Source organism: Maritimibacter alkaliphilus HTCC2654 (genome assembly GCF_000152805.1).
Classification (GTDB): domain Bacteria; phylum Pseudomonadota; class Alphaproteobacteria; order Rhodobacterales; family Rhodobacteraceae; genus Maritimibacter; species Maritimibacter alkaliphilus.
In genome coordinates, this window is sequence record NZ_CH902578.1 from 3,557,057 (window position 1) to 3,613,290 (window position 56,234).

Annotated in this window: 53 protein-coding genes, 1 tRNA gene and 1 riboswitch (1 of these 55 cut by a window edge); of the genes, 34 read left to right on the top strand and 20 right to left on the bottom strand. The window is 65.3% G+C overall.

Annotation, left to right across the window (positions count from 1 at the left end; all coding sequences use genetic code 11):
* Nucleotides 1-110: 110 nt before the first annotated feature.
* The gene (locus RB2654_RS18495) at nt 111-1,007 is read left to right on the top strand and encodes an MBL fold metallo-hydrolase (RefSeq protein ID WP_148912625.1); all 897 of its coding nucleotides are present in this window, start codon (nt 111-113) and stop codon (nt 1,005-1,007) included.
* A 138-nt stretch (nt 1,008-1,145) separates the two neighbouring features.
* Entirely contained in the window at nt 1,146-2,168 is a 1,023-nt protein-coding gene (locus RB2654_RS18500; RefSeq protein ID WP_008334685.1) for a TRAP transporter substrate-binding protein, read from the top strand.
* 228 nt (nt 2,169-2,396) lie between these two features.
* On the opposite strand, the gene RB2654_RS18505 is transcribed toward RB2654_RS18500, so the two are convergent.
* Nucleotides 2,397-4,325: a TRAP transporter large permease gene (locus tag RB2654_RS18505; RefSeq protein ID WP_050771996.1), complete on the bottom strand. Its 1,929-nt coding sequence runs from the start codon at nt 4,323-4,325 to the stop codon at nt 2,397-2,399.
* A 117-nt stretch (nt 4,326-4,442) separates the two neighbouring features.
* Nucleotides 4,443-5,372 carry a VOC family protein gene (locus tag RB2654_RS18510; protein ID WP_040885251.1) on the bottom strand — a complete coding sequence of 310 codons (930 nt, stop codon included), beginning with the start codon at nt 5,370-5,372 and terminating at the stop codon, nt 4,443-4,445.
* A 112-nt stretch (nt 5,373-5,484) separates the two neighbouring features.
* On the opposite strand from RB2654_RS18510, the gene RB2654_RS18515 reads away from it, so the two are divergent.
* Together RB2654_RS18515 and RB2654_RS18520 are read left to right on the top strand one after the other, a co-directional pair.
* Nucleotides 5,485-6,417, top strand: coding sequence for a LysR family transcriptional regulator (locus tag RB2654_RS18515; RefSeq protein WP_008334688.1), 933 nt, complete (start codon nt 5,485-5,487; stop codon nt 6,415-6,417).
* A 66-nt stretch (nt 6,418-6,483) separates the two neighbouring features.
* Nucleotides 6,484-7,611, top strand: coding sequence for an FAD-dependent oxidoreductase (locus RB2654_RS18520; RefSeq protein ID WP_008334689.1), 1,128 nt, complete (start codon nt 6,484-6,486; stop codon nt 7,609-7,611).
* 45 nt (nt 7,612-7,656) lie between these two features.
* Here RB2654_RS18520 and RB2654_RS18525 read toward each other — a convergent pair whose 3' ends face one another.
* From RB2654_RS18525 to RB2654_RS18535, 3 genes are read right to left on the bottom strand one after another with little or no spacing between them, the layout of a single operon-like run.
* A complete protein-coding gene (locus RB2654_RS18525) occupies nt 7,657-8,121 on the bottom strand; it encodes a DUF3237 domain-containing protein (RefSeq protein WP_008334690.1) in 465 nt (154 codons plus the stop codon).
* The gene (locus tag RB2654_RS18530) at nt 8,118-9,050 is read right to left on the bottom strand and encodes an alpha/beta hydrolase (protein WP_008334691.1); all 933 of its coding nucleotides are present in this window, start codon (nt 9,048-9,050) and stop codon (nt 8,118-8,120) included. Before RB2654_RS18530 ends, RB2654_RS18525 begins: the two co-directional genes overlap by 4 nt.
* A 3-nt stretch (nt 9,051-9,053) precedes the next feature.
* Nucleotides 9,054-9,713: a TetR/AcrR family transcriptional regulator gene (locus tag RB2654_RS18535; protein WP_254655614.1), complete on the bottom strand. Its 660-nt coding sequence runs from the start codon at nt 9,711-9,713 to the stop codon at nt 9,054-9,056.
* 132 nt (nt 9,714-9,845) lie between these two features.
* Here RB2654_RS18535 and RB2654_RS18540 point away from each other — a divergent pair, with 132 nt between their 5' ends.
* The 5 genes from RB2654_RS18540 to RB2654_RS18560 all read left to right on the top strand — a co-directional run bounded on the left by RB2654_RS18540 (nt 9,846) and on the right by RB2654_RS18560 (nt 15,489).
* The gene (locus RB2654_RS18540; RefSeq protein ID WP_008334698.1) at nt 9,846-10,730 is read left to right on the top strand and encodes a shikimate dehydrogenase; all 885 of its coding nucleotides are present in this window, start codon (nt 9,846-9,848) and stop codon (nt 10,728-10,730) included.
* Between the two features lie 21 nt (nt 10,731-10,751).
* Nucleotides 10,752-11,726 carry a TRAP transporter substrate-binding protein DctP gene (dctP, locus tag RB2654_RS18545; RefSeq protein ID WP_008334699.1) on the top strand — a complete coding sequence of 325 codons (975 nt, stop codon included), beginning with the start codon at nt 10,752-10,754 and terminating at the stop codon, nt 11,724-11,726.
* 65 nt (nt 11,727-11,791) lie between these two features.
* Nucleotides 11,792-12,313, top strand: coding sequence for a TRAP transporter small permease (locus RB2654_RS18550; RefSeq protein ID WP_008334700.1), 522 nt, complete (start codon nt 11,792-11,794; stop codon nt 12,311-12,313).
* Nucleotides 12,306-13,601 carry a TRAP transporter large permease gene (locus RB2654_RS18555; RefSeq protein ID WP_008334701.1) on the top strand — a complete coding sequence of 432 codons (1,296 nt, stop codon included), beginning with the start codon at nt 12,306-12,308 and terminating at the stop codon, nt 13,599-13,601. The genes RB2654_RS18550 and RB2654_RS18555 overlap by 8 nt, the downstream gene beginning before the upstream one ends.
* Nucleotides 13,602-13,605: 4 nt before the next feature.
* Nucleotides 13,606-15,489, top strand: coding sequence for a bifunctional sugar phosphate isomerase/epimerase/4-hydroxyphenylpyruvate dioxygenase family protein (locus RB2654_RS18560; protein ID WP_008334702.1), 1,884 nt, complete (start codon nt 13,606-13,608; stop codon nt 15,487-15,489).
* Nucleotides 15,490-15,492: 3 nt separating this feature from the next.
* Here the strand turns inward: RB2654_RS18560 and RB2654_RS18565 are convergent, their stop codons facing one another.
* On the bottom strand, nt 15,493-15,915 hold the full coding sequence (locus RB2654_RS18565; RefSeq protein WP_008334703.1) for a Fur family transcriptional regulator: 423 nt from the start codon (nt 15,913-15,915) through the stop codon (nt 15,493-15,495).
* Nucleotides 15,916-16,089: 174 nt separating this feature from the next.
* On the opposite strand from RB2654_RS18565, the gene RB2654_RS18570 reads away from it, so the two are divergent.
* The 4 genes from RB2654_RS18570 to RB2654_RS18585 are packed head-to-tail and all read left to right on the top strand — an operon-like array spanning nt 16,090 to nt 19,584.
* Entirely contained in the window at nt 16,090-16,995 is a 906-nt protein-coding gene (locus tag RB2654_RS18570; protein ID WP_040885253.1) for a metal ABC transporter substrate-binding protein, read from the top strand.
* A gap of 11 nt (nt 16,996-17,006) precedes the next feature.
* Nucleotides 17,007-17,900: a manganese/iron ABC transporter ATP-binding protein gene (locus RB2654_RS18575; RefSeq protein WP_050771997.1), complete on the top strand. Its 894-nt coding sequence runs from the start codon at nt 17,007-17,009 to the stop codon at nt 17,898-17,900.
* Nucleotides 17,897-18,757 carry a metal ABC transporter permease gene (locus RB2654_RS18580; protein ID WP_008334708.1) on the top strand — a complete coding sequence of 287 codons (861 nt, stop codon included), beginning with the start codon at nt 17,897-17,899 and terminating at the stop codon, nt 18,755-18,757. The genes RB2654_RS18575 and RB2654_RS18580 overlap by 4 nt, the downstream gene beginning before the upstream one ends.
* Complete coding sequence (locus RB2654_RS18585) at nt 18,757-19,584, top strand: metal ABC transporter permease (protein WP_008334710.1); 828 nt, start codon at nt 18,757-18,759, stop codon at nt 19,582-19,584. The genes RB2654_RS18580 and RB2654_RS18585 overlap by 1 nt, the downstream gene beginning before the upstream one ends.
* Before the next feature lie 11 nt (nt 19,585-19,595).
* On the opposite strand, the gene RB2654_RS22605 is transcribed toward RB2654_RS18585, so the two are convergent.
* Nucleotides 19,596-21,347: an alpha/beta hydrolase gene (locus RB2654_RS22605; protein ID WP_008334711.1), complete on the bottom strand. Its 1,752-nt coding sequence runs from the start codon at nt 21,345-21,347 to the stop codon at nt 19,596-19,598.
* Between the two features lie 164 nt (nt 21,348-21,511).
* On the opposite strand from RB2654_RS22605, the gene RB2654_RS18595 reads away from it, so the two are divergent.
* The 3 genes from RB2654_RS18595 to RB2654_RS18605 are packed head-to-tail and all read left to right on the top strand — an operon-like array spanning nt 21,512 to nt 28,090.
* A complete protein-coding gene (locus tag RB2654_RS18595) occupies nt 21,512-23,650 on the top strand; it encodes a caspase family protein (protein ID WP_008334712.1) in 2,139 nt (712 codons plus the stop codon).
* A 20-nt stretch (nt 23,651-23,670) separates the two neighbouring features.
* Nucleotides 23,671-24,693, top strand: a complete 1,023-nt coding sequence (locus tag RB2654_RS18600; protein WP_008334714.1) for a S1 family serine peptidase — start codon at nt 23,671-23,673, stop codon at nt 24,691-24,693.
* The gene (locus RB2654_RS18605; RefSeq protein ID WP_008334717.1) at nt 24,680-28,090 is read left to right on the top strand and encodes a CHAT domain-containing tetratricopeptide repeat protein; all 3,411 of its coding nucleotides are present in this window, start codon (nt 24,680-24,682) and stop codon (nt 28,088-28,090) included. Before RB2654_RS18600 ends, RB2654_RS18605 begins: the two co-directional genes overlap by 14 nt.
* Before the next feature lie 133 nt (nt 28,091-28,223).
* On the opposite strand, the gene RB2654_RS18610 is transcribed toward RB2654_RS18605, so the two are convergent.
* Nucleotides 28,224-28,297 (bottom strand) — tRNA-Cys (locus RB2654_RS18610).
* A gap of 156 nt (nt 28,298-28,453) precedes the next feature.
* Here RB2654_RS18610 and RB2654_RS18615 point away from each other — a divergent pair.
* The 3 genes from RB2654_RS18615 to RB2654_RS18625 all read left to right on the top strand — a co-directional run bounded on the left by RB2654_RS18615 (nt 28,454) and on the right by RB2654_RS18625 (nt 31,693).
* Nucleotides 28,454-29,107, top strand: a complete 654-nt coding sequence (locus RB2654_RS18615; protein WP_008334718.1) for a protein-L-isoaspartate O-methyltransferase family protein — start codon at nt 28,454-28,456, stop codon at nt 29,105-29,107.
* A 30-nt stretch (nt 29,108-29,137) separates the two neighbouring features.
* Nucleotides 29,138-30,598, top strand: coding sequence for a TolC family outer membrane protein (locus RB2654_RS18620; RefSeq protein WP_008334719.1), 1,461 nt, complete (start codon nt 29,138-29,140; stop codon nt 30,596-30,598).
* Nucleotides 30,599-30,709: 111 nt separating this feature from the next.
* Nucleotides 30,710-31,693 carry a hypothetical protein gene (locus tag RB2654_RS18625; RefSeq protein ID WP_008334720.1) on the top strand — a complete coding sequence of 328 codons (984 nt, stop codon included), beginning with the start codon at nt 30,710-30,712 and terminating at the stop codon, nt 31,691-31,693.
* 26 nt (nt 31,694-31,719) lie between these two features.
* Here RB2654_RS18625 and RB2654_RS18630 read toward each other — a convergent pair whose 3' ends face one another.
* Nucleotides 31,720-33,168: a cobyric acid synthase gene (locus RB2654_RS18630; RefSeq protein WP_008334721.1), complete on the bottom strand. Its 1,449-nt coding sequence runs from the start codon at nt 33,166-33,168 to the stop codon at nt 31,720-31,722.
* 83 nt (nt 33,169-33,251) lie between these two features.
* On the opposite strand from RB2654_RS18630, the gene RB2654_RS18635 reads away from it, so the two are divergent.
* A complete protein-coding gene (locus tag RB2654_RS18635; RefSeq protein ID WP_008334722.1) occupies nt 33,252-34,106 on the top strand; it encodes an arsenate reductase/protein-tyrosine-phosphatase family protein in 855 nt (284 codons plus the stop codon).
* Entirely contained in the window at nt 34,103-34,780 is a 678-nt protein-coding gene (locus RB2654_RS18640) for an aquaporin (protein ID WP_008334723.1), read from the top strand. Before RB2654_RS18635 ends, RB2654_RS18640 begins: the two co-directional genes overlap by 4 nt.
* 59 nt (nt 34,781-34,839) lie before the next feature.
* Here RB2654_RS18640 and RB2654_RS18645 read toward each other — a convergent pair whose 3' ends face one another.
* Nucleotides 34,840-35,160 (bottom strand): DUF6280 family protein, encoded by a 321-nt coding sequence (locus tag RB2654_RS18645; RefSeq protein ID WP_008334725.1) that lies wholly within the window; start codon nt 35,158-35,160, stop codon nt 34,840-34,842.
* Nucleotides 35,161-35,378: 218 nt separating this feature from the next.
* On the opposite strand from RB2654_RS18645, the gene efp reads away from it, so the two are divergent.
* Entirely contained in the window at nt 35,379-35,942 is a 564-nt protein-coding gene (gene efp / locus RB2654_RS18650; protein ID WP_008334727.1) for an elongation factor P, read from the top strand.
* 56 nt (nt 35,943-35,998) lie between these two features.
* Here the strand turns inward: efp and RB2654_RS18655 are convergent, their stop codons facing one another.
* On the bottom strand, nt 35,999-36,805 hold the full coding sequence (locus tag RB2654_RS18655) for a fructosamine kinase family protein (protein ID WP_008334729.1): 807 nt from the start codon (nt 36,803-36,805) through the stop codon (nt 35,999-36,001).
* On the bottom strand, nt 36,793-37,542 hold the full coding sequence (ygfZ, locus tag RB2654_RS18660) for a CAF17-like 4Fe-4S cluster assembly/insertion protein YgfZ (protein ID WP_008334730.1): 750 nt from the start codon (nt 37,540-37,542) through the stop codon (nt 36,793-36,795). Before ygfZ ends, RB2654_RS18655 begins: the two co-directional genes overlap by 13 nt.
* A 61-nt stretch (nt 37,543-37,603) precedes the next feature.
* On the opposite strand from ygfZ, the gene RB2654_RS18665 reads away from it, so the two are divergent.
* A complete protein-coding gene (locus RB2654_RS18665; RefSeq protein ID WP_008334737.1) occupies nt 37,604-38,278 on the top strand; it encodes a glycosyltransferase in 675 nt (224 codons plus the stop codon).
* 52 nt (nt 38,279-38,330) lie between these two features.
* A complete protein-coding gene (locus RB2654_RS18670; RefSeq protein WP_008334739.1) occupies nt 38,331-39,524 on the top strand; it encodes a pyridoxal-phosphate-dependent aminotransferase family protein in 1,194 nt (397 codons plus the stop codon).
* Between the two features lie 2 nt (nt 39,525-39,526).
* On the opposite strand, the gene RB2654_RS18675 is transcribed toward RB2654_RS18670, so the two are convergent.
* Nucleotides 39,527-39,925: a hypothetical protein gene (locus RB2654_RS18675; protein WP_008334740.1), complete on the bottom strand. Its 399-nt coding sequence runs from the start codon at nt 39,923-39,925 to the stop codon at nt 39,527-39,529.
* Nucleotides 39,922-40,953 carry an alkane 1-monooxygenase gene (locus tag RB2654_RS18680; RefSeq protein WP_008334741.1) on the bottom strand — a complete coding sequence of 344 codons (1,032 nt, stop codon included), beginning with the start codon at nt 40,951-40,953 and terminating at the stop codon, nt 39,922-39,924. The genes RB2654_RS18675 and RB2654_RS18680 overlap by 4 nt, the downstream gene beginning before the upstream one ends.
* Before the next feature lie 116 nt (nt 40,954-41,069).
* On the opposite strand from RB2654_RS18680, the gene RB2654_RS18685 reads away from it, so the two are divergent.
* Together RB2654_RS18685 and ftsY are read left to right on the top strand one after the other, a co-directional pair.
* The gene (locus tag RB2654_RS18685) at nt 41,070-41,696 is read left to right on the top strand and encodes a lysoplasmalogenase family protein (RefSeq protein WP_008334743.1); all 627 of its coding nucleotides are present in this window, start codon (nt 41,070-41,072) and stop codon (nt 41,694-41,696) included.
* Nucleotides 41,697-41,749: 53 nt separating this feature from the next.
* A complete protein-coding gene (gene ftsY / locus RB2654_RS18690; protein ID WP_008334745.1) occupies nt 41,750-43,111 on the top strand; it encodes a signal recognition particle-docking protein FtsY in 1,362 nt (453 codons plus the stop codon).
* Nucleotides 43,112-43,114: 3 nt separating this feature from the next.
* Here the strand turns inward: ftsY and RB2654_RS18695 are convergent, their stop codons facing one another.
* Nucleotides 43,115-43,633, bottom strand: coding sequence for a hypothetical protein (locus RB2654_RS18695; RefSeq protein WP_148912624.1), 519 nt, complete (start codon nt 43,631-43,633; stop codon nt 43,115-43,117).
* Nucleotides 43,634-43,918: 285 nt separating this feature from the next.
* Here RB2654_RS18695 and RB2654_RS18700 point away from each other — a divergent pair, with 285 nt between their 5' ends.
* From RB2654_RS18700 to RB2654_RS18710, 3 genes are read left to right on the top strand one after another with little or no spacing between them, the layout of a single operon-like run.
* Nucleotides 43,919-44,461, top strand: a complete 543-nt coding sequence (locus tag RB2654_RS18700) for a hypothetical protein (protein WP_148912623.1) — start codon at nt 43,919-43,921, stop codon at nt 44,459-44,461.
* 9 nt (nt 44,462-44,470) lie between these two features.
* The gene (locus RB2654_RS18705; RefSeq protein ID WP_008334750.1) at nt 44,471-45,373 is read left to right on the top strand and encodes an EamA family transporter; all 903 of its coding nucleotides are present in this window, start codon (nt 44,471-44,473) and stop codon (nt 45,371-45,373) included.
* 42 nt (nt 45,374-45,415) lie between these two features.
* On the top strand, nt 45,416-46,057 hold the full coding sequence (locus RB2654_RS18710) for an inner membrane-spanning protein YciB (protein ID WP_008334752.1): 642 nt from the start codon (nt 45,416-45,418) through the stop codon (nt 46,055-46,057).
* Nucleotides 46,058-46,074: 17 nt separating this feature from the next.
* Here RB2654_RS18710 and RB2654_RS18715 read toward each other — a convergent pair whose 3' ends face one another.
* Genes RB2654_RS18715 through RB2654_RS18725 form a run of 3 tightly spaced genes read right to left on the bottom strand, consistent with a single transcriptional unit; the run spans nt 46,075 to nt 48,775 of the window.
* Nucleotides 46,075-47,202, bottom strand: a complete 1,128-nt coding sequence (locus tag RB2654_RS18715) for a hypothetical protein (RefSeq protein ID WP_008334759.1) — start codon at nt 47,200-47,202, stop codon at nt 46,075-46,077.
* Nucleotides 47,199-47,900, bottom strand: a complete 702-nt coding sequence (locus RB2654_RS18720; RefSeq protein WP_040885257.1) for a glutathione S-transferase N-terminal domain-containing protein — start codon at nt 47,898-47,900, stop codon at nt 47,199-47,201. Before RB2654_RS18720 ends, RB2654_RS18715 begins: the two co-directional genes overlap by 4 nt.
* Before the next feature lie 20 nt (nt 47,901-47,920).
* Entirely contained in the window at nt 47,921-48,775 is an 855-nt protein-coding gene (locus RB2654_RS18725) for an alpha/beta hydrolase family protein (RefSeq protein ID WP_008334761.1), read from the bottom strand.
* A 123-nt stretch (nt 48,776-48,898) separates the two neighbouring features.
* Nucleotides 48,899-48,977, top strand: a riboswitch (SAM riboswitch).
* 42 nt (nt 48,978-49,019) lie between these two features.
* Between RB2654_RS18725 and RB2654_RS18730 the strand changes: the two genes are divergently transcribed.
* From RB2654_RS18730 to RB2654_RS18740, 3 genes are all read left to right on the top strand, one after another.
* Nucleotides 49,020-50,198 (top strand): aminotransferase class I/II-fold pyridoxal phosphate-dependent enzyme, encoded by a 1,179-nt coding sequence (locus tag RB2654_RS18730; protein ID WP_008334762.1) that lies wholly within the window; start codon nt 49,020-49,022, stop codon nt 50,196-50,198.
* A gap of 81 nt (nt 50,199-50,279) precedes the next feature.
* A complete protein-coding gene (gene folE2, locus RB2654_RS18735) occupies nt 50,280-51,383 on the top strand; it encodes a GTP cyclohydrolase FolE2 (protein ID WP_008334763.1) in 1,104 nt (367 codons plus the stop codon).
* A gap of 24 nt (nt 51,384-51,407) precedes the next feature.
* Nucleotides 51,408-52,373 (top strand): NAD(P)-dependent alcohol dehydrogenase, encoded by a 966-nt coding sequence (locus RB2654_RS18740; protein WP_008334764.1) that lies wholly within the window; start codon nt 51,408-51,410, stop codon nt 52,371-52,373.
* Between the two features lie 2 nt (nt 52,374-52,375).
* On the opposite strand, the gene RB2654_RS23945 is transcribed toward RB2654_RS18740, so the two are convergent.
* A complete protein-coding gene (locus RB2654_RS23945) occupies nt 52,376-52,528 on the bottom strand; it encodes a hypothetical protein (RefSeq protein WP_008334765.1) in 153 nt (50 codons plus the stop codon).
* Between the two features lie 87 nt (nt 52,529-52,615).
* Nucleotides 52,616-53,977, bottom strand: a complete 1,362-nt coding sequence (locus tag RB2654_RS18745) for an FMN-binding glutamate synthase family protein (protein WP_008334766.1) — start codon at nt 53,975-53,977, stop codon at nt 52,616-52,618.
* 157 nt (nt 53,978-54,134) lie between these two features.
* Between RB2654_RS18745 and RB2654_RS18750 the strand changes: the two genes are divergently transcribed.
* Together RB2654_RS18750 and RB2654_RS18755 are read left to right on the top strand one after the other, a co-directional pair.
* Nucleotides 54,135-55,583, top strand: coding sequence for a TrkH family potassium uptake protein (locus RB2654_RS18750; RefSeq protein ID WP_008334767.1), 1,449 nt, complete (start codon nt 54,135-54,137; stop codon nt 55,581-55,583).
* Nucleotides 55,583-56,234, top strand: the 5' portion of a protein-coding gene (locus tag RB2654_RS18755) for a cystathionine gamma-lyase (RefSeq protein ID WP_008334768.1). 455 nt of this gene lie beyond the right edge of the window; the window shows 652 of its 1,107 coding nt (coding positions 1-652); it begins with the start codon at nt 55,583-55,585; its stop codon lies beyond the right edge, outside the window. The genes RB2654_RS18750 and RB2654_RS18755 overlap by 1 nt, the downstream gene beginning before the upstream one ends.

A 56,234-nucleotide genomic window follows, 5' to 3' on the forward strand; every position in this document is an offset into this window, starting at 1 on the left:
ATCCCGGCCAAGGCATTCGCGCGATGAATGCGTGCGATTGTTCATCGGAATTTTCCGAATGCGTTACCCCCTGATACCGTCGCGCGACGACGCGCAGACGGAGGCACGCTTTGGATCACTCGACCACATTCGTTACCTTGGGCACCGCGGGCGGGCCGATCCTGCAACCCGGCCGGTCGCAGCCTGCGCACCTGTTAAAGGTCGGGGATCAGGCGATCCTCATCGACTGCGGCGAGGGTGCGCTGGGCCAGTTGACGCGGGCCGAGGTGCCGTTTCGCGACATCCACACCGTCGTGCTGTCGCATCACCATTTCGATCACATCGGCAGCCTGTTCGCTTTGCTCGGTCTGAACATGATGACGCAGCGCAACCAGCCGCTCCGCATCTTCGGCCCGACCGGAACCGCAAGGATCGTGGCCGGGCTGACCGACGCCTGTGACGTGCCCAACGAGATCGGGTTTGGCGTCCCGGGCCAGACGCTCCCCCATGCGCGCGATTTCGTCGAGGTGCGGGAGATCAATCCGGGCGACACCGTCGAGATCGGCGAGGTGACGCTGACCTGCTGTGAGAACACGCATTATCGCGGTGAGGCGGACCATGGCAGCGGGTGGTATCTTTCGTTGTCGCTTCGGTTCGACACACCCGACCGCTCGGTCGTGTTCACCGGTGACACCGGGCCGTGCAAGGCGGTGGAGCGACTCGCGCAGGGCGTCGACCTGCTGGTGGGCGAACTCATGGATGTGGACTTGACGATGACGCGCGTGCGCGAGGCGAACCCCCAGATGCCCGAAGCGCGTATCCAGATGATCGGCGCGCACCTCGCAGACCACCATCTGAGCCCCGAACAATTGGGCGACATGGCCCGCCGCGCGGGCGCGAAAAGGCTTGTCGCCGTGCATTTTTCGCCGGGGATGATGACGCCGGCGCGCGCGCGGGAATACCTTGCGCGGATCGAGGCGGTCTTCGACGGACCCGTGCATTTGAGCGAAGATCTGGGACGGTATTGAAGGCCGCGAGATCACCCGGTGCATTCAGCGGATCAATTGATGTCATTCATCCAATTCAATTTTCAAACCCATCGGGCGGTGCCTACACTCGCGTAAGCCCGCGACGTCTCCGGGTTTGATATCCATAGGGAGGATACCATGGGAAAACGACTTCTGGCCGGCGCGCTTGCCGCCGCCACGGCGCTGACGCCGTTTGCGAGCTTCGCCGAAACGCTGGTCTTCGGGACCGGCAACGTACCGATGCACCCGATCAACAAACTCATCATGGAGCCTTGGGCGGCCGCGGTGAATGCCGACGGGGGCGACGCCGTTCAGGTCGATCCGCGACACGGCCCGGCGCTGGTCAGCCCGAATAACTACGTCGACCGGGTCATGGACGACGTGGTGCAGATGGCCTGGGGGATGCTCGCCTTCGATCCGGGTCGCTTCCCACGTTCGCTGGTCGCCACCACGCCGTTCATCGACGGCTCGGCGGAAGCCATCGCGATGGGGTTCTGCGAACTTTACGAAGCGGGCACGATCGGTGACGAGCTGGCCGATTACCACCCGCTGTTCTTCGTGCCGTTTCCGCAGACCAAGGTGCACCTGAACGGCTCGCCCGCGACCTCGTTCAAGGATCTGGCGGGCAAGAAGATCGCGACAGGTTCGCCCGTGGCGGCGGCCATCGTGTCGGCCAATGGCGGCACGCCGCTGTCGATCATCCTGCCGGAGCAGTATCAGGCGCTTCAGCGTGGCAACGCGGACGGCACTTTCATGAGCTACACGGCATTTCCGGGCTTCAAGCTGAACGAGGTGACGACAGACCACCTCGACGCGCCGCTGGGCGGGGCGATCGGGATGGTGTTCATGCTCCAGTCGAAATACGACGCGTTGACGGACGAAGCGAAAGCCGTGCTCGACGCGCATTCCGGCTGCGACGTGACGCGCGAGATGGGCAAGATCGTGGATCAGTGGGAAGCGGATTCGAAGGGCTTCGTGCAGGCGCAGGGCGACCACACGTTCAATACGCTTCCCGATGCCGAGTTCGAGGCGATCAAGACCAACCTGTTCCCGGTCATCGTCAAGGGCTTCGCCGAGCGTGTGCCGGGCGGCGAAGAGCTGGTCAACGAATGGAAAGCCGCCGTGACCGAGGCGCAGGAACAGATCGACAGCGGGGCGTAATACGCCTGAACGACATTGAAGGCGAAACGCCGGTCGGGGGTGCCCCGGCCGGCGTTCTTGCTGTTTTGGTGGGATCGGGTTTTGGGTTTTTGCGTTTTTATTTCAGCAGCTTACCGTCTAAGTCCCGCTCCAGAATCCTAGTATCCTAGTATCCTAGTATCCTAGAATTCTGGAGGACGTGTTCTCCGGCCCGCCGCAGCCCGGAACCCACACCGAACACTCCCCCCCCTAGTTCATCGTCGATGGCAGCCAGAGCGACAGGGCCGGAAAAGCGATGATGAGGATGATCTTCACGATGTCCGCGATGATGAAGGGAAAGACGCCTTTCATCACCGTGGTCAGGCTGATCCTGGGGTCGATGTTCTTGATGATGAACAGGTTCATCCCGAACGGCGGCGTAATCATCCCGATCTCGACCACCACCAGCATGAGAACACCCCAGAACAGCATGTCGTATCCGAGGTGCAGGATGATCGGCGTCACCACCGGAAGGGTGATAATCATCACGCCGAAGCTGTCCATCACCGAACCGAGTGCAAGATAGATCAGCACGAGGATCGCGAGGACGATCACCGGCTTTGCGTCGATCCCCGAGACCCAGGCGGCGACGAGGTCGGGCGCCTGGCTGAGATTGACGAAGAAAGCGAACATCAGACCGCCGAAGATCAGCGCATAGATCATGGCGACGGTCGTCGTCGTCTCCGAAAACACGCGCAGCAGGGTGGCCCGGTTCAGCCGTCCGCGCAGGATCGCGAGCGCAAAGGCGCAGACCGCTCCGACAGCGGCGCTTTCCGTCACGGTGAACAGGCCCGAATAAAGCCCGCCGATCACGATGGCGAACATGCCGACCACCGGGCCGGCACCGACAAAGGCCGCGCGGATTTCAGGGAATGGCACGCGGGCGGCGGCGGGCACCGTGTCTTTCGAGAACGTGACGGTCGCGAAGACCGCGCAGAAATAAAGCACGATGGCCAGCGCCGCGGGGATCATCGCCGCGACGAACAGCGCGCCAATGCTTTCCTCGGTCAGAAGGGCGAACAGGATGATGACGCCCGACGGCGGCACCAGCGCGCCGAGCGTGCCGCCTGCCGCGACCGTGGCGGTGGCAAGCGTGGGCGCGTATTTCAGCTTCCGCATTTCCGGGAGCGCCATGCGCCCGAATGTGGCCGAGGTCACGACCGAATTGCCGGACACGGCACCGAACCCGGCACAGGCCGCGATGGTGGCATAGGCGAGACCGCCTCTGAGAGGGCCGAGGATCGCGTTCCCCAGTCGAAACAGGTCGTGTGACACCCCGGCGGCGACCGAGAAGGCCCCCATGATGAGAAAGAGGGGCAGGGTCGCCACCTGATCGTTGCGCAGGAAATCGGCGGAATCGCCGCCGAAGGTGTTCACCGCCGCGTTCGGGCCAAGCACCGCCAGCGCGCCCACGACGCCGATCACGGCGGTGACCGAGGCGAGAGGGATCTGAAGAAACACCCCCAGCCACAACAGCGCGAAGGCGGCGAGCACGGCAAGGCCCGGACTGGCGTACATGAAGTTCGTGACGCCATCCATGTCGGTCAGCATCCAGTAGAGGATGCCCAGACAGATCCCCGCGAACAGGGCGGCGAGCACCACGACGATCCCGCTCGATCCGGCGTCCTTTGGTGTCGCCACGGCGGCCCGCGTGTCGTTGACGACGTGAAGCAATTGCACGGCGGACGACGCCCACATCGAAAGCGAAATGACGAAGTAGGCGGGGGCGAGCGGCACTTCGAGCAGCGCGGTGGCGCGGGCCTGCGTGTGATAGCGCAGACCAAGGCCCCAGATGCTCCACGCCAGCATGACGAAAAAGGCCAGCAGCACGACGGACCCGACGACGCTCAGCCATGCCGTCATCCGCGCGCCGGTCAGCGGGGCGAGCAGGTCGATCTTGAGGTTCACCCGGTTCGCGGCGCCCGCCGGAAAGGTCGCGGCGACGGCGACGGCGAAGACCAGCGACATTACTTCGTTCAACGCGAAGACGGAATGGCCGAACAACCATTTGCCTAGCACGTCGGCGACGACGACGCCCGCCCCCAGCAGGATGCCGGCGATGGCGACGACGGCGATCCCGCCCGTGATGTTCCGCATCCAGCGGTCCGCCGCGCGCGGGGTGTCCAAGATGTCCTGCATGTCCTCTCCTCCCATGTCCGGCCTCTGCCGCGGAGCAGCCCCCGAGGGGGGCCGCATACCGGTGCCGGACACCTGATCGACCGGCCCCGTCACGATGCGCGCGACGGGCCTTCGCGCTTACGATTTGCCCGGCGGGGGGCCACCCGGCGACCACTTTTCGACGTTCTCGAACAAAAACATCTGCGAGGCCTCCGCACTTATCGGCGTTTCACGCATGACCCAGTCGCCATCGTGCAGGTCCATGTCCGCATCGTATTCGATGTTCACGCGCAGCGGTGAGCTGAAATACCAGAACCAGTTGGAGCCAAATTTGTGGCGCCCCGGTCCCCAGAAGGACTCGTAGCCCTTCTTGATCATGCGCGACCCGGCCAGCATCAGATCGGTCGGCCCGGACATATGGAAGGCGAGGTGTTCGATGCCCTGCATGTATTCGGGCGTCTGGATCATGAACAGCACGTGGTGATCGAGGTTCGCCTGCGGGCGCAGGAACGGCCCGGTGTTCGTGAACTTGTCGGTGATGACGAAGCCCAGCCGGTCGATGTAGAAATTCGCCATCCTGTCCATGTCGGGAACGAAGTAGACGATATGGCTCAGGGTGCGGGGGGCGGCCGTGGCCGCTTCGTCGGCGCCGACATGGTTCGGGGCGCGCCCGGGTTTGGCGCCGGGGGCGTTTATCATCTCGGCGGGCATGTCCAGCGTGACGCGCCGCGTGATGCGGAAGGCGATCTGAAACCCTGCGTCGTCCTTGCAGGACAGCGTGCCATCGGCGGCCTTTGCGACGTCGCGGTCTTTCGACAGCTCGGTTTCGATCGCGTCGAGCGTGGCCTGATCCTCGACCCCCCAGATCGTCTGGCGCAGCCAGGAATTGGTGGGCAGGGGGGCGGGCAGGTCGGGGTCGTCGGTGGTGCACAGGCGGATCGCCGTCTTGTCGAGCGCCTCGAAGCGGCCGTCTCCGGTCGCGGTCAGTCCGAAGTCCGTCAGAAAGGCTTCGCAGGCGTCACGGTTGTCGACGCCAAAGACCAGTTCGTCCGGCCCGATGATGCGCATGTCGGTGTCCTCCTTGCAGCTTCGGGGACCGTATGGGACTTCCAATCATTCGGAAAATGGATATTTTTTATATTATCCATTGATTCTGAAAATGCACCGAAGAGGGTTCTGCATGCGGTTCAAGAAGCTCGATCTCAACCTGCTGGTGGCGCTGGATCACATGCTGGAGCACCGCTCGGTCACCGAGGCGGCGGGGCGGATGTTCATGTCGCAATCCGCGATGTCGAACGCGCTGACACGGCTTCGCACCTATTTCGACGATCCGCTGCTCGTACAGGTGGGCCGCCGGATGGAGCTGACCCCGCGCGCCGAAGCCTTGCGGCCCGCGATCCGCGACGTTCTCGTGCGCGTAGAGGCCGCGATCGACCGGGGTCCGCAGTTCGAGCCGGACCAATCGGACCGCACCTTCAACCTGCTGTTGTCCGACTACAGCCTGAGAGTGCTGATGCCGACCATGTTCCGGCTCGCCGATGACCAGAATGCGACCGTGCGGTTCAATCTTCGGGCGCAGGAAATAGCGCCCTACAACCAGATCGAACGGGGTGAGGTCGATCTCTTGATCGCGCCGGAGCCTTTCGTGTCGCCCGACCACCCCTCGACGCTTCTGTATGAGGATCGTTATGTTGTGGTCGCATGGGCCAAGGGAAAATACGGCACCGGCCCGATGGACAGCCGCGCCTATGAGGCCGCGGGGCATGTGGTGATGGTGCCGCCGCAACAGGCCCAGACCGTCGATGGGCGTCTGATTGCGGGGGGCGGGCTTACACGACGGGTCGAGGCGACGACCTTTTCGTTCGCATCGCTGCCTTACCTCATCACCGGAACCAATCGGATCGCGACGGTCCACGGACGGCTCGCGGCCCTGATGATGAACGAGGCCGACCTCGTGTCCTACTCGCTGCCGGTCGAAGCGCCGCCGCTTCGCCAGATGATCCAGTGGCACATGCTGCGCGATGGCGACCCCGGCCTGTCATGGCTGCGCGATCTGGCGCTGGCCTCGGCCGCGACCCTCGACGGCATTGATGCGATGGATGCATTGAATTAAACCTGTCAATTTTTCAAATACCCCAACCCTGCCTAGGGTTCACCCCGAACAGGGAGGAAACGGGTCGTGAAGGTAGACAAGGCACTCGTCGTCGGCGGCGGGATCGGCGGGCTGTGCACCGGCATCGCGCTGCGGCAGAAAGGCATCGAGGTCGAGATCATCGAGCGCGACCCGGAATGGACGGTCTATGGCGTAGGGATCATCCAGCAGATGAATTCGATCCGCGCGATGCACCAGCTTCAGGTGCTCGACGACTACCTCTCGCGCGCCTGGGGGTTCGACCGGACGACCCTGTTCGTCGGGCCGCAGGGGCACAAGGAAGCCGAGTTCGACGCGCCGCGTCTGGCAGGGCCCGACTATCCGTCGAACGCCGGAATCCTGCGCCGTGACCTGCAAAAGGTGCTGGCCGACAAGGTGGCCGAGGTCGGTGCGACCGTGCGCCTTGGGATCACGGTGACCGCGATGGCGGATGACGGAGACGGGGTCGATGTGACCTTTTCCGACGGCGGGACGGCGCGATACGACATCGTCGTCGGGGCCGACGGCGTGTTCTCGTCCACCCGCCGCATGATCCTGCCGGACGCGCCGCAGCCGCGCTACACGGGGCAATGGGTTTGGCGTTACAACCTGCGCCGCCCGCCCGAGGTCGAGGGCATCCACGTCTTCGCCGGTCCCTGCAACGCCGGGCTGACCCCGTTGAACGAAGACCTGATGTATATGTTTCTTCTGTCGGAGGAGCCTGAGGGGTTCAAACTTCCCGTCAAAGGCTCCGCCGCCGCGATGCGCGACCGGGCCTTGCGCAGCATGGCCCCGCCCCAGATCGCCGCATACCTCGACCAGATCACCGAGGACGCCGAGGTGGTGGCCCGGCCGCTCGAGGTCATCTTGCTGGAGGACGATTGGCACAAGGGCCGCGTCGTCCTCATTGGCGATGCCGTTCACGCGGCGACACCGCATCTGGCGCAGGGTGCGGGCATGGCGATCGAGGATGCGTTGGTTCTGGCCGACGAACTGGGCAAGCACGACACCCCGGACGAGGTGTTCACGGCCTTCCGCGCGCGCCGTATGCCGCGCGTGGCCCATGTCGCCAAGACATCGATCCTGATCGGCGACGCCCAGATGGGCAAGGTGCCGCCCGTCGATGTGGGGGCGCTGAACGGTCAGACGATGGGCATGATGGCCCAACCGATCTGACCGCTCATTCGGCTCATGGTGCCGCGACCGAAGAGATCGGCGCGCTCAGGTGACGATATAGACGTCGATCCGGATGGTGCGGCCCATCGGGGCGAGAGAGCAGATGAAAAGCCGTTCGGTCAGCCAGCGGTGCGGGCCGGATGGCGCGTCGAACACCGGGGCGGCGCGCATGTAGAACTCCGACGGATCGACGGCCTCGCCCGACCGAAGCCGTGTGCGCACGTCGTCGGATGAGACGCGCAGTCCCTTGTTCACCACGTAGATCGGCGTTCCGTCCTCGGCTTCGATCGTATACCGCGCCTCGATTCGGCTGGTGCCGTCCGGCGCGATCACCGGCCAATCCGACCCGCCCGGCAGGACCCGCCCGGTGAGGCGGGGGCCAACGACCCGGCCCCCGGTGATCGGGATGTGGAGCCGCTCGCCATCGGGCGACGTTCCTGCCGAAAGCGGCGCGTCGATCTCGGCCTCGATGGTGAAGGCGAGGTCGAGACCGGGCGTGAAGGGTTTCATCGGGCGGCGAGCCAGTCGGTCATCTTGCGCAGCTTGGCCTGCGCGTCGTCGCAATATTCCATCGACCGCAGGTAGCCGTGGATCAACCCGTCGCCCTTGTCGAGCACGACGGGAACCCCGGCGGCCTTGAGCTTTTCGGCGTAGATCACGCCACTGTCGTAAAGCGGATCGTTCTCGGCCACAGCGACAAAGGCCGGGGCCGCGCCTGAGTGATCGTCGGCCACGTAGGGCGCGCAACGCGGATCGTCGCGCAGCATGTGCTCGTTCTCTTCGCCGCCCACGAACATCCGGTTGTTCGCCGCCATCCCCTTGGTCTGCAGCAGCGGCGCGTTGGCGTTGGCGATCATCGACGGGCGTTCGAGGTCGAACTCGGTGACGGGATAGATCAGAAGCTGGGCGATGAACGGAAACTCGTCCTTCATGGCGAGCGCCGTGGCCGCGGCCAGATTGCCGCCCGCGCTATCGCCGCCGACGGCGATCCGCTCCGGGTCGATCCCCAGCAGGTCGGCGTTCACACGGCACCACCGCGCCACGTCGCACATCTGGAGAAACGCGGTCGGAAACGGGTGGTCGGGCAGAAGGTAGTAATCCACCGACACGACTGTCTGCTTGTTCCACGACGCGATCCGCGAGGTGATGTCGGCATGGGTTTCGGGCGAGCCCTGAACGAACCCGCCGCCATGGGCGTAGATCAGGCAATCCTGCGTTCCGCCAGAGGTGTGACGATAGACACGCACGCGAACCGGGCCCGCCGCGCTTTCGATATGATGTTCGGTCGCATCATCCACGTCCTCGGGCTTGGGCAATGCCATGTTCGCGGCCACGCCTTCGAAATGCGCCTTGCGTTCGGGCAGGGTCGCGCCGGGCTTGAGCGAGGCCCATTCGGACGTCCATTTCGCCATGAAGGCGTCGATTTGGGGATTGAGCATGTTTCACCTTTTCAGAACGTCGCCAAGAACCATCGACACGGCACGCTCGCGCAACCTGTCCTGTCCTTCGCGGGTGTAGAGAGATTTGCCGAACAGCGACGAAAACGTCGGCTTGTTCGACACGTTGAAAACGGAGAGCGCCGAGATCTGCCAGTGCAGTTCGGTCGCATCGAGTCCTTCGCGGAAATCGCCGGACGCCTCGCCCCGGGCGATGAGCGTTTCCAGCCGCGCGATGGCTTTCTTGTTCAGCCCGCGGATCACGGTCGAGGCGTTCAGGTAATCCGCGTGGTGGACGTTCTCGATCATCACCATGCGAATGAAATCGGTGTTCTTGCGGTGATGGTCGAAGGTGAAGGACACGAGCCGTTCAAGCGCCTCGACCGGGGGCAGAACGTCCAGATCCAGCTTTTCCTCGCCCTGTCGGACCTTGGAATAGGCTGCTTCGAGGGCGCGCATGTAAAGCGTCTCTTTGTCCTCGAAGTAGTAGTAGATCATCCGCTTCGAGGTGCTCGTGCGGGCCGAGATATCGTCGATCTTGGCGCCGGAAAGACCGTTCTGCGCGAACTCGGCCATCGCCGCTTCGATGATGTCACGCTTGACCCGCTCCGGGTCCTGTTTCCAGCCAGACTTTGGTTTCGTATTTTTTTCCAATGACTTGGCCAATTCTCTCCTCCCCGTTTCAGACAGGGTTAGCACGTCAATAATTAAACCCCAAGTTAAAAGTGATTGACAGATTTAAACCGCGATTCCATTTTGGCGCCATGCTTGGACGACTCGTTCGCCGGGCGAGGGAGGATGACTGAAATGAAGCTTGGCTCGGCCGAGACAGCGCAAGACGCGCCGGATGCGACTGCACGCAAGGTGCAGGTCGGTCTGATCGGTCGCGGTATCCAGCTTTCGCGCACGCCGGCCATGCATGTCGCTGAAGGCAAGGCGCTGGGCCTCGACTACGCCTACGACCTGATCGACCCGGACGCGATGGAAAGCGCGCCCGACCTGAGCGCCCTGATCGACCGCGCCGAGGCGGATGGGTTCGCCGGTCTGAACGTGACCTTTCCCTATAAACGCGAAGTGATGGCGCTGCTTGACGAGCTGTCACCCGCTTCGACGAAGGTGGGGGCCGTGAACACCGTCGTGTTCCGGGACGGCAAGCGCCGTGGTCACAACACCGATTTCTGGGGCTTTGCCGAAAGCCTGCGCCGGGGTCTGCCGGATGCGCCGAAAGAGGCGGTTCTGCTTCTGGGTGCGGGCGGTGCCGGCGGCGCGGTGGCCCATGCGCTGCGCGATGTGGGTGTCGGAACCCTGTTCATCTACGACGCGAACACCAAGGCCGCCGCCGCGCTTGCGGATGCGGTCGAGGGCCGCGCGATCACCGACCTCGCCGCTGCGGCGGCCGGGTCCGACGGCATCGTGAACGCCACCCCGATGGGCATGGCGAAACTGCCCGGTATGGCGATCCCGGCCGATCTGATCGAGCCGCGCCACTGGGTCGCCGATATCGTTTATTTCCCGCGTGAGACCGAGCTTCTGGCCACGGCGCGCGCGCGGGGGTGCCGGGTGCTCGACGGCTCCGGCATGGCCGTGTTTCAGGCCGTGCGCGCCTTTGAACTGTTTTCGGGGCTGGTCCCCGATCCCAACCGGATGCGGGCCACGTTCGAGGCCTTCACCGACCCAAACTGAACGCGAAAGGGAGGATTACCAATGCGTTTCACTACCACCATCTCGGCTCTGGCCATCTGTGCGGCCGGTGCTGCGACCGCGCAGGACGTTGTCGAACTCACCTATTCGGATACCGTGCCGGAAACCGATCCGCGCTCGGCCATCCTGAAGGCCGAGTTCGGCGATTGCCTTGGCGACGGCTTCAACTTCCAGCCCTACCACGGCGCGACCCTGTTCCAGCAGGGCACCGAGCTGACCGCGATGCAGCGCGGCAACCTCGACATGGGCAACCTCGCTATTTTCGACTTCTACAACCAGGTCCCCTCGACCAGCGTTCTGGGCACCCCGTTCCTGTTCCGTGATTACGAGCACATGCGCGCCGTCTACGACAGCGACGTTCTGGCCGATCTGGAAGCCGAAATCGAGGAAAAGGCCGGGGTCAAGATCCTCGCCTATCCCTACATCGGCGCCCGTCATCTGGGCTACAAAGGCGACAAGGAATACATGACGCCCGCCGATCTCGAAGGCATGAAGCTGCGGATGCCGGGCGGCGAAGGCTGGCAGTTCGTCGGTCAGGCCATGGGCGCGACCCCGGTCCCCGTCGCCTTCACCGAGGTCTACACCGCGCTTCAGTCCGGTGCGATCGACGGTCAGGACAACGGCTTCCCGGCGACCGCGTCGATGAAGTTCCACGAGGTCATCAACTACATCGGCACCACGTCGCACCTGATCGCGGCGAACGAGTTCACCATCTCGCTCGACAAGTGGAATTCGATGAACGAAGAGCAGCAGGCGAAGGTGCAGGAATGCGCCGACAACTTCGAAGCCGCGCTCGACGCCTCGACGCTGGAGCTTGAAGAAAGCAAGCGCGCCGAGATCGAAGCCGCCGGTGTGACCGTCTACGCCCCCGACAACGCCGCCTTCCAAGAGCACGTGCTGGGCGTCTATGCCGACAGCAAGTACTCGGCAGATTGGCCCGAAGGGCTGGTCGAGGCCATTCAGGCCGTCGGTCAGTAAGCACGCCAAGCGCGATACGGGCAGGCGGGGGAAACCTCGCCTGCCTTCACGAGCCGGAGGGGCATATGGAACAGGCGAAGACCATCTGGAACTGGCTGGGCAGGCGGGCCGAGAACATTCTCGCGCTGCTCCTGTTTTCCATGTTCGTCACCTTCATCCTTCAGATCGTATTCCGGTACTTCCTGAGCCTTCCGGTGGGCTGGACCGTCGAATGGGTGACGATCGCGTGGCTCTGGGGCATCCTCTTCGGTTTCGCCTTCGTGGTGCGCGAGACCGACATCATCCGGCTCGACATCGTCTATTCCGTCATGCCGCGTGGCATCCGCCGGGGCATGGACGTGGTGGTGGGTCTGACCATCGCCGCGATCTTCCTCTACACGCTGCCCGCGTCGTGGGATTACATCGACTTCATGATGCGCGAGCGCACGGCCTATATCCGGGTGCCGTTCTTCTGGGTCTTCATCATCTACATTCCCTTCGCGATTTCGGTCGCCGTGCGCGGCCTTATGACCGCGTGGGCGGGCATTCGCGGCACCGGGCCGACCTTCGACACCGAAACGAGCGCGGAGACGCACGACTATGATTGATCCCTTCACGCTCGCGCTGATCCTGATCGTGGCGCTGACGCTCATGGGGGCGTCGGTCGGACTTGCCATGATCGCGGGCAGCTTCGTCTACCTGATCTTCAAGGGCTTCGATCCGTCGATCGCGTCCGAAACGCTGCTTCAGGGCCTGTTCAACAACTACACGCTGCTGGCGATCCCGCTCTTTATCCTCGCCGCCGACATCATGAACATCGGGTCGCTGGCCGACCGTCTGCTCAGGTTCGCGCAGGCGCTGGTGGGCCGGTTCCGGGGCGGGCTGGGGCACGTCAACGTGGTCTCGTCGCTGATCTTCTCCGGCATGTCCGGGTCCGCTGTCGCGGATGCGGTCGGCATGGGCAAGATCATCATCAATCTGATGACTCGCGACGGGAAATATTCGAAAAGCTACGCCGCCGCGATCACCGCGGCCACCGCGACCGTCGGCCCGATCATCCCGCCGTCGATCCCGATGGTGCTCTATGCCATCGTGTCGGACCAATCGGTGGGCTTCCTGTTCGCCGCCGGGATGCTGCCCGGTCTGCTCATGGCCCTGATGATGGGCGTGATGAACTACATCATGGCCCGCCGCCACGACTTCCCGGTGGACGAGGTCGTCCCGATGCGCGACCTGCCCGGCATCACGTGGAAGGCGCTTCCGGCCCTGATGCTCCCCGTGATCCTTCTGGGCGGCATCTACGGCGGCATCATGACCCCGACCGAAGCCGCCGCCGTGGCCGCGTTCTATGCGCTGCTCGTCTCGGCGCTGTTCTACCGCTCGGTGTCGTTCAAGGATTTCTATCAGGCGCTTCTGGGGTCGGCCCGGTCGACCGCGAGCGTCGGGGTGCTGGTCGCCGGTGCCATCACGTTCAACTACGTCATCACACGCGAAAACCTTCCCGTGTCGATCAGCGAATTCCTCGGCCAGTACGAACTCAGCCGGTTCTGGTTCCTGATCGTCATCAACCTTCTGTTCCTCGCCTTGGGCATGGTGCTGGAAGGGGGCGCGATCCTGCTGATCATCGTGCCGATCCTGATCCCGTCCGTGCGGGCGATGGGGATCGACCTTGTCCACTTCGGCGTGATCGTCGTGGTGAACGCGATGATCGGGCTGATTACGCCACCTTACGGGCTGCTCCTGTTCATCACCGCGAACATCACGCAGCAGCCGGTGGGGCGGATCATCCGTGATGTCTGGCCGTTCATCATCGCGCTGCTCGTGGCGCTGATGGTCATCACCTTCGTGCCGGACTTCGTGCTCTTCCTGCCGCGGCTTCTGGGATACCAAGGGTAACCACATGAAAACCTCCATCGCGACCGTCTCGATCTCTGGCTCACTGACGGACAAGCTGGAGGCCATCGCGGCGGCGGGCTATGACGGGATCGAGATCTTCGAGCAGGATTTCATCGCCTTCGACGGCAGCCCCCGCGACGTGGGCCGGATGGTGCGCGACCACGGGCTCGAGATCACGCTGTTTCAGCCGTTCCGCGACTTTGAGGGCCTGCCTGAACCCTACCGCTCCAAAGCCTTCGACCGGGCCGAGCGCAAGTTCGACCTGATGGGCGAGCTTGGCACCGATCTGGTGCTCTATTGCTCCTCCTGCCATCCCAAGGCGCTCGGTGGGATCGACCGGGCGGCGGACGATTTCGCCGAGTTGGGCGAACGGGCGGGAGCGCGCGGGATGCGGGTCGGGTATGAGGCGCTGGCTTGGGGCAAGCATGTCAGCGACCATCGCGACGCATGGGAAATCGTGCGCCGGGCGGATCATCCCAACATCGGCCTGATCCTCGACAGTTTCCACACGCTCGGGCGCGGCATCGACCCCGAGACGATCCGGCGGATCCCCGGTGACAAGATCTTCTTCATCCAACTGGCCGATGCGCCGAAGATCGACATGGACCTGCTTTACTGGTCGCGCCACTTCCGCAACATGCCGGGCGAAGGCGATCTGCCGGTCAAAGCCTTCATGCAGGCGGTCATGGCGGCCGGATATGACGGGCCGATCAGTCTGGAAATTTTCAACGATCAGTTCCGGGGAAGCTCCACGCGGCAGGTGGCGCAGGACGGATACCGCTCGCTCGTCGCGTTGATGGATGACGTGCGCCGGGCCGAGCCGGCGCTGGACATCGACCTGCCGCGCATTCCAGCCCGGGTGCCCAGCCACGGGGTGAGCTTCATCGAATTCGCGACGCGCGGGGACGAGGCCGACAAGCTCGAAGCGCTTCTGGCGACATTGGGTTTCGCGCCCTCCGGCACCCACCGCAACAAGGCGGTCAGCTTGTGGAGCCAAGGCGGCGTGCGGATCGTGCTGAACAAGGAGACCGAGGGACACGCCGCGACCGCGTTCAACGCGCGCGGCACGACCGTCTGCGATATCGGGTTGCGCGTGGCCGATGCCCAAGCCGTCGTCGACCGGGCCGGGGCGCTTGGGATCGCGCCGTTTTCCCAGCCCATCGGGCCGGGCGAGATGGACATTCCGGCCATTCGCGGCCTGTCCGGTTCGGTGCTGCATTTCATCGACGAAGGCACCGGGCTCGAACACGTCTGGCAGGTCGAATTCGGGCAGAGCGAGACACCGGCGGGCGCGGGGATCACGGGCATCGACCACATCGCGCAGACCATGAGTTACGAGGACATGCTGTCGTGGACGCTGTTCTATACCTCGGTCTTTGACATGCGGAAATCGGCCATGGTCGATGTGTTCGACCCGGACGGGTTGGTGCGCAGTCAGGTGGTCGAAAGCCCGGACGGGGCGCTCAAGATCACGCTCAACGGGGCCGACAGTCACCGCACGCTGGCGGGCCGCTTCCTGTCCGAAACCTTCGGGGCCTCGGTTCAGCACGTGGCGCTCGCGACCGACGACATCTTTTCGACGCTCACCGACATGACGGCGCGGGGGTTCGAGCCGTTACCGATGCCGCAGAATTATTATGACGACCTCGCGGCCCGCTTCGATATCGCGCCGGACCTTCTGGCGCGGATGCAAGAGTTGAACGTCCTTTACGATCACGACGAAAAAGGCGCGTTCTTCCAGTGTTATTCCAAGGCCTTCGCCGGCGGCTTGTTCTTCGAGATCCTGCAACGCGATCCGGGCTACACCGGCTTCGGCGCGCCCAATGCCCCGTTCCGCATCGCCGCCCAGAAACGGCAGGTGCGGGGGCGGGGGATGCCTGCCCGCTAGCGGCTAGTCCTTGATCCGGCGGACGTAGAGTTCAAGCTTGTGGCTCACGATTTCGAACCCGTGCTTGCGCGCGATGTCTTCCTGTAGCCGCTCGATCTCGTCCGAGACGAATTCGATCACCTCGCCGGTGTCCACGTCGATGAAATGGTCGTGGTGGTCGGTCGGCGCGGGTTCGAACCGGGTGCGCCCATCCTCGAACGTATGGCGTTCGATCAGGCCGTGCTCGGCCAGCGTGTTCATGGTGCGATAGACGGTGGCGATGTTCACGCCCGGCTCGATCGCGCTGACCTTGCGATGCAGTTCCTCGACATCCGGGTGATCGGTCGCGCCTTCGAGCACTTCCAGAATCACACGGCGTTGCCCGGTGATCCTGAGGCCACTTCTTCGCGAGCGTTCTAGGAGTGTGTCGTCCTGCGAACCGGTCATGTCTCGGTCATATACGTCTCGGGCGGGGCCGCCCATGGCAAAATGATCTCGGCTCACCTTGTTGCAAATGATTTGCACTTGCAAGACGCTTGAGAATCTGTATCCCTAGTTGCAATTCATTCGCAACTGGTTGCGCGCTGGCCGCGCACCGGACAGCGACGGAAAGGATAGAGGATGAGAACGCGGATAATCGCTTTGGTGGCCGGTGTCGCGGCAAGCGCCCTGATGGGCTCGGTCGCCACGGCTGACGAACACCGGATGAAGGTGGTGACCACCTTCACCGTGCTGGCCGACATGGCCGAGAACGTGGCGGGGGAGGCGGCCGAGGTCGTGTCTGTCACCAAGCCCGGCGCCGAGATTCACGGGTATGAGCCGACCCCCCGCGACCTTGTCGGCGCGCAGGACGCCGATCTGATCCTGTGGAACGGGATGAATCTGGAGCTCTGGTTCGAGCAGTTCCTGCGCAATCTGGGCGACGTCCCATCGGTGACGCTGACGGACGGGATCGAGCCGATCCCGATTGCGGAGGGCGCATATGAGGGCAAGCCGAACCCCCATGCCTGGATGGGGCTCGACAATGCGATCGTCTATATCGACAACATCGCCGCCGCCTTCGCGCAACATGATCCGGACAACGCCGCGACATATGAGGCCAATGCGGCCGCCTACAAGGACGAACTCCGCGCCACTCTCGAACCGCTGCGCGAAACGGTCGCCGAGATTGCCGAAGACCAACGCTGGCTCGTCACCTGCGAAGGGGCGTTCAGCTACCTCGCCCGCGATTTCGGTCTGCGTGAGCTGTATCTCTGGCCGATGAACGCGGACCAGAACGGAACGCCCCAGCAGGTGCGCAAGGTGATCGACGGGGTGCGTGACAACGACATTCCGGTGGTCTTCTGCGAAAGCACGGTGAACACGTCGCCCGCCGAACAGGTCGCGCGCGAAACCGGCGCGGCCTATGGCGGCGTGCTGTATGTCGACAGCCTGTCCGAGCCGGACGGCCCGGTGCCGACCTACCTCGACCTTCTGCGCGTCACCGCCGAGACGGTCGTCAAAGGCCTTGCATCCAACGGGGGCTGAGGCGCGTATTCATGCAGGCAGACAAGGCAGCGGGAGTGATGAACGTGGAAGCGCAGACCGCCGGCATAACCGCGCGTGACGTTACCGTGACCTACCGCAACGGTCACACCGCGTTGCGCCATGCGAGTTTCGCGATCCCGCGCGGCACGGTGACGGCGCTCGTCGGTGTGAACGGTGCGGGCAAGTCCACGCTCTTCAAGGCGATCATGGGGTTCGTGCCGGTCGCGGGCGGCGAGATCGAGCTTCTGGGCATGTCCGTGCGCGAGGCCCTGAAACGCAACCTCGTGGCCTATGTGCCCCAGTCGGAAGAGGTCGATTGGTCCTTTCCCGTGCTGGTCGAGGATGTGGTGATGATGGGTCGCTATGGCCACATGGGGTTTCTGCGCCGCCCATCGAAAGCAGACCACGCCGCCGTCGCCGCCGCGCTCGACCGGGTGAACATGGGCGACTTTCGCCACCGCCAGATCGGGGAGCTTTCCGGCGGGCAGAAAAAGCGCGTCTTCCTCGCCCGCGCGCTGGCGCAGGACGGGCAGGTGATCCTGCTCGACGAGCCATTCACGGGCGTGGATGTGAAAACCGAGGAACAGATCATCGCCCTGTTGCGGGAGTTGCGCGACGAGGGCCGGGTGATGCTGGTCTCGACCCACAACCTCGGCACCGTGCCGGAGTTCTGTGATCGCACGGTTCTGGTCAAGGGCACGGTCCTGAACCACGGCCTGACCGAGACGACCTTCACGCGCGCGAACCTCGAAGCCGCGTTCGGCGGCGTGCTTCGCCACTTCACGCTGGGCGGCACCGACCTGCATGACGACGAGGACGCGCGCCATATCTCGATCCTGACCGACGATGAGCGCCCCTTCGTCCAATACGGCGACGAGACGCGGGTGACGGAGCGTAAGGAATGAGCGTGCTCTTCGAGCCTTTCACCTACGGCTACATGACCAACGCGATGTGGGTCTCGGCGCTCGTCGGTGCGGTCTGTGCGTTCCTTTCGTCCTACCTGATGCTCAAGGGCTGGTCCCTGATCGGCGATGCGTTGTCGCATTCGGTGGTGCCGGGGGTTGCGGGGGCCTATCTGCTCGGGCTGCCCTTCGCTCTGGGCGCATTTCTGTCGGGCGGGCTGGCGGCGGCGGCGATGCTGTTTCTGTCGGATCGTTCCGGGCTGAAGGTCGATGTCATCATCGGGATCATCTTCACCTCGTTCTTCGGGCTGGGGCTGTTCATGGCTTCGGTGAACCCGATGGCGGTGTCGCTTCAGACGATCACCATGGGCAACATCCTTGCCATCTCGCCGGACGACACGCTGCAACTGGCCATCATCGGCTTCGTCTCGCTCGCCGTTCTGATCGCCAAGTGGAAAGACCTGATGGTGGTGTTCTTCGATGAAAGCCACGCGCGGTCGATCGGGCTGCGCCCCGGTCTGCTCAAGGCCGTGTTCTTAATGCTCCTCTCGGCCAGCGTGGTGGCCGCGATGCAGACGGTCGGCGCGTTCCTCGTCATTGCGATGGTGGTGACGCCGGGGGCGACCGCCTATCTGCTCTGCGACCGCTTCCCGCGGCTCATCCTGACCTCGGTGGCCATCGGCGCGGTGACGAGTTTCGTCGGTGCCTATGCGAGCTATTTCCTCGACGGCGCGACGGGCGGCATCATCGTCGTGCTGCAAACCGTGATCTTCCTCGTCACCTTCCTCGTCGCACCGAAACACGGGCTTCTCGCGGCCAGACGCAAGGCGCGGGCGGCACTGGACGGGGAGGCGGCCTGATGGACATGCTGCTCATGCCGTTTCAGTTCCCGTTCATGCAAAACGCGTTTCTGATTTCCGCGATCGTCGCGGTGCCGACCGCGCTTCTGTCGTGCTTCCTCGTGCTCAAGGGCTGGGCGCTGATGGGCGATGCGATCAGCCATGCGGTCCTGCCGGGGATCGTGCTCGCCTATGTGCTGGGCCTGCCCCTGATCCTCGGCGCCTTCGCGGCCGGTATGGTGACGGCGGCGGCGACCGGGTATCTGTCCGAGAACAGCCGGGTGAAGCAGGATACCGTGATGGGTGTCGTCTTTTCCGGCATGTTCGGGCTGGGGCTGGTGATCTATGTCTCGCTCAACACCAACGTCCACCTCGACCACATCCTGTTCGGCAACATGCTGGGCGTGGGAGCCGAAGACCTCTGGACGGCAGGAGGGATCGCGGCGGTCGTGGTCGTGGCACTGCTGGTGAAATGGCGTGACCTCATGCTTCATGCCTTCGATCCGGCACAAGCGCAGGCCTCGGGTCTGCCGGTGGGGCTGCTCCATTATGGGCTGCTCACGATCCTGTCGCTGACCATCGTCGCGACCCTGTCGGCTACCGGGCTGATCCTTGCCGTGGGTCTGCTGATCGCGCCGGGGGCGACGGCGTTTCTGCTAGTGCGCAGGTTGGGCGCGATGCTCTGGGTGGCCGTGGTCGTCTGCCTGATCTCAACGCTGGGCGGCACTTACGCCAGCTTCTTTCTCGACAGCGCGCCCGCGCCGACGATCATCCTTATCCTCACCGCTTTCTTCGTCGCGGCCTTCGTGCGTCGAACCATTCTGGTGCGCCGGGCCACGCTGGCCTGACACCGTGCCGTCTAGTGCGCCATCAGGCGTTCCAGCACGGGGGTCAGGCTGTCGAGCAGCAGCGGGTCGCGCACGGTCTGGGTCAGGATCTTCTCGGCGGCGTCCAGACTGGTGACACGGGCCTTTTGCAGATGCGTCATGATCTCGACCAAGGTCGTGTCGTCACAGGCGCCCGCCTGATAATGCCAAAGCGTAAGCGTCCCGGCCTGTGCGGCACGTGGGGCCAGCCCGCAGCGTTGCGATGGGTCCGCGTTGCGCCAGAACAGCGTGACCAGATCGGCCAGCGCGGAACTGTCGCTTGCGAAATAGGTATGGGCCAGCATGTCGTCGCCAAGGTCCGACATATCCACGCTGTCGAGGTTCGGGTCGGCCAGCAGCAGGTCTCCGGCCTGACCCGCACGCGGTGCGCTGCCATGCAGACGGCGGGACGTGGCGAGGGCGAAGTCCCGGTCCGAGGCATAGAGCGTCAGCCGTTCGGCCACCGGGCGGATCGTCGGCAACATGCCCGAAAACAGACCGGCATCCACGTCGGGCGCGGCGAAGACCACCTGAGAAAATACCGGATCGTCGCCCGGTTCGATGTCGTTGCGCAACGCCATCAACTCCAACGCATCGGTCAGCGCCCGGTTGCCCATGCTGTGCGCGACGATGTGGATCGTGCCTGCGCCAGATCGGGCGACGAGGTCGTCGAGGAAGTGGGTCAACCGCCGGGCCGACACCCGGACCGACGCCTCATCCGCGGCATAGGCGAAGGCGCTGCCGCGTGAAGGCCACGAGTAAAGCACGGGGACGCCCGGAAAGTTCATGTCATGGGCCATCTGCGCGGTGCGGCGGGCGGCCTTGGCGAACGGCACGTTGAAGCCGTGCACGAAAACGAACAGGTCATCGGCGGCCCGATCCTCAAGCCGCGTGCGCATCGTGTCGTAGAAGTCGCCGGGTTCGACCGGCACGACGCTGTGAAGCACAACATGCTTCGCCGGGTTTGGCCCGAACTCCAGCCGCCAGATGCTCGGCGCTTCGACGAGCGCGGGGGTATGGTCCGGAGGAATGCTCACCATAGCGATGCCGAGTTCCAGCGCGTCCCCCCGCATGCCGGAATAGAAGGTCGACGGCTGGCTTTCGTCCCCGCGCGCGCGGTCCGTCGCGTAGAAGACTTCGACCTCGTGAAAGCCGCCGTCACCTTCGCCACGGGTGGACCCGAAGCCAGAGGCCGGGGCGGTGGCGGCGAAGTCTGCGGAGGCCGCATAGCTTTCGGCGGCTGCCTCGTCGCCTGCCAGCCGGGCCAGATCGGCCAGACGCGCGAAGGTGGCGGACAGGATATCGCCCGAACGCCCGGAATCGCGCTGTTCGTCAAGGATGCCCTGAACCATTTCAAGCGCGGCGGCGGGATTGCCCGCCTGCACGAACAGCGTCGCTGCGGTGTCGTAGAGCGCGACGGGGTCTTCCTCCAGCACCTGACGTTCGCGGGCGGCAAGGGCGCCGAGCTGGGCATAGAACCGCGCGGCTTCTTCGATCCGTCCTGCTTCGACGAGCAGTTCGGCCTTGAGCATTCCGAGGTCGAAGGTGATGCGCGGATCGGCCAGACCCGCCCCGGCAAGCGCCGCGTCCACGCGGGCGAGTGCCTCGTCGACCGGCAGCGCCGTAAGGTCGGCGAGTTCGAGTTGCAGCCGCGCAAACGCACGCTCGGTCTGGGCGCTTGCCGGTCGCGGTGCGCTGGTCATCAGGATCGCGACGATCAGAAACAAAAAGCGCAGAAACGACATGATGAATCCCGGTTGCCGAACGTCAGGACATGCTATCGGCTGGTCTGTTTCTGTAAAGCCGTCGAATTGGGTCGTTTGGGAAATGGGCGAAATGGGCGTAGGCTCGGTTCGATAATTTCTCGAATCACAATTGCGCCAAAGTTTCTTTCGGTGGGGGAAAACCCGTGAAAACCGTCGCGCTCGTCATTGCGATCCTGATCGCGGCCCTGTGGCCGAGGTCAAGCCGTGCCGAGGTTTCCGCCATTCTGGTGGGGGTTGCCGATTACACCATCGAATCCGGGATCAGAGATCTGAAGGGTCCGCCGAACGACGTGCGGCTTCTGGCGGATGCGCTGACCGGGCGCGGTGTCACCGACATCACGCTCCTCGCCGATCATCTGGAGCGCGGGACGCGACCGACCCGGACCGCGATCCTGTCGGCATTGGCCGAAAAGGCCGCGACGGTCGGCGCGGGCGATTTCGTTTTCATCCATCTCAGCGGCCACGGCACGCGGCAGACCGACCGCGACGGCGACGAAACCGACGGGTTGGACGAGGTGTTTCTGCCTGCCGATGCTGGGCGGGCTGCCGAGGGCACGGGCCTGATCGAGAACGCCATTCTGGATGACGAGATCGGGGCCGCCGTCGATGCGATCCGGGCCACCGGCGCGAATGTCTGGCTTGTCATGGATAGCTGCAATTCGGGCACAGGCCTGCGGGGTGTCGGCTCGAACGTCGCGACCCGATTTGTCGATCCCGCTTCGCTCGGCGCCTCGACCGAACGCGGCGCCCGGCGCGAAGATCGCGACGATGCGGGCAGCGCCGACCTGCCCGGTGGGATCATCGCGTTCTATGCCGCGCAAAGCTCCGAGCCTGCGCGCGAAGTCGACATGGGGGGCGAAGACCGGGGGGAGGACTGGTTCGGCGTCTTTACCTCACGCCTTGCCGCGCATCTGGTGGGCGAGGCGACCTACACGTTCCGCCAGCTGTTTCAGGCGGTTCTTTCCGACATGAACGACCAGAGCGTGCCGGGCGCGGCCCGCCTGCAAACCCCGCTTTGGGAAGGCGATCTGATCGATGCCACCCTGTTCGGCGATGCGACCACGATCGGGGTGCGGCGCTTCCCCGTCGATGGCGAGTTGATCGGGGCCGGGCTGGTGCACGGGATGACGGATGGCACGCTCGTCGGATTGGTCGACGCGGCCAATGCCTCGTCCGGCGATTTCACGGGCCTCGCCCAGCTTGAAGCCGTGGGGGCGACGGATGCGCTCCTACGACCCGTTGCACCGGACTGCGTGCCGATGGAGGCGGAGTTGTGCGACCTTGCCGGGGAATTGCCGGAAACCGCCCGCTTTGCCGAGATTCTGGCGCGTCCGGTGGACCTTCGTGTCGGCTTCGCGCCGCCGGTCGATCTGGCTTCGGGCGAGCCGCTTGCACCCGACCACCCTGCGGTCGTGGCCCTGAGTGCTGCGATGGGCGATCCGGCCTTTGCCCTCAGCCTGTCCAGCGAAGCCTACGAGGTCGAGACGGTGTGGGACGGCACGGCGCTGTGGTTCGGTCCGCGCGCCACCGTCGGTGGCTTTCCGATCGGCCTGCGCTGGGCACCGGACGACGGGCCGCTCGGCCCGATCGTCACGCGCATCGCCAAGGCCGAAACCGCCGCAAGGCTGTTCGGATCGCTTGCCGGGGCGGCCTCGATCCTGAACCCGAGCCCGGTCGAGGTGAGGACCGAGGTGCTCGCGGTCAACGCCGCCGATCTGCAACCGGCGGATGCCGGTGTTTCACCCCAGACCGAATGCCGGGCCGCCATCGGGCGCGCCAATGCCACGCCCGTGCCGCTCGCGCCTCACGCCGAACTCAAGCAATGCGACGGGCTGACGGTCTCGGCGCGTGGCGTCGTCGGCGGGGCGCGGGACGTGAACCGCATCCACATCGATTCACACTATTGCATCAACGCCCGCTATGCCCGGATCGAGGATGCGACGGCGGCGCAAAGGGTGGGCGAGGGGATGTTCCTGTGCTCGGACTGCCCGGGCGGCTACGGCGCCGGGGAGGAGCGCATGTTCGTCATTGTGTCCGAAGCGATGGCGAATGCGGAACCCCTGAACCTCGAAGGCCTGATCGAAAACTGCGGGACTGCCGATGCCGCGACCCGCGGCGGTCCGCAGGTGACGGCGGTGAACGACTTTCTGTCGGGCCTGTCGTCGGGCCGCGTCACCCGTGGCGCCATGTCGGCGGCAGGCGTGGCGGACGTCTGGGTCGAAAGCTGGCGCTGGACGGTCGTGCCCAAACCGGTGGCTTTTCTGGAACTGGAATCGAATTGACCCTTTAGGAGGACGGACCCTTGAAACGACTTCTGATCCTTGCACTCGGCGCTGCGACGCTTGGTGCCCCGGCCCTGTCGCAGGGCCTAGACGGGGGCGAGCGCGCCCGGAGCGTCGACAGTATGCGCGACTACATCCTCGCCCGGCGGGCCGAGGCGGGCGAACCCGGCGATACGCGGATCGTCGGCGGGCGCCCGGCGGACGAGGGCGAATGGCCCGCCGCCGTGTCGCTGCACGACACCGCCACGCTCGACGAAACCGGCGGCGACTTCTTCCTGTCCGAACTCTGCGGCGGCACGATCATCACGCAGGACTGGATCCTGACGGCGGCGCATTGCCTCGTGGACGAGGACGGTCAGGTGAAACCGGCGGATGCGCTCGTGGTCCGCTCGGCCTCGAACTCGATCTACGACGGCAACGTGAACCTCGCCGCCGAATTCGTCGTGCACGAGGACTACGATCCCTGGACGCTGGACAACGACATCGCGCTCATCCGGCTCGCACAGCCGATCTATGGCGGGGCCGGAACGGATACGATTCCGCTCATCCCACAGGGGGCCGTGATCCCGAACGCGCCCGCGATGGTCGTGGGTTGGGGGATGCTCGACGACGGCACCTTCCCCCCGGTCCTGATGGAGACCGACATCAACGTGGTTCCGAACGCCACCTGCGATACCGGCATGGCCGAAGAGGCCCGCAAGCAGGTGGGCGGGGTGCTGCTCGACCTCGGCGACATCAACAACATCCCGATGGATGCGCTGGAACAGGCGTTCCAGATCCTCGCCAGCAACATCGGACCGGCCTTGTCGCAGAACATGATCTGCGCGGGCATCCCGTCCGGCGCACGCAGTTCATGCAGCGGCGACAGTGGCGGCCCGCTGATGATGCAGGCGACCGATGGAACATGGGTGCAGGTCGGCATCGTCAGCTGGGGGCGCGAGGCGCTGGATGCCGAACATCGGTGCGCCCATCCGAACCTCTATGCCGTCTACACCCGCCTGTCGAACTACTTCGATTGGATCGCGGGGCATGTCGAAGGCTAGGTCGGCACTGGCCGTCGCGCTCGCGCTTCTTCTCGCGCTTCCCGCGGCGGCTCAGGACCTCGACGCCCTGAACGCGCAGGCCATCGCGGCCTATGGCGCGGGCGATGTCGAAACGGCCCTGTCCGTGACCGAGGACGCCGTGGCGGCGCCACCGGATGTGGCCGAGGCCAATCCCACGGCCTATCTTCTCGCGCTCAACAACCTGACCTTTCTGGTCATGGGGCAGGGCGACGCCCCAAGGGCCGCAGACCTGAGCGCGCGGGCCGTGGCTTTCGGCGAGGGGCGTGAGATCGACGACCCGGGGGTGCTGGGCACCGCATTCCTTCAACGCGCACAAGTGCTGGCCCGCAGCGAAGGCGCCGGACCCGCGACCGAAATGCTGCGCCGGATGATGCAGGTCACGCGTGACACGCCCGCGCATGGTTTCGCGGCCAGCGCCGCCGGCGATCTTGCTTTCGACCTAGAACGGTATGTCGAGATGCTCGGCTACTACCGCGAAATGGTGGCGGTGACCGGGGTCTGGACCAGCGCGCATGGCATCGACGTGTTCTACGACCGGCAGTTGGCGCTGGAATCCGAGGGCGACATCGCGGCGGTCGCCGCGCTGATCGACACGCGCATCCTGCTCGTCGAAACCGCACAACCCCAACTGGCCGAGGATTTCGCCGACAGCGCCCTCTGGACCAAGTTCTACATGCACTACGAGGCCGAGAATTTCGGCGAAGCGGCGGATGCCCTGACGCTCTGGGCAGGCGTAGGCACGATGACCAGGAACGAGCGCGAAAGCCTGACCGAGATCGCGGCGAATATTCTTGAGCGCACGCGACGCGGTGAACATGCGGAACGCAGCGCGGTTCAGCTTGGTTATGCCGAACTCGCGGTCGCGCTGGCGCGCATCGTCTATCCCGCGAACGATCCCCGCATCGGTGTCGCGCTTCGGGAACGGGCGGATGCCGAAAGCCGCCTTGGCCTTTACGCCCGTGCGGCGGCGACCTTGCAGGAGGCTTTGGCTTATCCCGAAGGCGGACGCGCGGCGATGGGGGAGCGGACCTTGTTGCTGGAAGACCTCGCCAACAACGCATGGCAGATCGGGGCCTATGACCAATCGCGCGCGCTCTATGAACAGGCCGAGGTGTCCTACAACGCGGACCTTGCCGCCGGGATGGCGCCGTTCGCGCCCTTCGACCGTTCGGTGCTTGCCACCAACCGGGCCAAACTGGCGCTCGAAACCGGAGATATCGAGGCGGCGACGGCGCTGCGGGGGGAGGCGGACGCGCTGCTGGGTGAGGCCCGCGCGGCGGGTCTTGGCGAAGCGCAAGACCTGCGGCAACAGGTCGAGATCGCCGAGATCGACGCATATCTCGCCGCTGCGACCGGGCGGGATGGCGTCGCGGCGACCCTGCGCTGGGTCGAGTTGGTGCGACGCGGCTACCCCGATGTCCATGCAGATCGGGCGCAGAAACTCCACAACGCCGCCGATCAACTGATGGTTCTGGGGCGTTCCGACATCGCGCTCGACCTTCTGGCCGAGGCTCAGGTCATCGCCGCTCAGGCGCTGCCACCGACCGCACCGCTGGCTGCCGAAATCGCCTTCCGGCAGGCGGTCGATGCCATCATGCGGGGGGATCGCGACGCGGCCCGGACCTTCGCGGCCCGCACCGTCGCCGCCTACCGCGCGCCGGAGAACCGCGACGAACTCGGGGCGAACCGCTGGACCTTCGACATCTACGCCTGGCTTCTGCTCGATCGAGATGACCCGCCCCCTGAAGACATCGACGCCGCATTGGCGGCCGTTCAATGGACGCAGGTCAACCGCGCCGCCGAAGCCGTGGACCAGATGAACGCGCGCTTGATGATCGACGACCCGGCGCAGGCCGTTGCGATCCGGGCGCGGCAGGATGTGGTCGAGGCTCTGACCCGCTCCCGCTCGGCCCTGACGACCGCCTATGCGCGCGGTGAAGACCCGGCCCCGCATCTCGAACGACAGGCCGCGCTGTCGGACGCGCTATCGCGGACCGAGGCCGCGCTGGCCGATGCCGGGCTGGCCCTCACCGGGCAGGCCCCGATCACGCCGCTGACGGTCGCTGACATTCAGGCTTTGCTGACACCCGGCGAAGTCCTCGTCACCTTCCTGCTTCCGGGCCTGAAACCCGACGCGGTGCCGGGGCTTGGCCCAAGCTCGAACAAGGTGATCGCGATCGCGCGGGACGAGGTGCGGATCGCCCCCATCGCCGAAGCGGGGCGCGGCAACCTTGTCGCGCGAATCGCCGCGTTTCGGTGCGAAATGGCGGTCAGCGACGGCGCATGTGGGGTAACGACCGGCAGCGCCACGGTGCGCGGCGCCATGCTGTCACTGGACGAAAATGCAGAGCCGGCGACCCCCGTCTTCGATTGGAACGTCGCCTACGGCCTTTACGCCGATCTCTTCGGCGGTGTCCAAGACGTTCTGAACGGGGCCGATCACCTTATCATCGCGCCGCCCGGCGACCTGCTGAACCTGCCCTTCTCCGCGCTGGTCCGCGCGCCGGGGCCGCATGACCTCGCCTCCGCGCCATGGCTTGTTCGCGAGCACGCGATCTCGGTCCTGCCGTCGATTCCCGCCCTTTCGACGCTTCGGGCGCCGCATGAGGATCAGACCGAGGGCTTTCTGGGAATCGGTGACCCCATCGTCGGCGCGGACGCGACCATTGATTGCGTCGAAGTCGGTCTGGGGCTGCTGCGCGGCGGACAGTCGTCGAATGGGACGGTTCTGGGGTTCGACACAGGCGATCTGCGCCTTGCGGACCCGCAAGCCCTGCGCGCGTATGCCCGCCTGCCGGACACGCGCTGCGAGCTTGAGGCGATGCAGGATGCTTTCGGCAAGGGCGACCTGATCCTCGGAGCCGCCGCCACCGAGACGACGCTGAAGGGCCTAGATCGTGAAGGCGCGCTCGCCCGCTACGGTGTGGTCGCCTTCGCGACCCACGGCCTGATCTCCGGTGAGGCCGGAACGATTGCGCCCGGCCTCCTTCTGACTCCGCCCGACGCACCGGGCGTGACGGACGACGGCCTCCTCACGTCCGCGGAAATTGCCACACTCGACCTGAACGCGCGCCTCGTGATCCTGTCGGCCTGCAACACGGCCGCGGGCGAGAACCCGGGGCAGGAGGGCCTGTCGGGCCTCGCCGGCAGTTTCTTCCACGCCGGCGCCCGCGCGCTGATGGTGACCCACTGGTCCGTCTTCAGCGACGCCTCCGCCCGCGTCGGATCCGGCATCGCCACCCGGATCGCAGCCAAGCCCGACCTTTCCAACGCCGAAGCCCTGCGCGAAACGGTGCTCGACATGTTGGACGGCGCGCAAACGGATTTCGAACGCCACCCCGCGTATTGGGCGCCGTTCGCGATCATCGGCGGGTAGGGGGGCGTCGCGCGCGCCGCATCTGGGGGCAGGGCGCAGACGATCATGCGTCGCGCTTCGCTTGGGGGGATTATGAAGAGTGGCCTCTCGAGGCGGTCAGGGGCGGGGGACCGGGCAGTTCGTGGGGAGGTATTGGAGGCGAGTACCGGAATCGAACCGGTGTACACGGATTTGCAATCCGCTGCGTCACCACTCCGCCAACTCGCCGAAGGGTGCGGGGGAGATAGCCCAAGGGGCGGCGTGGTGCAAGGGGGTAACGGGAGGGGAGCGCGCGGCCTGCCGAAGGGTCGCGCACCGTTGCGGCCCCCGGGGTTCTGTGGCAAGACCTTGGCCAAGCCAAAGCGCCACACAGGACGGGATCCCATGAGCGATTTTCAGACCCGCCGGACGATGATGGTGGATACGCAAGTCCGCCCCTCCGACGTCACCAAATATCCGATCATCGACGCCATGCTGACCGTCCCCCGCGAGGACTTCGTGCCGGACGACCAGCGCGAGGCGGCCTATACCGAAACCCAGATCGAACTGGCGCCCGGGCGTGTGATGCTCGAGCCGCGCAGTTTCGCGAAAATCCTCGATGCCCTGTCGATCCAGCCCACCGAGCTCGTCCTGACGGTCGGGGCCGGGCTGGGCTACGGTGCCGCGGTTCTGGCGCGGCTTGCCGATTTCGTCGTGGCGGTCGAAGAGGACGACGGGCTGGCGGGCGAGGCCGAAGGCCGTCTGGCCTCGGACGGTGTCGACAATGTCGCCGTCATTAAGGCGCCTCTGGTCGATGGCGCGGCCAAACACGGTCCCTACGACGTCATTCTGATCGAAGGTGCGGTGGAAACGCTTCCCGCGACGTTAACCGATCAACTGCGTGAAAATGGTCGCATCGCCGCACTTTTTACCGAGGGCAACCTTGGAATCGTGAAGGTGGGGTACAAGATTGACGGAGCCGTGAACTGGCGGTTCGCCTTCAACGCCTCCGCGCCGGTCCTGCCGGGGTTCACCAAAACCAAGGATTTCGCGCTCTGACGCGATGACCAGAACAGGGACGGGCACCGGATGACACAGAAGCTGACGCTGAAGCAACGGGTGGCGGGGTCGCTCGCGGCCATGACGGTTGCCTTGTCGCCGCTGGCCGCCGGGGCCGAAACGCTGTCGGACGCGATGGTTTCGGCCTACAAGACCTCGGGCCTGTTGACACAGCAGCGTGCGCTTCTGCGCGCCGAGGACGAAAATGTCGCGGTCGCGGTGTCCGCGTTGCGCCCGGTCATCTCCTATTCCGCCCAGACCAACCTCGGGTATAGCGATCCCGATCTGCGCCGCACGTCGCCCACGGGCCTCCCGTCCGAGACGTGGAGCGGCACGCTGGCCCTGTCGGCGCAGCTTCTGCTGTTCGATTTCGGCGCGACCGACAAGCGGATCGAGATCGCGCGCGAAAACGTCATGATGGCGCGCGAGGCGCTGGTCGGTGTCGAGCAGAACGTGCTGCTGAACGCCGTGACTGCGTATCTCAACGTGCTGTCCGCCAACGAATCCGTGGCGCTTCAGGCCAACTCGGTGCGTCTCATCACGCAGGAGTTGCGCGCGGCGCGGGACCGGTTCGAAGTCGGCGAGATCACCCAGACCGACGTTTCGCTGGCCGAAGCCCGCCTCGCGGCCGCGCGGGCGGCGGAGGCCTCGGCACAAGGCAACCTGATGGTCGCGCGTGAGGCGTACAAGGCCGCGACGGGGCATTACCCCGGTCGCCTGTCACCCCCGCCGGCACCGCCCAGCATCCCGTCGACGGTCGAGGCCGCCAAGGCGCAGGCACGCGGTCGTCATCCGGATATCCTCGCCTCGCAGCGGGCGGTGAGCATTTCGGATATGTCGGTGGAACTGTCCAAACTCAGCACGATGCCGACGCTTACCGCGAACGTGACGGCGCAGACCGGCGTCAGCACGACGACGACCTATGCCCCCGCACCTGTCGGAACGACGACGTCGAACCGCAATTCGGCGGGTGTGTCCGGCGGCCTCACGCTGTCCGGCCCGATCTATTCCGGGGGGCGCCTGTCCGCCCTCTATCGTCAGGCGCTGGCACAGGCCGAAGCATCGCGGGCCGCATTGCTCGTGACGGTGCAGGGCATCGAACAGACGGTCGGCAACGCCTGGGCGCAACTTTCGATCGCGAGCGCGAGCCTTCAGGCCACCGACCGTCAGATCCGGGCGAGCCGGGTGGCCCTGCGGGGCGCGCGGGAAGAGGCGACGCTGGGCGCGCGCACGACGCTCGACGTTCTGAACGCCGAGCAGGAATTGCTCGACGCGCTTGCGAGCCAGATTCAGGCCCGCTCCGACCAATATGCCGCGATCTACAACCTGCTTGCTGCTATGGGCCTTCTGACTGCCGAGCATCTGCGGCTGGGGATCGCCACCTATGACCCGTCGGCCTATTACAACGCGGTGCAGGACGCGCCATTGCGCGTGGTCAGCCCGCAGGGCGAAAAACTCGAGCACATTCTGGAAGCTCTGGGAAAACGCTGAGTTTTTAAGGGTTTCCTAACTGAAGCATGGGTTAATGCCGTCCAGCGGATTGCCCGAAGGGCGTCGGGTGGGTATTCTTGGGGCCGAGGCTGATCGAGGCAGAACGAATCCATGTCGGAACCGGTAACCAACGCTGAAATCGAAGACGTGCTGTCCGCAGTGCGCCGGCTCGTGTCGGAAAGCGGTGCGCCGCGTCGTGAGGAACGTCGTCGTGAGCCGGTCGGAAAACTCGTGCTTACACCGGCTTTTCGCGTCGATACGGTGGCCGAATCCGTCGTGAAGGACAAGGCGGACCCGGCGAATATGACCGACGCGCAAGGGCACGAAACGGCCGAGGCCGACACTTCGCAGCCTGCGGAAAAACCGATGGCTTCGGTCGAATCGCTCGTTCAGCGTGCCGTGTCCGCCGCACCCGAGCCGGTGGACCAGGACACGGATGAGGACTGGGACGAGCCGGAAGTGGCTTTGTCGTCCGATGAAGGCCAGCCGGTCGAGGACGATGTGCCCGAGGCCGGGTTCGTCGAGGTGAACGATGAAGACGAACTCGTCTCGTCGCTCGAAGACCGGATCGCGGAACTGGAATCCGTGGTGACCGACAGCACGACGCAGGAGTGGGAACCCGACGGCTCGGAAGAGCAGGACGCACCTGCGACCGTGATCTTCCGTCACGCCGGGGCCGCCGCAGGACCGCGTTTCGAAGAACCGGACCACGCAGAGTCCGTGGACGAGGAGCCGGAGGTCGATCTGCCGGACCCCGACCCGATGGGCGTTGCCGAGGCCGCCGAGATCGACGTGCAGGAGTGGGAGGATGTCGTCGACACGCCCACGGCCTATGCGGTGCCCGATATCGACGAGGACGAAGACGATTACGATGCGCCCTATGCGGCGGAGCCAGAGCAGGTCATGGGTGACTATGAGATCGGCGAAAACACCGCCGACGACATGGTGATCGACGAGGACATGCTGCGCGAGATCGTCGGACGGCTGGTTCGCGAAGAACTGCAAGGCACGATGGGCGAGCGCATCACGCGCAATCTTCGCCGCATGGTCCGCCGTGAAATCGCACGCGCCATTGCGCTCAAGGATTTCGACTGAACGACGTCAGTCTTTCGAGGTAAAGATCAACGCGCCAGCGCGAACAGGGCGCTGACGTCGAGATGCGTTTCGAGATGATCCGCCAGCGCATCCAACGTCGCGTCCACCGCTGCGCCGTAGGACGTATCCGATGTCGGCGCCCCGAGCCTCGCCAGAAAAACCCGGCGGAACGCGTCTGAATCGAACATTCCATGCAGGTATGACCCGCGAACCCGGCCCGTCGCATCGGCGGCGCCCTCGGCGTTTCCAGACACGGTCAGCCAGCCGCGCGACGTGTCGGGCCCCTCGGTCTTGCCCAGATGGATTTCGTAGCCCGTCAGACCGATCCCGCTTTCGCGGTCGACCGCCTCGGTGAGCGCAAGCCGCTTTTCGGGCTCCAGTGTCGTGACCACGTCAAGGTGCCCCAGCCCCTCGACCTCCCCCGGCGGACCTTCGAGCCCGCCTGCGTCCACGATCCGCCGCCCAAGCATCTGATACCCGCCGCAGAGGCCCAGAACGTGACCACCGCGCCGGATGTGGGCGGTAAGGTCGATGTCCCACCCCTGCGCCCGGAAATGGGCAAGGTCCGTGATCGTGGATTTCGAGCCGGGGATCAGGACGAGGTCGGCGTCGCCGGGCAGGGGTGTTCCCGCCGCTATGATCTCGACCGAGACGCCCGGTTCGGCCGCCAACGGGTCAAGATCGTCGAAATTCGCGATGCGGTTCAGGCGCGGCACCACGACCTTGAAGTTTCCACTGGGGCGGGGGGAGGCGAGGTCCATGATATCCTCGGCAGGCAGACGCCACGCCTCGGCGAACCACGGCACGACGCCCAGCGACGGCCATGCCGTGTGCCGGGTGATCTCGACCAGCCCATCGTCGAACAGCGTCGGGTCACCGCGGAACTTGTTGATGAGGAACGCGACGATCCGGTCGCGGTCGGACGCGGGCAGGACGGCATGGGTGCCGACCAGTTGCGCGATCACGCCGCCCCGGTCGATGTCGCCCGCCAGCACGACGGGCACGTCGGCGGCTTCGGCAAAGCCCATGTTGGCGATGTCGCCCGCCCGCAGGTTCACCTCCGCCGGGCTGCCCGCCCCCTCTACCAGCACAAGATCCACATCGGCGCGCAGACGCTGAAAGCTGTCCAGCACGCAGGGCATCAGGTCGCCCTTCATCTGCCCGTAATCGCGCGCCTTGACGGTGGCAAGACGCTGTCCCTGCACGATCACCTGCGCCCCGGTGTCGGTCTCGGGCTTCAGGAGCACGGGGTTCATGTCGACCACCGGATCGCGGCGCGCGGCACTTGCCTGCAAGGCCTGCGCCCGCCCGATCTCCCCCCCGTCGACGGTGACGGCGGCGTTGTTCGACATATTCTGCGGCTTGAACGGCGCGACCGATATGCCGCGCCGGACAGCGGCGCGTGCCAGACCCGCGACGAGCATCGACTTGCCCACGTTCGAGCCCGCGCCCTGGATCATGATCGCCTTTGCCATACCCCCGGTTAGCGCGTCCTCGGCGCAAGGGGAAGCATGTAGAATCGCTTGACAGGAATCAAAATATCGGGAAATCCAGAAATATGGAAACAGCCCGCGCCACAACCGCCTTTGCCGCCCTGTCGCAGCCGCTTCGCCTCGACGCGTTCCGCCTTATCGTCGCGGCAGGTCCACAGGGCCTGCTTGCCGGTGAAATCGCCGAGGCGATGGGGGCCAAGCAGAACACCATGTCCACCAACCTCGCCCAACTGCGCGAGGCGGGGCTTTTGGTGTCGCGCCGCGAGGGGCGGGGGGTGCGCTATGCCGCCGACCTCGTGGCGGTTCAGGGGCTCGCCGGGTTCCTGCTGGATGAGTGCTGCGGGGGGCAGCCGGAGCTATGTGCGCCGGGCCGACCGAGCGAGCTGGGTCGAATGGAGGGCTATGCCATGACCGACAAGAAGAACGTGCTGTTTTTGTGCCACGGCAATTCGGCGCGCTCGCTGATCGCCGAGACGATCCTGAACGCCGAGGCGGGGGACAGGTTCCGCGCCTTTTCCGCCGGGGCCGAGCCGAAATCCGGCCCGCATCCCTACACCATCGACCTGCTCAAGACGCTTGGTCACGACGTGTCCGGCCTGCGCTCGAAAAGCTGGGACGAATTCGGGCTGGCCGAGGCGCCCGAAATGGATTTCGTGTTCACCGTCTGCGACAAGGCGGCGGGGGCCACCTGCCCGGTGTGGCCCGGCCAGCCGATGAGCGCGCATTGGGGGGTGCCGGACCCGGTCGGGGCGCAGGGCAACGAAGCCGAAAAGCGCCTGGCCTTCTCCGACGCATACCGGATGCTGCGCAACCGCATTCTGGCCTTCACCGCCCTGCCGCTCGCCGCACTGGACAGCCTGTCGCTCAAGCGCGAACTCGACGATATCGGAGGCATGGGCGCCGAGGAGCGCGCCACGTGACGCCCGATGTGCCACGCAAGCTTGTGGCCGAGGCGTTAGGAACCGCGCTTCTGGTCGCGACCGTGGTCGGCTCGGGGATTATGGCTGACGCGTTGAGCCCGGATGACGCGGTCGCGCTGATCGGGAACACGCTGGCGACCGGCGCGATCCTCGTCGTGCTCATCACCGTCCTCGGCCCTGTGTCCGGCGCGCATTTCAACCCGGCGGTCACGCTGGCCTTTCTGGTGCGCGGCGGGATCGACCCGAAACTTGCCGGGGCCTATATCGCGGTCCAGATCGCGGGCGGGATCGTCGGAGCGCTTCTGGCCCATGCGATGTTCGATCTGGACCTCGTACAGGTGGCGACACAGGTGCGCGCAGGCCCGCCGCAATGGCTGGCCGAGGTCGTGGCGACTTTCGGGCTTCTCATGGCGATCCTCGGCGGGCTCAGGGCCCGGCCCGATGCCGTCCCCGCCCTGGTCGGACTTTACATATCGGCGGGCTACTGGTTCACGGCGTCCACGTCCTTCGCCAACCCCGCCGTCGCGATTGCGCGCAGTCTGACCGATACCTTCGCGGGTATCCGCCCGGTCGATCTGCCGGGTTTCGTGGTGGCGCAATGCGCGGGCAGCCTGATCGCGGTGGTCCTTGTCGGATGGCTCTTGGCGGACCGGCCCCGCGCGAACGCCGTGTGACAAACAGAAAAGCGCGCCCCCCAGGGACGCGCTTTTCTCGTAGCCGATGATCGTTCGGATCAGGCGGCTTCGGCAGCTTCCGCAGCGTGGCGACGCTCACTCTCTTCACGCGAGAGGGCGACCGAGGTGCGCACACCTTTGCCCACGAATTCCATCAGTCCCGAGACGACGCGTTCGTTCGGGTCGATGCCGGCGCAGGACAACACTTCGCGCCCATCGCGCGAGCGGGCCCAGCGGGCGATCTGCTCAGGACCATTGCCGTATTTCTTGTCATCCGCGATTGCGTCATCGAGCGCGGCAAGAACCACCGCCGCAAACAGTTTGCGGGCCCGGTTCCCTTGTTCATGATTGAAGGCAGTACCGTCGACGTTGTCGAGCATTCCCAGTCCTTTTGTTGTTCTTGTCTTGCACTTGCTGGCGTGCTGGCCAATATGCGGTTTTGTATCCGATTCGATATGGACCTCAGCGCATGGCTGCCATGCGTATAGCGCATACCTTGCCATGAGGACACACTAATTCTAGTCGGCTTGCAGGCAGCCAGTCCCCCGGATATAGGTGCCGCCAAATCTTCGTCAACCTTTTGCCACGGTTTCGCCACATGCCCAAAATCAACGGAAACGAAATTCGTCCCGGTAACGTGCTGGAGCACAACGACGGTCTCTGGGCCGCCGTGAAAGTCGATCATGTGAAGCCCGGCAAAGGCGGCGCCTTCGCTCAGGTCGAGCTTCGCAACCTTCGTAACGGGTCAAAGCTTAATGAACGGTTCCGCTCCGCCGACAAGGTCGAGCGCGTGCGTCTCGAGCAGAAAGACATGCAATTCCTGTATGAATCCGACGGGATGCTGACCTTCATGGACACCGAGACCTTCGATCAGGTCGAGCTTCCGGCCGAGATCCTCGGCGACCGTCGCCCCTTCCTTCAGGACGGCATGACGATCGTGGTCGAGTTCCACGATACCGAGGCGCTGAACGCGACCCTGCCGCAGAAAGTGACCTGCACCATCGAAGAGACCGAGCCGGTCGTCAAAGGTCAGACCGCCGCCAACAGCTTCAAGCCCGCGCTGCTCGACAACGGCGTGCGCATCACCGTGCCGCCCTTCGTCGGTCAGGGTGAAGCGATCATCGTGAACACTGAAACCATGGAATATTCCGAGCGCGCCTGACGCGACGGAATGCACGGAATTGAGCGGCCCCGGCACCCTCCGGGGCCGTTTTGCGTTCAGACGCCTAGTTCTTTCAGCAGCCGGTCGACCATGCCGCGATAACTGGCGCCGAACAGTCTGAGGTGCACGAGAGCCGGCCAGAGCGTGTAGACCGTGCGCCGCGTTTCCCATCCCGGTTCGAGCGGTCCATAGGCCTCGTCGAAGCCGCGACCGGGGCTTCCGAATAGGTGAAGCATGGCAAGGTCGACCTCGCAGTCGCCATAATAGCACGCCGGGTCGATGAAATGGATGCCGCCCTCGGGTCCGAAAAGCAGGTTGCCGGTCCACAGGTCGCCATGCAGCAGGGCGGGGCGCGGCGCGGCCGGCAGAAGGTGCGGAAGACGTTCGGCCAGATTTGCCAATCGTGGCGCGACCCCGCCGGGCAGATAGGGCGCATGGGCAAGCAGGCGGCGCGAGGCCCAGAAATCGGGCCAGTCCGTCGTTTCGGCGTTCGAAATCTCGACGTTTCCGAAAGCGTAGTCCTCATTCCAGCCATAGTTCGCGCCGGTCGCGCCATGCATCTGGGCAAGCGTCTCACCCGCTTTCGCCCAGGCGGTCGGCTGGGGTGCGCCTTCGTCAAGTGCTTCGATCAACAGAATGTTTCCCGCGACCCCGACCACATCGGGCACGGGCGCGCCGGTTTCGGCCATCGCGGTGAGCATCCGCGCCTCGCGATCCACCAGCGGGCCGGACTTGGCGACGACGCGTCCGCCGCCCTGTAGCGTGACGAGGGTGACCGCCGACAGATCGCCGCCATGAAGGGGTCGGCGGGCCGCAATGCGGTCGCCGGTCAGGTCGAGGATCGCGTGGTCTAGCGCGTCCATGTGACGGTCGCGTCACCGGCGGTCATCGGCCTCTCGGCCCGGTCGAACCGCAGATAGGCGATGGCCCGGTCGCCCGCGCGGGTGTGGAGCATACCCGCCGGTTTCCCGTCGTCGGTCGTGATCTCGGTCCCCGGTTCGGCCTCGCCGTCGACCGCCACGGTGACAAACCCTTTGCGCAGTTCCGTCTTGTGTTTCATGCGCGCGGTGACTTCCTGCCCGACGAAACAACCTTTCTTGAAATCCACGCCGTTCAGCCGGTCGAAACCGGCTTCCAGAATGAAGGTGTCCGGTGTCAGCTCCGCGCCGGAGGCGGGCACGTTCAACTCAACCCGCAGCGCCTCCCAGTCCGTTGTGGGGGCGTCGCCCGGCGTGTCGGAATAAAGCCGCCAGCCAAGCGCCGCGTGGCGCGGGTCGGGAAAGGCGCCTTCGGGCATATCCTTGCGCCCGCGCAGCGCGAAAAGCTCGGTCGGCTCGATCTGCACGTCGGCGCGCAGCTTGTACATCGTCAGCCGCTGGCCCAGCGTTTGGGCAAGGTCGCTGTCCACGTCGATGAGCAGCGCGTCGCCCGTGTCGACCATGAAGAAGTCGGCGATATACTTGCCCTGCGGCGTCTGAAGCGCGGCATAGGCAATGCCGCCGGGTTTGACGTTGTTGGTTACGAGATTGTCCAGAAATTTCACGCGGTCGGCGCCGGTGATCCTGAAAATCGTCCGGTTTTCATGGGTTTCCCCGGTCATCGCTTTCCCCTGTCGGTGTTGCGATTAATATAGGCGCTCCACCGTCAGGCGAAAGGCCCCGATGCGCGCGCGACTTTCCATCGTGATCCCGACCTTGAACGCGGAAGCCACGCTGCCCGCCGTTCTGATCGCGCTCATGGAGGGGGTCGAGGCGGGTCTCGTGCGCGAGTTGATCGTGACCGATGGCGGGTCGCAGGATGCGACACGCGCGATCGCCGAAGAGGTCGGGGCGATCTGGATCGCGGGCGAAGCGGGGCGCGGCGGGCAGCTCGCACGCGGTTGCGCCAAGGCGGGCGGCGATTGGATGCTGGTGCTGCACGCCGACAGCGTTCCGGGGCCGGGCTGGGTCGAAGCGGCCGAGCGCGGGATGCTGCGCGGCGGGCCGGGGTATTTCCGCCTGCACTTCGCCGCACGGGGCCTCGCCCCACGCCTGACCGCCGGTTGGGCCAACCTGCGGTCCGCCCTGTTCGGTCTTTCGTTCGGGGATCAGGGATTGCTCGTGTCCCGGGCCAACTACATGGCGGCGGGCGGCTATCCCGATGTCCCGCTGATGGAGGACATGGCGCTCGTGCGCGCACTGCCACGCCCGCGCCCGCTGGATGCATGGGTCGAAACGAGTTGGACGCGATACCGGGGCCGCTGGCTGGCCCAAGGCAGCCGAAACCTGATCCGTCAGGCGCGTTTCCTCGCAGGGGCCGATCCAGCCAAACTCGCCCGCGGCTACCGGACCGATTGACCTTGCCCGATGCCGGGGCTACCGATTTGGCCTCGGAAAACCGGAGCCTGCCATGAACCTGTCATTCGGCCGCGATTACCTTGCCATCCCCGGCCCCTCGGTGTCCCCCGAGCGGGTGCTGAACGCGATGCACACCTCGGCCCCCAATATCTACGAGGGCGCCTTGGTCGACATGGTGGCCGACATGGTGCCGGACCTGAAGGCGGTCGCGCGGACCCAAGGCCATGTCGCGATCTATATCGCGAACGGGCACGGCGCATGGGAAGCGGCCGCGATGAACCTTCTCGCCCCTGGCGACATGGCGCTGGTACTCGACACCGGGCGGTTCGCAGGCATCTGGGGCACGGTCTGCGAAAGGCTGGGCGTCAAGACGCAACTCATCGACTTCGGCAAGAAATCCGCCGTCATCCCGGAGCGGGTCGAGGCCGCGCTTCGCGCCGATACCGAACACAAGATCAAGGCCGTGCTGACGGTGCAGACCGACACCGCCACAGGCGTGCGCAACGATATCCCCCTGCTGCGCGAAGCGATCGACGCGGCCGAGCATCCCGCGCTTCTCATGGTCGATTGCATCGCCTCGCTCGCCTGCGACGTCTACGAGATGGACGCGTGGGGCGTCGATGTGACGGTGGCCGCCAGCCAGAAAGGGCTGATGACGCCCCCCGGTCTGGGTTTCGTGTTTCTGAACGACAAGGCGCGCGCGGCGCAGAACCCGAATGTCAGTTATTACTGGGACTGGGCTCCGCGGATCGAGCCGGAGCGGTTCTACCAGTTCTTCGGGGGCACCGCGCCCACGCACCACCTGCTGGGCCTGCGCGCCGCGCTCGACCTGATCGCGGAAGAGGGCGGGATCGAAGCGGTCTGGAAACGCCACGCCGTGCTCGCCCGCACGGCCTGGGCCGCGTTCGAGGCTTGGGGCCAAGGCGGACCGATGGAGATCAATGTGGCCGACCCCGCCATACGCTCCCACGCCGTGACGGCGTTGAGCCTTGGCGCCCATGACGGCAGCCGGCTGCGCCGTTGGGTGCAGGACAACGGCGGCGTGACGCTGGGCATCGGGCTAGGCATGTCGGCGCCGGGCGACCCGAACGGCGACGGGTTCTTCCGGCTCGGGCACATGGGTCACATCAATGCCCACATGATGCTGGGCGCGCTGGGCGTGATCGAATCCGGGCTCAAGGCGCTTTCGATCCCGCATGGCGACGGCGCCTTGTCCGCCGCCGCGCAGGTGATCGCCGAGGCCTGAGGTCAGACGCCCACTTCGGGGCCGAGGCACAGAAGCGGTTCTTCGCTTTCCCCGGTCTCGTAAAGCTCTTCGTATTCCGGGTTGTTCTCGAACCGGGCGACCAGTGTCGAGCCACGCAGGAAGAACGACCAGCACTGCGGCTCGGGGTTGTCCTCGTAGATGAAGCAGATGTTGCCGTCGTCGGGATACCAGTGCCCGGACTTGCAGCGCCCGTCGAGGAAGGACCAGCGCACGGTTCGACCCGGCAGGTAATCCTCTCCGCCGTAGTTCTGCCCGTCGAAGCCGTACATCAGCGTCTTGCCGGTCACATATTCCTCGAACTGCTGCGGGGTGAGGCGTTCGCTTTCCGCGGCGACGGCTGTCAGCGGCAGGCAGAAGGCGAGCAGGGCGGCGCGGATCATGCGGGGCGTCCTTTGTATCGGGCGAGCACCGGGTTCATCACCCGACGCCAGAGTTTCGGAAACAGCGCGAGCGCGGCCATTGCGGGCAACGTCGACGGCAGGGTGGGCGCATCGTCATGGGTGGCCAGTGCCGGGTAGGGCCGCGACGGGTGCGCATGGTGGTCGGAGTGGCGCGGCGCGTTCAGCATCAGGTGGCGCGAGAACCAGTGCCCGGCATTCCAGCTGTGCTGCGGGCCGACCGGCTCCAGCTTGCCATTGTCCCGTGTCGCGCGCGTCAGCCCATAGTGCTGGACGTAATCGGACAGAAGAAGCTGGGTGGTCGCATACCACGACAGGAGGAGATGTGCGCCCAGCCCGGCCCAGCCCCAGACGATCGCCGAGGCCGCGACGAAGGCCAAGGCCCCGGCGCAATAGGTGACATAGGGGTTGATCCCGCCCGTGCCGCGTCGCGCGAGGTCGGCCTTTTCCGCGCGATACCCTTCGACGAAGCTTCCCAGCCACGCGCGGCGCGAAAACGCATAGAACCCCTCGTTCTCGCGCGCCGAGTTCGGGTCTTGCCGTGACGCGGCATATCGATGATGCACCTTGGTATGCGCCGAGGTGTGGTGCCCGAACAAAAGCGAGATATAGACCCATTTCCCAAGCTCGAAGAGCGGGCGCCGGGTCCGGTGGATCAACTCATGCGCGTTCGAATTGGACACCTGCCCGAAGAACAGGCCTGCGGCCGCGAACAGCGCGAACCAGTTCGCCGGATGCAGCCCGCCGGTCGCCAAAGCCCGGATGACCAGTGCCAGCAGCACGAAATGCAGAATGGCGAGCAAAGCCGACAGCCCGTCGGCGGCGGGCAATTCGCGGGTCGGGTCGGCGGGCGGGTCCATCGCCCGGATCAACTGATCCATGCCGAAGGTGAAAAGCGTCATGTAAAGGAACGCGGCCCAGACCCATGCCCCGCCCGCGACCGCGCCGACCGCGATGAGCACGACCGGGGTCAGGGTGGCGAAGGCATAGGCACGGACCGGATGGTTCATGCCCAAATGATACCGCCCGTGCCGCGCTGCGGAAAGAGCCTGTTGGGACTGCGGCAAATGAAACCTTGACCTGTGGCGGCCTCTCGCCATTCTGCCGCGCGGGGGAAGGAGACGTCATGATCGCACCTCTGCTCGTCTGGACCGGCATCCTCGCAGCACTGGTCTATCTGCCGATGACCGAGGACGAGCCGAACTGGCCACGCACCGTGGTCAAGGCTCTGCCGCTCATATTCTTCGCCTATGCGGCATGGCAGGCCGGGAACACCGCCTTCCTCGTCGCGGGGCTGTTCCTGTCGGCGCTGGGCGACATGGCGCTGTCGCGGACCGGGCGTCAGACGTTCCAGTTCGGTCTCGCCGCCTTCGCATTGGCGCACCTGCTTTACGTGTTTCACTTTCTGGTCCTGTCGCAGTCGCCGCTGTGGGAGGCCTTCGTGCTGAACACGCCGATGGCGGTGTTTCTCGTGGCCTACGCGCTGGCGGTCGAGGTGTGGCTCATCCCCTACACGATGGAACTCAGGTGGCCGGTGCGCGCCTATGTCGTGCTCATCACGCTCATGGGCCTTGCCGCGCTGACCATGCCGATGGGGACCGCCTTTCTGGGGGCCGCGTTCTTCATCGCCTCCGACACGCTGCTGGCCTTCCAGCTCTTCCGGCTGGACGAGGACAATCCGCTGACGGGCCGGATCGGTTGGGCGATCTGGATCGCCTACATCGCGGGACAGGCGATGATCCTGTCGGCCTGAGGCTTCCATATCGGCGAAATCGCGATTAGGTGAAAACGAACTGCGGAGGCGTCATGTCGTTTTTTTCTAAACTCAAGGACCGGTTGACCAAATCCTCGTCCAAGCTGGAACAGGGGCTGGAGGCGATCGTCGAGGATGGCGGGGTCGAGGAAGAGGCCGTTTCGGCCCAGCCCGAACCGACGCCGCCCCCCGGTCCGACACCAGCGCCCGGGCCGGGGCCGGATGCGGAACCGGAGCCTGCGCCCGAGCCGACCCCGGAACCGGAAAACGTGCCCCAGCCCGATCCGGTGACCCCGCCGACCGAGCCGACGCCGGATACGCCGCCCACCGAGATTCCCACCCCGGACAGCGACCCGGAGCCGGACGCGCCGACCACACCGCCGCCGGGGCCGTCCGAGATCCCGCAAACGCCCGACGTGACGCCGGACCCGACGCCCCTGGAGACGCCGCAACCGGCGGACCCGAAGCCGGACCTCACGCCGATGGAAATTCCCACGCAAAGCCCGGACACGGGCGAGGCGCGGGGCGAAAAGCCGGGGTTCTTCGGACGCCTCATGGGGCGCGGCGCGGCCAAGACGACCGTGGTGCGCCGGGTGCTGGACGACGACATGCTCGAAAGCCTCGAGGAACTCATGATCGCGTCCGACATGGGCGTGGACACGGCCTTGCGCGTATCGGCCAACATCGCCGAGGGGCGTCTGGGCCGGAAGGTTTCCGTCGAGGAGATCAAAGAAATCCTCGCCAAGGAAATCGCGCGGGTGATGGAGCCTGTGGCCAAGCCGCTGCCGCTTTATCCGAACCGCCCGCAGGTCGTGCTGGTCGTCGGCGTCAACGGTGCGGGCAAGACCACGACCATCGGCAAGCTCGCCTCGCAGTTCCGCGCGGCTGGCAAGTCGGTGGTGATCGCGGCGGGCGACACGTTCCGCGCCGCCGCCGTCGAGCAGCTTCAGGTCTGGGGCGAACGCGCGGGCGTGCCGGTGCTGACCGCGCCCGAAGGGTCCGATCCCGCCTCGCTCGCCTTCGATGCGCTGACCAAGGCGCGGGCCGACGGTGCCGACCTGTTGATGATCGATACGGCGGGCCGGCTCCAGAACCGCGAAGACCTGATGGCGGAACTGGCCAAGATCGTCCGCGTCATCAAGAAGATCGACGACAGTGCGCCGCACAACACGCTTCTCGTGCTGGATGCCACCACCGGGCAGAACGCCCTGAGCCAGGTGCAGACCTTCCAGAAACTCGCCGATGTCTCCGGGCTGGTCATGACCAAGCTCGACGGAACGGCGAAGGGCGGCGTGCTGGTCGCGCTGGCCGACAAGTTCGGCCTGCCGATCCATGCGATCGGCGTGGGCGAGCAGATCGACGATCTGGCCCCCTTCGACCCCGACGATTTCGCCAAGGCGCTGACCGGGCTTTGACCCTTACGCGTCCTCGGCCGCGAGGTCATGCACCTCCTGCCGCAGGGCCCGCGTGGTTTCCGGGTCGAGCTTCATTTTGCGGGCGAGCCAGTCGACCGCCTTGTCCCGGTTCACAGTGCCATAGAACTCACGCTCGTCCTTCAACCCGTTGAGCTGTGAATAGATGACGAACAGACGATGCAGCATCAGCATGGCGAGGTTCGGCACCACCACGGCGACAAGCCCCTCTTTCGGAACGTCCTCATAGCTGCGCCGCTCCATCGCGACCCGCGCGGCATCGCTGGTGCCGGCCTTCACGAACCGCAGGTTTCCACCGTCGATGATCGCGGGAAGGCCCACGTCCATGTCCGGCTCTTCGCCGTTCAGAATGCGTTTCCAAGGGTCGAGCATGTCACGATTGGAATAGGGGTCCGAGACGAGGATATGGATGACCTTGGCGGATTTGAGCAGCCTGAGTTTGTGTATCGTTCGGCTCCTGACGGAAATGACGGGGCGGACGGTCGAACCGGCACGCCGTGACAATAATACTCCCAGTATACATGGGCGCCCGATCACGCTGAATGTTTATCTTACGTGAATCTTTTGAATCCGAAGGGCCGAATCGCCGCGGGTTTCGGGGCGTGACCATAGGGCCGGGCGGGCGTCGGCGGCGTGGATCGACGCGGGATTTCCCTTGTTAACCGCTTTTCCCGGCGACGCAAAAAAACCGGGACTTCTGCCCAATTGTTTTCAAATTCGACGGCTATGTGCGATATTGTCATCATCACAAGTCAGGTTTTCCTGACCACAACGAGCAGATTTCAGGGCATGGCCCGACGCAGAGCAACAGAACCCACGCTCCTTCTGAAAGGAACCCGCACCGCGATGTCCTTCGTCGCCGAGGCGCGGCGGCTTGCGATTTCCGATCCCTATCCCGAAGACGGGCAGGCGGGGTATTCGGTCATGGCCGACGTGCTGGCGCGGGCCGTGCTGTTTGCGAACTGGGAGGTGGTGGGCGCTGCCGCGCTGATCCGGGCGGGCGATACCGTGCGCGTGGCCGAGGCGGGGCTGATCGGGGCGTTTCGCACCGACGAATACATGCGCCGGCTGACCTGGCGGATGCTGGCGGACGCCGCCCACGAACTCGCCGATACGGTCGAGATACAGGATGCCTGGCGCGAGTCACTGGATATCGCGCCCTTCATCAACCGCCGCCGCGTGAACCGGGCCGAGGACAAGGCGGCGCGCCCCATGCCGATCGGGCGGCTGACGATTCCCATGGACGCCGCGATGGCCGCACGTCTGGCCGACAGCGAGCGTCAGGGCAGGGGCCGCGGAATCCCTCGTGCACCTCGGGGAATGTCGCTGTAATCAGCGCGGATGAGCGAATGGATTCGCGGTCTCGAAGGCACCGAGGCCGGACATACGGCGGCCCTCGCGCTCGCGATACTCGCGGCCCTGCTTCACGCCCTTTTCGGTGCGCTCCAGAAGGGGCGGCATGATCCGTGGCTGTCGCGCGGGGCGATTGATGCGTCCTACGGCCTGATGGCCGCGCCGTTCGCGCTTTTCGTGGTGCCGTGGCCCGATCCCTCGCTGATCCCGCTTTTCGCGCTGATCATGGTGATCCACATCCTCTACAAGATCGCGCAGGGCGTGACCTATACGCTGGGCAGCTACACCGTGGTCTATCCGGTCGTGCGTGGCACCGGCCCGCTTTTCACCGTGATCGGGGCGGGTATCCTGTTCGGCGAGCATTTCACGGCAATACAGTGGCTGGGCGTCGCGCTGCTCGTCTCGGCGATCTATGGCCTTGCGCTATACAACCTGAAGCACTGGCAGGTGGGGCGCGACAAGCTCAAGCCCGCGCTGGCCATGGCGGTGGTCACCGGGTTGTTCGTGGCGCTTTATACGACCGTCGACGCCTATGGAATCCGCGCCACCCCCGATCCGTTCACCTTTCTGGCGTGGTTCTTCATGCTCGACGGCATCACCTTCGCCGTCGTCGCCGCGATCCGCTATGCGCGCATGTCCGACCGCCCCGCGCCCGGCCCTCTCGCGCTGCGGGGGCTGACCGGCGGGGTGGTCGCCTATTTCTCGTTCGGGTCCATCATGCTCGCCACCCGGCTCGACGATGTGGGCGAGGCGGCGGTGCTGCGCGAAACATCGACCGTTTTCGCGGCCCTGATCGGCTGGCTGGTCTTGAAAGAGAGCACGGGGCCACGACGGGTCACACTCATGGGTTTGATCGCGCTGGGGGCTGTAATCGTCGAAATGGGGGGTTAAATAGGCGGTGATCCATCCGAGGCACGAGGGCGCGAACCAACCATGGCCGACACGACCGACACCAACACCCAGGACACGGCTGAGAAAAAGGTGAACCCCTGGCTCAGGGCCGCGCTCGAATACGGGCCGATCATCGCGTTCTTCGTGGGCTACATGCTCGTGCGCGACATGAGCTTCACCGTGGGCGGGCGCGAATATCAGGGCTTCCTCGCCGTCACCGCCGGGTTCATCCCGTTGCAGGCGATCTGCACCTTCCTGCTGTGGCGCGTGACCGGCAAGATCTCGGCCATCCAGATCGCGACCGTGGTGCTGGTCGCGGTGATGGGCGGTATCTCGATCTGGCTCAACGACGAGCGGTTCATCAAGATGAAGCCGACGATCCTGTATGTCTTTTTCTTCCTCATCCTGATGTTCGGCATCCTGCGCGGGCAGAGCTACATCAAGATGATAATGGATCACACGGTCCCGATGAGCGACGAGGGCTGGATGATTATCACCAAGCGCCTCGCCATGTTCTTCGCGGTGCTCGCGGTGTTGAACGAGGTGGTGTGGCGCACGATGTCGACCGATATGTGGGTCAACTTCAAGACCTTTGGCCTGCCGCTCGCGATCTTCGTTTTCTTCATGACCCAGTCCGGCGTGTTCCAGAAATACGGCACGGACGAGGATAAGGCGGACGCCTGAGCGGGCGTTGAAGCGGGCTAACCGCCTGACGTTTCTTTCAAACGCAAAAGCGCCTTGATGCGTGCGGCGAAGCTGCGCTCCGAGCGTTCGCGCTCAAGCGGTTCCGGCGCCAGTTGGGCGAGGTAGAGCGCGGCCAGTTTGCGGCCCGGACCTGCCCCTTGGGGCAGGGTCAGACCGGCCTTTGCGACCAATCCGTCCAATCGCACAACCGTTTCAGGGGCAAGCTCTCGCATGACGGGGTCGAGGGGCGCGGCGGTCATGTCGGGCCGGAACGGCGCAACGTCGGGTCGATAGTCGATACCCGTGTTGGTCGCGAGCCAGTCGAGTTCCGCGTCCAGCCTGTCCGGGTCGATGCAGGCCACGGGCGCCGCGAAACGCGGGCCGTCGATGTTCTGTTTCAACAGGCGCAGGAACCCTTTGCGCGCCTCGGCAAGGCGCGGACGGCCGGTCGAGACGGGCATGGCATCGTTGAAGATCCACAAAAGCCGTGTCACCTCGGCATTGAGGCTTTCGTTCCGCCGTTTTTCTTTGAAAGCATCGGGCGCGACGCGGCAATGCGCGGCGAAGTCCTGCACGGGAGAGCCACCCGCCAGCGCCTCGGGTCGAAAGTCGCGCAAGGTGATCCGCTCGCGCGGCAGGCGGTCGAGCCATGGCTCCAGCCGTTTTCGATACTGGAACGGGTCGAAGTCGCGGGGCAGGCGGTCGAAGAGCTTCAGCCGTTGTTGCAGCGCCGATCCGAAAAGCCCGATGGGTTCGCGCACATAGGCAAAGACCTCCAGCCTGCGCCCCGACGCCTCGATCCGGTCCGCGAGCGCGTGGAGTTTGTCGGGCGGCGCGTTCGATATGACCTCGGCGGACAGAACCAGCGTGGGTGTGCGTCGTGCGAGTTCCGTGTCGAATGCCGCATCCCAGCGGGCGCGCCGTGCCTCGACCTGCGTGGGCGAATGCCCCCGGTTCAGGTGCTGGCGCATCCGGGCGGGGTCGTCGGACAGGAGCGTCGCGAGCGGCAGGTTGTGAAACAGGGTCTCACCGAACCGCACCACCCGCACCTCGCCCGTGTCCACGCCCGACAGCGACGCCTGTATCGACGACGAGCCGGTCTTGGGCAGGCCGATGTGCAGGATGACGCGTTTCAGGGGCGTCACCGTTTGAACAACACCTTCTGCGCGTCCTTGTCGTCTTGCAGTTTCGACCGTTTCTCGGCGCCCACGGCCATTCCTGCCTTGACCGCCTCACGCGCGCCCACCGTGTCCAGCCAGCGGGCGAGGTTGGGTTTGTCGTCCAGCGTCTGCTCCTGACGCTCCCACAGAGACGCCCAGCCATAACAGGCCATGTCGGCGATGGAGTAGAAGTCGCCGCCCAGATACTCGGCTTCGGCCAGCCGCCGGTCCATCACGCCATAGAGCCGCCCGGTTTCGGCCCGGTAGCGATCCTTGGCGTAGGGCAGGTCGTTGGGCGGGTCCATCGCGGGGGCGTAGGTCAGGAAATGGTGCGCTTGTCCCGCCATCGGGCCAAGGCCGCCCATCTGCCACATGAGCCACTGGTCCACGGCGATGCGGTCGCGCTCGGTCGGGCCGCAGAACTGGCCGGTCTTGCGGGCGAGGTATTGCAGGATCGCGCCGCTTTCGAAAATCGAAACGGGCGCGCCGTCCGGCCCGTCCGGGTCCACGATGGCGGGCATCCGGTTGTTGGGCGCGATTTTCAGAAAGTCCGGTTCGAACTGCTCGCCCTTGCCGATGTTCACGTAGTGCACGTCGTAGGGCAGGCCCATTTCTTCGAGCGCGATGGTGATCTTCCAGCCGTTCGGGGTGGGCCAGTAGTGGAGTTCGATGGGTTGTGTCATGTGAGCCTCCTTGTCGGGGGTCAGGATGACGTATTCCAAGCGAAGGGCAAGAGGTGGGCGCGGGAGTGGGTCGGTTCGCCAAGCCATGCAAACGGCAGGTCGCCGCGGATCACGGCGGCGTAGAGCGGGAACAGGCCGGGGCGCAGGTAAAGGCTCCAATGGCAGATTTTTCGTGAGGGCGCGCCGATGCGGTAGCCAAAACGGGCGAGCCGCGCGCGCGTCGCAGGGGTGTCCACGGGCAGGTCGGTCCAGCCTGCAAGGCCGGGAAGCCCCGCACCCAGAGCGCGACCGCGAAAACCCATGACGGCCTCCAGCATCAGGTCGAAGACCGCGTTCTCGCCGCTCGTGACGTTCAGCACATCCGCCAGCCGCCCTGCGGGCGATGCCATCGCGGCCCGCGCGCGCGACCGCAGCTCGGCCCCCGCGATCAGCACCAGCCGCCCGATCCGACCGGCCGGGGCATGGGCGGTGGCCGACAGCGCGACGCGGGCGCCGAGCGAATGGCCGAGCATGTGAACGGAGCGGTCGAGCGTGGCGATCAGCCCGGCGAGCGCGCGTCCAGCGTCGCCCGCGTTGCGATAGGCCTGCCAGATCGACCCGATGGCGTTCCAGCCGAACGCGATGACCAGCCCTTCGGCCCGGCCCCCGATGCCCAGATGCCGGGGCCACGAGATGACCTTCCAGTTCCGGCGCGGGGCCCGTTCGGCGAGGATCGTCCGATGCGGGCAATGCCCCTCGGTGCCGGGGGCGTATTTGTAGCCGTGGATCAGGATCACGATCGGGGCGTTCGGTGGCAGATCGGCCAGCGCCCGGGACAGCGCGGCGCGGTCGAACTCCAGCCCGTTCTGCCCGGCGTTGACGATGACCTGCACCATGGACCCATGCCCGGTTGCCTCATTCCGACCCAGAATGCTGCACCTCCGTAAAGGCCCCATGACCCGCGCGTAACGGTGCTGTAAAACATCGGCCACCTTGACCTGACGCGGGTCTGGGGCTATCGCGATTGCCGTGGCGATTTGTCTTCCGGATTGCGGGCCACGTTAATCACTCCGCTAAAGAGGTCTGGGACGATGAACGCCCCCGGCTTTCCGGTTGGGCGTTTTTTGTTGGAGAGGCGACATGGACAAGTATTCGAAACGCACCCGCGCCGTGCACGGCGGCATCCGGCGCAGTCAGTATGGCGAGTTGTCCGAGGCCATGTTCATGACGCAGGCCTTTTCCTATCCCTCCGCCGAAGCCGCCGAGGCGCGGTTCGTCGAGGCAGGCGATGACGAATTCATCTATGCCCGCTACGGCAACCCGACCAACCGCATGTTCGAAGACCGCCTCGCCCAGATCGAAGGGACCGAGGATGCCTTCGCCTGCACCTCGGGCATGGCGGCCGTGAACGGCGCGCTGATGGCACTGACCAAGGCGGGCGACCACGTGGTATCGAGCCGCGCCTTGTTCGGGTCATGCCTATACGTGATCGAAGAGGTGCTGGGGCGGTTCGGGGTGGAAATCACGCTGGTCGACGGCACCGACAACGCGGCGTGGGAGGCGGCGATCCGCCCGGACACGCGGCTGGTGTTCCTTGAATCGATCTCGAACCCGACGTTGGAGGTCATCGACCTGAAACACGTGATCGACGTGGCGCACAGGAACGACGCGCTCGTCATCGTGGACAACGCGATGATTACGCCGGTCTTTTCCTATGCGGCGGATCTGGGCGCGGACCTGATCGTCTATTCCACGACCAAGCACGTGGACGGGCAGGGCCGGATGCTCGGCGGTGCGATCTGCGGCTCGAAAGAGCTGATCCGTGGCCCGATCGAAACCTACATGAAGCACACCGGGGGGGCGATCAATCCGTTCGCGGCTTGGACGCACCTCAAGGCGCTCGAAACCATCGACCTGCGCGTGCGCGCACAGTCCGACACGGCTTTGTTCATCGCGAACGCGCTGGCCGACCATCCGAAAATCAGCCGGATGAGCTATCCGTTGCACCCGTCGCATCCGCAATACGACATCGCCAAGGCTCAGGCGCCGTCGGGCGGCACGGTGCTGGCGTTCGAGGTGAAGGGGGGCAAGGACGGGGCGTTCAGGTTCCAGAACGCCTTGGAATTCATCATCATTTCCAACAACTTCGCGGATGCCAAGTCGATCGCCACGCACCCGGCGACGACCACGCACCAGCGGCTGCCGCAGGACCAGAAGGATGCGCTGGGCATCACCGACGGGCTGATCCGGTTTTCCTGCGGGCTGGAAGACCCCAAGGACATCCTGTCGGATATCGAACAAGCCCTGTCGGTGATCTGACGCGACACGGCAGACGTAAGCTGGTAAATCCCTGAAGCGGACCCCACATATGGGGCCGCGGACAGTCCGGGAGGGCCTGCCATGAACCATATTCCGTCCAAGGTGCTTGCCGCGCCGGAACTCGACGATGCCAAGGCTGCGCTGGAGACGTTGCGCGACTGGGCGCGCGGGGCGACACCGGAAGAGGTGGCCGCACTGGACCCCGCGATTTCGCGGCTTCTGCCCGGTGGCGAGGTGTCGAACTATCCGGCGCTGTCGCGCACCTACGATCCAGACTTCGAGGCGGATGCGGATTACAAGGCGACGCTCCCCGATCTTCAGAACGGCCCCGCCTCGCTTATCCAAGGCGAGCGGCAGGACATTCAGCATGTCGGGATTTCGAACTTCCGCCTGCCGCTGCGCTACCGCACCCGCGACAACGGCGATCTTCAGCTCGAAACTTCGGTCACCGGCACGGTGAGCCTCGAGGCCGAGAAGAAGGGCATCAACATGAGCCGCATCATGCGCTCGTTCTATGCCCATGCCGAAAAGACGTTCTCGTTCGAAGTGATCGAAGCCGCGCTCGACGATTACAAGACCGATCTGGAAAGCCTCGACGCGCGGATCGAAATGTCGTTTTCCTTCCCGATGAAGGTGAAAAGCCTGCGGTCGGGGCTGGAAGGCTATCAGTATTACAACATCGCGCTTGAACTGGTCGAAACCAAGGGCGTGCGCCGCCACTTCATGCACCTCGACTATGTCTATTCGTCGACCTGCCCCTGCTCGCTGGAACTGAGCGAGCACGCGCGCCAGACGCGCGGCCAGCTTGCCACGCCGCATTCGCAGCGTTCGGTCGCGCGGGTGTCGGTCGAGGTCGCGCCGGGCCAGTGCTGCCTGTGGTTCGAAGACTTGATCGAGCTGTGCCGCGCCGCCGTGCCGACCGAAACGCAGGTGATGGTGAAACGCGAAGACGAACAGGCGTTCGCGGAACTGAACGCCGCCAACCCGATCTTCGTGGAGGACGCCGCGCGGCTCTTCACCGAACAGCTCAAGGCAGATGACCGGATCGGGGATTTCCGCGTGGTCGCAAGCCATCAGGAAAGCCTGCACAGCCACGATGCCGTGTCGATCCTGACCGAGGGCGAGACGTTCCGCGCCCAATCGCTCGACCCGCGCCTCTTCTCAACCCTGATCCATCAGGGCTAAGGTCTGTCCCGGGGGAACCGGGACATGAAAGCAGCATTCGCGCCGAAATACGGACCACCGGACGTGGTGGAGATCCGGGACATGCCACGCCCTGTCGCGGGGGCGGGCGAGGTTCTGGTGGAAATCCACGCGACCACCGTGACGCGGACCGACCGCGAAACCCTTCGCGGCCACCCGTGGTTCGCGCGTCTGGTCACCGGGCTGACCGGCCCGAAACACCCGGTGCTCGGCATTGATTTCGCCGGCGTCGTCGTCGAGGTCGGCCCCGGCACCAGCCGTTTCTCCATCGGCGACCGCGTCTTCGGCCTCTCGCCATCGCGGTATGGATGCCACGCCGAATGGGTCGCCGTGTCCGAAGACGGCGCGATTGGCCATATTCCCGAGACGCTCGCGTTTCACGAGGCGGTGGTGGGGGAGGGCGCGTGGTACGCGCACAGCAACCTCGAAGCCTTCGGGCTCGCCTCCGGGCAGGACGTCATGATCTACGGCGCGTCAGGGGCCATCGGCACGGCAGCGGTCCAACTCGCCAAGGCGCGCGGTGCGCATGTGACGGCGGTGGTCGGCACGCGCCACACGGACCTTGCGGCCGCGCTCGGGGCCGATCTGGTCGTGAATTACATGACCGAGGATTTCACGGCCCGGCCCGAACGCTACGACCTTGTCTTCGACGCGGTGGGCAAGACGACCTATCCCGCCTGTCGCAAGCTGCTGAAACCCCAAGGCGCATATTACGCCTCCGACCTCGGCCCCTGGGGGCAGACCGTCTGGCTGTCGCTCTGGTCCGCCATCACACGCTCGCGCCGCGTGGTCATCGGGATGCCGCGCGACCCGCGCGAGGTCATCGGGTTTCTGGGCGACATGCTGGCGGACGGACGGTATCGCGCGGTCATCGACAGTCACTATGACCTCGACGACATTTCGGCGGCCTACGCCCATGTCGCCACCGAGCAGAAGACAGGGATCGTGGTCATAGACGTGAAGCCGCGCTGACCTCAGACGGCGGCGGCGAAACTGTCGGCGCGGGCCATGTCCCAGAATTTCGCGAAGGCCGGGTGGGTCACGTTGTGATCCAGCAACTCCCCCGGCTCGACCCAGTCGTATTGCGAGCGGGCCGAGCGCACCTCGCGTGCGTTGATGCGGATCATCAGGTGGTCGGGCTTCAGGTCTTTGGGATGCGTCAGGCCCGAGGCCCCGATCGTCTCGGCCAGCGCCTTCAGCGTGTTTTCGTGGAATTAATAGACGCGCGCGGCCTTGTCGTTCACGTCCAGCGCCCGGTAGCGGCCCGGATCCTGCGACGTGACGCCTGTGGGGCATTTCCCGGTGTGACAGGTCTGGGCCTGAATGCAGCCCAATGAAAACATATAGCCGCGCCCCATGTTGCAGGTGTCGGCCCCAAGGGCGAAGACCCGCGCCATGTCGAAGGCCGAGATGAGCTTGGCGGAACAGACCAGCCGGATCTTGTCGCGCAGGCCGAGGCCGACGAGCACGTTCTGCACCAGCATCAACCCCTCGCGCAGCGGCGCGCCGATGTGATCGGCGAACTCGGCGGGTGCGGCTCCGGTCCCGCCTTCCGAGCCGTCGATGGTGATGAAATCCGGGTGCTCGCCGGTTTCGACCATCGCCTTGCAGATCGCGAACACCTCCCACGGGTGGCCGACGCACATCTTTATGCCCACGGGCTTGCCGCCGGACAGGTCGCGCAGCTTCGCGATGAATCCCATCATCTCGACCGGGGTGGAAAAGGCCGAGTGCGCGGGCGGGCTCAGGCAATCGACCCCGATGGGAATGCCGCGCGCCTCGGCGATGTCGGCGGTGACCTTGGCACCCGGAAGGATGCCGCCGTGGCCCGGTTTGGCCCCTTGCGACAGCTTGATTTCGATCATCTTCACTTGATCGGAGGTGGCACGGGCCGCGAAGGCATCGGGCGAGAAACGCCCAGCTTCGTCCCGGCATCCGAAATACCCCGACCCGATCTGCCAGACGAGATCACCGCCATGTTTGGTATGGAACCGGCTGATCGAGCCTTCGCCGGTGGTCTGCGCGAAGTTCCCGCGTTTGGCGCCGATGTTCAGCGCCTCGACCGCGTTGGGCGACAGCGCCCCGAACGACATGCCGGAAATGTTCAGCACGCTCGCCGAATAGGGTTTGTCGCACTGCCCCTCGCCGAAGGTCACGCGAAAGTCGTGGTCGGTGAGATGCCGCGCCATGAGCGAGTGGTTGATCCACTCGTGCCCGACCTGATGCTGGTCGCGCAGCGATCCGAACGGGCGCAGCCCTTCGAGCCCCTTGGACCGACGATAGACGAGCGCGCGCTGCTCGCGCGAAAACGGCACCTCCTCGTGATCGCTTTCCAGAAAATACTGCCGGATTTCGGGCCGGATCGATTCCAGCAGGAACCGGATGCGTGCCAAGACCGGATAATTCTTGAGCACCGCGCGCTTGCGCTGGACAAGGTCGTAGGTGCCGACCGCCGCCCCCACCGCGCCGAGCGCGGCGATGACGCCGCCCCAGAACGGCATGGCGAAGGCCAGCGCGATACCCGCCGGGATGGCGAGGACGAGAAGCGCGTAGGGCAGATAGCGGATGTTGGACATGACAGGCCTCCATTGCCTCGTCCCCCAGCCCGGACGCGACACGTTCCTCCCCTGTCCGAGATGAGCGTCGCAGGGGGTGCGACAACTTGTCAAGCATCCCGCGCACGGGCGTTCGCTCTCGCTTGACAGTCCTCGCGGGCAAGGCCAGTGCTTTCATATGTTCGATCTGCGCCCCGTGGTCTACGTCATTGGTTTGGTCGTCGCCGTGCTCGGGGTGACGATGCTGCTGCCGATGATGGTCGATCTGTTCTTCGGTCGCCCGGATTGGACGGTGTTCCTGCAATCCGCGATCATCACGGTGACGTTCGGCGCGGCTATGTCCATCGCGACGGCGAACGGTGTGGGCGGGGGGCTGTCCGTTCAACAGACCTTCCTGCTGACCACGCTGATCTGGGTGGCGCTCCCGCTGTTCGGCGCGCTCCCCTTCATCTTCGGCGAGATTCAGGCGCGCCCGGTCGACGCGATATTCGAGGCGATGTCGGGCCTCACCACCACCGGATCGACGGTGTTTTCGGGGCTCGACGCGATGCCCGAGGGACTGCTCGTCTGGCGCTCGATGCTGCAATGGTTCGGCGGTATCGGGATCATCGTCGTCGCGATGGTGTTCCTGCCGGAACTGCGCGTGGGCGGGATGCAGATCTTCCGCTCGGAGGCCTTCGACACGATGGGCAAGGTGCTGCCGCGTGCCGCCGAAATCGCGGGGCGGATCACGTGGATCTACCTTGCCCTGACGATCCTGAACGTGCTCGCCTATCTGCTCGTCGGCATGACGCCCTTCGACGCGATCAACCACGCCTTCACCACCATGTCGACCGGAGGGTTCTCGACCCATGACGCCAGTTTCGGCGTCTATCAGGGCGCGCCGGAATACGTCGCGGCCGTCTTCATGATCCTCGCCTCGCTGCCGTTCGTGCGCTACATCCAGCTTGTCGCGGGCACGGCCCAGCCGCTGTTTCGCGACAGCCAGATCCGCGCTTATCTGGGCACGATCCTTGTCATCACGCTGGTCATGACGATCTACCGCCTCGTGGCCAATGGCGACCATTTCGAACATGGCTTTCGCGAGGGCGTGTTCAACGTGACTTCGATCATGTCCGGCACCGGCTATGCCAGCGTCGACTACCAGCTCTGGGGCACGTTCCCAATCGTCGCTTTTTTCTTTCTGGGCCTGATCGGGGGCTGCGCGGGGTCGACCGCCTGTTCGGTCAAGATCTTCCGCTACCAGATCCTGATCGCGGCGATCCGCGCCCGGATCATGCAGATCCTCGCGCCCCACGGCGTGTTCACCCCCCGGTTCGAGGGGCGGCCGATCTCCGAGGCGGTGCTGTCGTCGGTCATGGCGTTCTTCGTCATGTTCGTCGTCTCGCTCGGCATTCTCGCCGTGCTTCTCAGCATGACCGGGCTGGACATGGTGACTTCGCTCTCCGGGGCCGCGACGGCGATCGCGAACATCGGGCCGGGTCTGGGCGATACCATCGGGCCGTCCGGCAATTTCGCGACGTTGAACGACACGGCCAAGTGGCTCCTGACCGCAGCGATGCTGGTCGGGCGGCTTGAGCTTCTGTCGGTCTACGTTCTGTTCACCATGCGGTTCTGGAGGGGCTGATGTCCGACGAAAAGCGCGCCGCGCGCCTGCAACACCTGCGTGCCGAAGGGCTGGCCAAGGGCGATCCGCTCGCCCTGCCGCTCACGATGGCGTCCATGTTCAACCTGCCTGGAAACCCCGAGCCGGGGGTGGCGGGCTATGGCCGGATGGACAACCCGGTCTGGGACGCGGTGGAAGAGGCATTGGCATTGATCGAAGACGCGCCGGTCCGCGTGTTCCCCTCGGGCATGGCGGCGATCTCGGCGGCGCTGTTCGCGGTCTTGAAGGCGGGCGACCGGATATTGGTGCCGTCCGACGGCTATTACACGACGCGGCTTCTGGCCGACCGTTACTTTGCCAAGCTGGGGGTCGAGGTCGTCGAACGTCCGACCGTCGCCTTTTCCGAAGGCGGCTATGACGGCTTCGCCCTCGTGTTCCTCGAAACCCCCTCCAACCCCGGTCTGGACGTGATCGACCTTGCCGGGGCCTGTGCAGCCATTCGTGCGGCGGGCGGGGTGAGCGTCGTCGACAACACGACCATGACCCCGTTCGGACAGCGCCCGCTGGACCTTGGCGCAGACCTGGTCGTCGCGTCCGACACCAAGGCGCCCGGCGGGCATTCCGATGTGCTCATGGGGCATGTGGCGACCCGCGATGCGGCGCTGCTCGACG

Coding starts and splice junctions, on each gene's coding strand:
- RB2654_RS18705 (WP_008334750.1), top strand. CDS start 44,471: ATGAGCGAATGGATTCGCGGTCTCGAAGGCACCGAGGCCGGACATACG.
- RB2654_RS18675 (WP_008334740.1), bottom strand. CDS start 39,925: ATGATCCGCGCCGCCCTGCTCGCCTTCTGCCTGCCGCTGACAGCCGTC.
- RB2654_RS18605 (WP_008334717.1), top strand. CDS start 24,680: ATGTCGAAGGCTAGGTCGGCACTGGCCGTCGCGCTCGCGCTTCTTCTC.
- RB2654_RS18625 (WP_008334720.1), top strand. CDS start 30,710: ATGTCGGAACCGGTAACCAACGCTGAAATCGAAGACGTGCTGTCCGCA.
- RB2654_RS18525 (WP_008334690.1), bottom strand. CDS start 8,121: ATGAAACCCTTCACGCCCGGTCTCGACCTCGCCTTCACCATCGAGGCC.
- RB2654_RS18725 (WP_008334761.1), bottom strand. CDS start 48,775: ATGGTGCAGGTCATCGTCAACGCCGGGCAGAACGGGCTGGAGTTCGAC.
- RB2654_RS18615 (WP_008334718.1), top strand. CDS start 28,454: ATGAGCGATTTTCAGACCCGCCGGACGATGATGGTGGATACGCAAGTC.
- RB2654_RS22605 (WP_008334711.1), bottom strand. CDS start 21,347: ATGTCGTTTCTGCGCTTTTTGTTTCTGATCGTCGCGATCCTGATGACC.
- RB2654_RS18500 (WP_008334685.1), top strand. CDS start 1,146: ATGGGAAAACGACTTCTGGCCGGCGCGCTTGCCGCCGCCACGGCGCTG.
- RB2654_RS18515 (WP_008334688.1), top strand. CDS start 5,485: ATGCGGTTCAAGAAGCTCGATCTCAACCTGCTGGTGGCGCTGGATCAC.
- RB2654_RS18630 (WP_008334721.1), bottom strand. CDS start 33,168: ATGGCAAAGGCGATCATGATCCAGGGCGCGGGCTCGAACGTGGGCAAG.
- RB2654_RS18620 (WP_008334719.1), top strand. CDS start 29,138: ATGACACAGAAGCTGACGCTGAAGCAACGGGTGGCGGGGTCGCTCGCG.
- ygfZ (WP_008334730.1), bottom strand. CDS start 37,542: ATGACCGGGGAAACCCATGAAAACCGGACGATTTTCAGGATCACCGGC.
- dctP (WP_008334699.1), top strand. CDS start 10,752: ATGCGTTTCACTACCACCATCTCGGCTCTGGCCATCTGTGCGGCCGGT.
- RB2654_RS18750 (WP_008334767.1), top strand. CDS start 54,135: ATGTTCGATCTGCGCCCCGTGGTCTACGTCATTGGTTTGGTCGTCGCC.
- RB2654_RS18710 (WP_008334752.1), top strand. CDS start 45,416: ATGGCCGACACGACCGACACCAACACCCAGGACACGGCTGAGAAAAAG.
- RB2654_RS18505 (WP_050771996.1), bottom strand. CDS start 4,325: ATGCAGGACATCTTGGACACCCCGCGCGCGGCGGACCGCTGGATGCGG.
- RB2654_RS18570 (WP_040885253.1), top strand. CDS start 16,090: ATGAGAACGCGGATAATCGCTTTGGTGGCCGGTGTCGCGGCAAGCGCC.
- RB2654_RS18655 (WP_008334729.1), bottom strand. CDS start 36,805: ATGGACGCGCTAGACCACGCGATCCTCGACCTGACCGGCGACCGCATT.
- RB2654_RS18565 (WP_008334703.1), bottom strand. CDS start 15,915: ATGACCGGTTCGCAGGACGACACACTCCTAGAACGCTCGCGAAGAAGT.
- RB2654_RS18510 (WP_040885251.1), bottom strand. CDS start 5,372: ATGCGCATCATCGGGCCGGACGAACTGGTCTTTGGCGTCGACAACCGT.
- RB2654_RS18555 (WP_008334701.1), top strand. CDS start 12,306: ATGATTGATCCCTTCACGCTCGCGCTGATCCTGATCGTGGCGCTGACG.
- RB2654_RS18740 (WP_008334764.1), top strand. CDS start 51,408: ATGAAAGCAGCATTCGCGCCGAAATACGGACCACCGGACGTGGTGGAG.
- RB2654_RS18730 (WP_008334762.1), top strand. CDS start 49,020: ATGGACAAGTATTCGAAACGCACCCGCGCCGTGCACGGCGGCATCCGG.
- RB2654_RS23945 (WP_008334765.1), bottom strand. CDS start 52,528: ATGATCCGCATCAACGCACGCGAGGTGCGCTCGGCCCGCTCGCAATAC.
- RB2654_RS18585 (WP_008334710.1), top strand. CDS start 18,757: ATGGACATGCTGCTCATGCCGTTTCAGTTCCCGTTCATGCAAAACGCG.
- RB2654_RS18680 (WP_008334741.1), bottom strand. CDS start 40,953: ATGAACCATCCGGTCCGTGCCTATGCCTTCGCCACCCTGACCCCGGTC.
- RB2654_RS18550 (WP_008334700.1), top strand. CDS start 11,792: ATGGAACAGGCGAAGACCATCTGGAACTGGCTGGGCAGGCGGGCCGAG.
- RB2654_RS18635 (WP_008334722.1), top strand. CDS start 33,252: ATGGAAACAGCCCGCGCCACAACCGCCTTTGCCGCCCTGTCGCAGCCG.
- ftsY (WP_008334745.1), top strand. CDS start 41,750: ATGTCGTTTTTTTCTAAACTCAAGGACCGGTTGACCAAATCCTCGTCC.
- RB2654_RS18580 (WP_008334708.1), top strand. CDS start 17,897: ATGAGCGTGCTCTTCGAGCCTTTCACCTACGGCTACATGACCAACGCG.
- folE2 (WP_008334763.1), top strand. CDS start 50,280: ATGAACCATATTCCGTCCAAGGTGCTTGCCGCGCCGGAACTCGACGAT.
- RB2654_RS18665 (WP_008334737.1), top strand. CDS start 37,604: ATGCGCGCGCGACTTTCCATCGTGATCCCGACCTTGAACGCGGAAGCC.
- RB2654_RS18670 (WP_008334739.1), top strand. CDS start 38,331: ATGAACCTGTCATTCGGCCGCGATTACCTTGCCATCCCCGGCCCCTCG.
- RB2654_RS18530 (WP_008334691.1), bottom strand. CDS start 9,050: ATGCTCAATCCCCAAATCGACGCCTTCATGGCGAAATGGACGTCCGAA.
- RB2654_RS18700 (WP_148912623.1), top strand. CDS start 43,919: ATGGCCCGACGCAGAGCAACAGAACCCACGCTCCTTCTGAAAGGAACC.
- RB2654_RS18575 (WP_050771997.1), top strand. CDS start 17,007: ATGCAGGCAGACAAGGCAGCGGGAGTGATGAACGTGGAAGCGCAGACC.
- efp (WP_008334727.1), top strand. CDS start 35,379: ATGCCCAAAATCAACGGAAACGAAATTCGTCCCGGTAACGTGCTGGAG.
- RB2654_RS18540 (WP_008334698.1), top strand. CDS start 9,846: ATGACTGAAATGAAGCTTGGCTCGGCCGAGACAGCGCAAGACGCGCCG.
- RB2654_RS18560 (WP_008334702.1), top strand. CDS start 13,606: ATGAAAACCTCCATCGCGACCGTCTCGATCTCTGGCTCACTGACGGAC.
- RB2654_RS18685 (WP_008334743.1), top strand. CDS start 41,070: ATGATCGCACCTCTGCTCGTCTGGACCGGCATCCTCGCAGCACTGGTC.
- RB2654_RS18720 (WP_040885257.1), bottom strand. CDS start 47,900: ATGACACAACCCATCGAACTCCACTACTGGCCCACCCCGAACGGCTGG.
- RB2654_RS18745 (WP_008334766.1), bottom strand. CDS start 53,977: ATGTCCAACATCCGCTATCTGCCCTACGCGCTTCTCGTCCTCGCCATC.
- RB2654_RS18645 (WP_008334725.1), bottom strand. CDS start 35,160: ATGCTCGACAACGTCGACGGTACTGCCTTCAATCATGAACAAGGGAAC.